The organism is Coleofasciculus sp. E2-BRE-01, assembly GCF_040221695.1.
GTDB lineage: Bacteria > Cyanobacteriota > Cyanobacteriia > Cyanobacteriales > Coleofasciculaceae > Coleofasciculus.
The window spans coordinates 1-57,671 of sequence record NZ_JAVKEA010000098.1; the positions used below are offsets into that span (position 1 = coordinate 1).

Sequence of the window (57,671 nt, forward strand, 5' to 3'; positions counted from 1 at the left end):
ATTCAGCACTACAGCTATAAACCTGTTCACTGATTGCTTAACTGAATCCGATAGAGCATGATGCTGGCGTTCACATCAAGGTGTCATGACCCGTCTAACGTAGACTGCGGTGAGTCTTGGTCTGCACGTTCCGACTATGTACAGATATGCCTAGATCTGCATAGTTCTGTATATCTGTATAGGTTTTTCGGAACGGTTATTGTTCCTCAGTTAAACCGCCGCCATCTGTTGATGTTCGATTTTTGTCCCCAACAATTTCAGAAACTCGGCTAACCAAGCTGGGTGTGCGGGCCAAGCGGGGGCGGTGACTAAATTGTCATCAACCATGGCTTCATTAACCGGAATGTTGGTATATAATCCGCCTGCTGATTTCACATCGGGTCCACAAGCTGGATACGCGGTACAGCTTTTTCCTTCTAGCACACCAGCGGCGGCTAATACCTGCAATCCGTGACAAATAGAGGCAATGGGTTTATTGGCTTGGGCAAAGTGACGGGTTATCTCTAGAACCGTCTCATTTAGGCGGATATATTCCGGGGCGCGTCCACCGGGAATCACCAAGGCATCATAATCGGCAGCTACCACCTCACTGAATGTGGCATTCAAGGCGAAGTTATGACCCGGTTTTTCACTGTAGGTTTGATCCCCTTCAAAATCGTGAACGGCTGTTTTTACGCTGTCTCCAGCCTTTTTATCAGGACAAACTGCATGAACGGTATGTCCCACCATTTGCAATGCCTGAAATGGCACCATGACCTCGTAGTCTTCGACGAAATCGCCAACGACCATTAAAATCTTTTTTCCACTCATCGTTGTTTAGTCCTCGATATACATCAACGCGATCGCTTCCAATGATGATTATCCTTAATCGTAGCGTTGAAAAGCCGAAGAGGTGATAAATGAATTCAGTAGACCAACAATGACAGACAGTTGCGGTTCTCTAGCTGTAGCCTTAGGTTGGGTTGAGTTAGCAAACCCAACACCATCGACAGGTCAAGTACCCCATCCACCCTACTTCGCACCCACCCTGTCCAAGAAACCTGATATGCCCCAAAGCAACCCTAAGCTGTATTTAAATGGATGACAGCTTTGTGTTACGATTAAACTATCTTCTGTCTTTTCAAGCTTAAACGGGAGAAATCGATGAGATTTATTAGCCCCAAGGTTGATTATGCCTTTAAAAAAATATTCGGCTCCGAACAAAGTCAAGCCATTTTAATCAGTTTTCTCAATGCCATCATTTATGACGGCGAGAAGGTGATTCAATCCTTAACGATTGTCAATCCCTATAATCCCGGTCAGGTGATTAGCTTAAAAGAAACCTATTTAGATGTAAAAGCGGTGTTAGCCGATGGCTCGATTGTGATCATAGAGATGCAAATTGCCTCTATGTCAGCATTTAATAAGCGAGTGGCGTATAATCTGGCAAAAGCCTATAGCAACCAGTTGGCAAAAGGAGAAGATTATCCCCTTCTCAATCCGGCAATAGCGGTGACAATTACGGATTTCATATTATTTCAAAATACAGAGAAAATGATCAGTAAGCTTTCCTTTTATGAAGAAGAGGATAAGTTTCCAATTCTCGGAAATGAACTGCGGCTAATTTTTGTAGAATTACCGAAATTCAAGAAAACCCTGTCTGAGGTACATACTTTGGTAGATAAATGGATTTATTTTCTGAAAGAAGCGGCACGTTTAGAGAGTATTCCTGAGAGTTTGGCAGAAGTATCAGAGATAGAATTTGCGTTACAACTGGCGAATCAAGCCAACATGACAGTAGAAGAATTGGACATTGTTGATCGGCGAGGGATGATGCTGCAAGATGAGAAAGGACGCATTACTTATGCTGAAGAGAAAGGACGACTCACTGAAGCACTTGTCTTAATCATGCGCCAACTTAAAAAGCGTTTTGGAGACATCCCGGCGACGCTCAGCCGCAAAATTGAGGATTTATCTCTTGAAGATTTAGAAAGCTTAGGAGAAGATTTTTTAGACTTCAACAGTTTGGCGGATTTGTCAAGTTGGCTTGAGGAGCGATCGCGCTAAACGAACGTTACAGGAGTCCGATCACGCCACCCAATCTACATTCTAACCTGTGAAAAGCGAGCGATCTGTAGTGCGATCGCCGTAGTAGACTTTGGTTCATCTTCCGGGAAAGAGAATAAAACTAATCAAAACCCTTGCACCGCTATCACCGAAAATGTACCCTTGCTCCCCCTGCTCCCCCAGCGTTCGACTGAACTTCGACAGGCTCAGGGGTCCGCGCTCACGCCGAAGTCTTCCCCTGCTTCCCCCGCTCCCCCTCACCGCAGCACTTATTCAGCAGCCCCTAGCTTAGTCTTGAACCCACACGGAAACCGAACCGCCGTTACACCGAAACTCTGCCCATCCCCATTCATTGGTGTAAATGGGTTCCTTGATATGTTCCGTTAAATCATAGAACTTGGCATTCGGTTTACCCACTTCCATCCACTTATAACCTGGCACACTATCACTCATAATCACTGCCATGGCTTTGGGATGGGCGTGATCCCCTAAGCGAGTCCAACCAATTGTATTGTAGTGATCAAAGTAATCATATTGATCCCCGTAAGCATACTCTTTGCGAGCATAGAGGAGTTTGTCAATAATCCAACGGTGAGAGGGAAGAAAAATCTTGTACCGATTGCCATCTTTGCCATAATCCTCGTATTCTGCACCGTAATAATCGGCATAAAAGACACAAGGATACCCCTCGCGGCGTAATAAAATTATCGCGTAAGCTAAGGGCTTAAACCAGGGTTCTACGGGGGCTTCTAATGACTGTAACGGTTGCGAATCATGGTTTTCTACAAATGTAACTGCATGGGTGGGACGTTGCTGCATCAAAGTGCCATTGAGGATACTCCCCATGTCATAATGTCCACCGGATCGGCTAGCGTAATAAAAATTGTAGTGAAGTGGTACATCAAAGACCGACATTTTGCCATTAACGGCATTGATATACCAATGCAAGGTGTCAATATTGTTTAACCAATATTCACCCACAACAAACAAATCTTTGCCCGCATGATACCGCATCTCATCTAACCATTGCGGGAAAAACCAGGATGAAATATGTTTAATCGCATCCAGACGGAAACCATCCGCGCCTGTGGTATCCAGATACCATTTGCCCCAACGAGTCACTTCATCGCGCACCTCTTGACTCTGGAAATCCAGATCACATCCCATTAAATAGGCGAAATTTCCTTTTTCTAACGCCACATAATCATCAAAAGTTTTACCTTCAAAGAGATAAAGCGTATTCGGTTCCTTGGTGAAATCATCGTAATCCACCGCATCAAAATGCCACCAATGCCATTCAAAGTTAGAATACTTGCCCTGACGACCCGGAAACTTAAAATGAGAATAGGCTTTGATATCCCTTGTCCAGCCTTTGGGATGCAGGCGATCATATTCATTAAAGGGAGTAGCGCGGGCAATCTCTGTCCCTTCACCTCCCATACGATGATTTAAGACAGTATCCCCATAAACTTGTATTCCTGATTCGTGTAAGGCGTTTATCGCGGCTAAATATTGTTCACGAGTGCCGTATTTGGTGCGAACAGTGCCATGTTGATCAAATTCGCCTAGATCATACATATCATACACGGCGTAGCCGACATCATAAGTGCCTCCCATTCCTTTGTAGGCGGGAGGTAGCCACAATGCGGTGAATCCTGCATCGGCTAATTCTTGTGCCTTAGTTTTAACGTCATTCCACAGGATCAGATTGGGATCAATGTACCAGTGGAAATATTGCATCATTGTGCCGTTGATTGACATGTTGAGCCTCTCTTTTTTTTACAGCGGATAAGGGAAAAATTAGTTTCCTCCTGGTTCCCTCCCCTTGCCAAGGGGAGGGTTAGGGTGGGATTTGTATCAAGGGATTGGAGATGTTTTCGCTTAAGTTGAATGGCACTGACTGAAGGTTGGTGGGTTGAGCGAAGCCGAAACCCACCCTACGGTATATCAAAAGTTTTGGCGATCCAAAAATGATTAGTTCAATGCCATTGAGCTTCAGTTAACATCAAGGCGTGAAACCCACTCCGACAACAAACAATCCTTTAGGACACAAACCGAATCACTTCACCCGAACTAGCGGAACCATAACTGACCATTGCTACCTCCTGCCCAGCGGCATTAATTAAGGCAATAATACCCGAACTGTTCCCCAGTTGCATAGTCGTGTAATTAGCTCGCGAAATGGTAAAACGCTTGACTTCCTGCGGTTGCAGCGTGCCACTAATATCTTCGGGACGGTCTAATTTATCTTGCAGTTTCCAACCCGATAAATCAATCGGATTACTCGTGGTATTCTTTAACTCAACCCACTCATTCCCCTCATCACTACCTTCTGGGTTGGGTTGGGTGGCGAAAATGACAACATCACCGTTGTTGTTTGTCACTTCATCAATTGGCTCAACAACAGGTTCATCATTGTCCGGTGTTTCGCCATCATCCATTGCCAAGAAAATGGGGAAAAAAGAACGAATAAATTCACCACGACTGCCATTTGGATTCGTGCTGCGATACAAGACTAAATTATAGGTAGCGTCATTAATGGTAATCCGGCGCTTGTCCGTAATTTTGCCGTGAACACTTTCGTAATAAGCAACGGTTGCCATTGCCATTTCACATTCGGGACTCGGACCAACAAAGAAGCCGCCTTTGGGTTTAAACAGTTTAGCAATCACGTTTCCTTGCATATCAATCACATTATTAATCATCTGCAAGGTGACAACATTTGGATTTTGGGAACCATCCTCTCCTTTTAAGTCATACTTGTATCCCAAATAATTGACCCGCTGATTTTTTTCATCCAGGTAAAACTTCACCCATGAGTGATAACCGGAAATTTTGCCAAAGTTTTCTTTTTTACTTCCCGAATGGATATCGAACTTACCTTCACCGACAAACACATGTTCAAAGCCAGAGGCAAACTCAGTCGATTTGCCGCCATAGTGATTCGTATAAAGTTCAAACCAGATCCGCTGTAGCTTGGTGCGGAATTCTTCTTCCGAAAGACTTTCGCCTAAGTTTTGATTGATATAAGTCCGGGCAAGCTGCATGGGCTTGGTTTTGATTATTTTTGCCAAAAACGCTTGCTGTTCTTGGACTTCTTCCTCGTCCGTCATTTCGGGATCAGCCGCACGAATGGCGTAGTTATCTAAAAGTTGAATAAAGCTGGAATAGGTGCGATCTTTGTCAAAAAGTTTCGCTTCATTTACTTTATGGAAGAGAGGATGAGTCGCTAAATCAATTTCTCGTTTCCCCGCCGCTTTCACCTGTTCATCTAATAAAATATCAGCCTCTGGGTTTTCCCAGTCGCCGGAACTGTTCCGGGGACTGACTGAGAATTGATTCTCATCGTGTTCCCACAGTAGCTGATAAATCGTATCGGCGGTTAGATCAAGGGATTCGGGGGGAAAGGTGGGGACTCCTGGTGTTCCTGGTGTTCCTGGTGTTCCTTGCGTATCGTCCTCTTGGGTAGATACAGGATAGGCAATCCAGGCAACAGCTTCATCTAGATGCGCCCCATCCGCCGAACGTCCCCCGGCGACGACTTCATCAAAGCGAATCTCGAATCCTTCTGGGGTAACATGGCGAAGTCTTAATCCTGGAGTTTCATGTCCGTTATAGGTTTGCGTCATCGGGATAACGGCGACTTGGGTATCCTGAGGAAACGGCGGATCAAATTTAACAGTATGCCATGTGTTAGATTGGCGATCGGCTTTTAAGGCGGGAATAATGCCAACCCGTTGCTGTGATGAGAGTGGGGATTGAGTCGTCATAATTTTTCTCCTGAATGTGAATAAAGGGTAAATCGTCAACTCATATCTTGCTGTACTGGTAATAGGTTTCACGTTACTGTGAGGTGGGCAAGAACAAGGAACGATAATATTAGGATTTCAAGGCTTATAAGCCTTGCCCACCCTACAAATCTGACCTGGTAATACGTTTCACCTATTGCCTAGCGCGTAGCGCTATAACAATAAAGCTTAAACGAAGACTGAACGGCATTCGTTTCCTCTGAGAATGAGTCAACCGACTTACCGTCCTTTTGTCAATTAAATTAAAGATTTGCTTAAGATTCCAGTCGAATCGAGGCAACGACTTGTCCGTGATCTGACTTCCATTTTTTCATGTCTTCGTAACTCAAGGTTTCATCGATGAGATGATCGTTATAAACAGAAACATACGTCACCTTACCGATGCGATCCGGATTTTGTGCCACCAACTCTTCACTTACCATAATATGATCGAGACTCTCGTAGTACCCGTTGTAGATATGGGTGTAGTAGAAATCACCGTAACTCTGACGCGCCTGAATGTCCTTGACACTATAAAGGAGTACGTCCCAGATTTCCTGCTTTTGGGCAAATCTTAGTTTTTCCCAAGGGGGTTCACCGGAAATAATTTTACTGGTTACGGCTAAACCACTATCATTTAAATCTCCGATCACAATGACTGGACGTTTGCGGTTTTGCAGCGTTTCCATGAGAATTACCCGTAACGCCGTGGCTTCAGCCGCCCGACGCAGTAACGCCCTGGCTTGTCCCTTGGCTTTTTCCACGGGGTCACTGCGATCGGCATCTTCAGGTATGATAGGGCGTTTAGACTTAAGATGAGCCACAAATACAGTGCATTCAACCGTATCACTTAAGGCAAGATCAACCGATAACAGGGGACGGGAAAAGCTATGCAGCGGAATGTCTGTCCCTTCCATATCGATACGTGCCTTTTCGGGGAATTCGGTGAAGATTTGGTGGTTGAGAACCGGAACTTTCGACAGCAGCGCTACGGTTGGTTTGTCCCCGGTGGGATTGGCGGTAATTAGATTAGCATTGGCACAGTCTGGGGTTTCGGTGAGGATTTCTCGCAAGGCTTCCTCGTGAAACAGTTCCTGGAACCCGATGATATCTGCATCCATTTGTTCGATTTGACGGGCAATCCAGGTTTTTTTGCGCTGATAAAGTTCTGGGCTATATTTATTGGTTTCGTAATAGGTGACATTGGGCAGAACCAGATTATAAAGGTTAAATGTGCCAACGTTCAGTGTTTTCTGGCGAACTGGACGTTTTGAGGGTGTTTCCGGTTGCGAGGCACAACTGCCACAAATGACTTTTTCTAGAACATCTTCAAAGCCTTTGAGGGTGTCTTTGTCGGTAAAGGCTTGTCCCCCGGTTTCTGATGCGACTCTGGCATATTCGCTTTGGATACTCTCTCGATGTTTACTCTTCGACTTACCCAAATAGGTGTGAATCGTGACATTGGCGGCTTTAGCTTGGGATATGGCGCGATTAGCGGCTTCAATATCCTCTTGGGTGGTTTGAGGACCTCCGGCTTCTAAGGCTTCATCCCCTAGGTAAAAGATTGCCCGGGCGGCATCCTCGCGCCAGTTAAAGTGATTGGCAATATCTTCAATGGTACGGCGACCCGAGTTAATTAAGTGGACGAGTGTTGTTAATTGATGCAGCGGGTCGCCCCTACAGGTCTTTAAAGAGGGATTTTTTGTTACCGAGGGGTGGAGATAGGGCGACCCGAGTGAATTGAGTGGACGAGTGTTGTTAATTGATGCGGCGGGTCGCCCCTACCGATCTTGAACACAAAATTAGTTATAATGTGGCGGCAAATTGTTCAATTTTTTGAATCACCTCATCTACGGAATCGGTAATCGCCAACAGTGAACTGTATTCTCTCCCCGCCGCTAATTGCGCCAATAACGGAAACACGGGTTTTTTACATTTCCAGTAATCTTCGCCTAAGAAAATCATCGGACTCACCACACCAAAGGAGTTGTAATGGTTCTGACAAGCGTCTTGGAAGATTTCTTGAATGGTTCCGGCACTCCCTGGAGAATAGATTACCCCATATTTCGCGATCGCGAGTAACCCTTCTTCCCGGATACTATTAGCAAAGAGTTTGGCAATGTGGGTGGCGAAAATGGTGGGCGGTTCGTGACCATATAACCAGGTGGGAATCCCTAAACTCTCTGGATATTGCCCATTTTTATCCTGAAGTGGGTATTTTTGTTTCACCGCAAAGGCGGTATCTAACCATTGTTCCATGGGCTTATAAATCGGTGCAGCCGCTAGAATCTCCACCGCATCCTCCAATTCCACCTGGGAACAATAGGCAAACCATGCACCTAAATGGGTGGCTTCCATGGCACCGGGTCCACCACCACTGGTCATTAAATAGCCGCGACGGGTCAATTCTCCAGAAATTTGCGCCACTTTGATATAGTTGGGATCACTCCGTTTTAGGGAATGTCCGCCCATAATTGCCACAACTTTTCGCCCATCAATCAGTTCTTCTAGGGCATCGGTAATCGCATGATCATGTAACCGTTGGGCGAGGGTTTCTAGAATACTGGCGGGGTGATCTTTGCCATTGTTGACATAATGGTCATAGACTCGACCATCCAGGGTATGACCATAGCTTCCTGTTACCCCAACCTGATAATCGCCCATTAATTCATCGGGAGAATAAAGGCGGTTGCGATAAGCATTGTATGGAACATAGGTCAAGGGTGGAAAAACTAATCCACCTGTATTTAAAATATAGGTTAAAGTATCGGGTGTCAGACGACAGCCTAAAAAGACGGTATTGGTTAAGTCGTAGTTTTTTAATATTTCAGAATACGCCGTTAAATCCAAGCTTTGAAAAACAACATTGGCAAGACTTTGTTTGTCTTTAAGATACTGGTCAAATTCATCGAGGGATTCAATTTCTAGAGGAATAATTGAATTGGGTTGGCGATGAGTGGCTGAGGGCTGAGATTGACGTGACATGTTATTTTTGCATAAACGGCAATACACATTATCTATTACTGAGGGGTGAAAATGGGGCGACCCGAGTGTATTGAGTGGATGGGGATTGTTCCTTGATCCAGCGAGTCGCCCCAGCTGTTACCGATGGCTAAAGATAGGGCGACCCGAGTCAATTGGGTGGATAAGTATTGTTCATTGATGCAGCGGGTCGCCCCTACATCCTGTTAATTGCCGTTTATTCTAACATGATTCATTATTTTATTCGCCGACTGTTTCTCTGGAAACTTGAGTCGTATTAACGGGACAAGCCGGACTCGCATCCACCTCTTCAACCTTCCTGACTTTGCGAATAATTGTGATTTCTTCCTCCCGCCGAACTACAGTGCGAACCGGGGTAACACAGACAATATCCCTTGCCGGATCACGTCCGAAACTGTCAAAACTTAACGTGGCTAAATTTCCTACACTGACAGAACTAGGGCGTTTGCTGCGGTAAGAGTAATCAACTTCAGCTTCAACCTTTTTACCCGATTTATCTGACGGTGTTTCCGGGGATGAATCGGAATCAGACATCACCTTCTTTTTAACTTTTTCTTTTTCTTCGATTAAGTGAGTAACGCTAACCGGTTCAATGGCTAAAACAACTTGCCCTTGGTTATCGTCCTTATAGGTGTCAAAGAATAATCCACAAATCGTTGTCTTTTCTTTGACCTCAAGAGGGATGAAATCCTCATACCCATTCAGCGACAGCCAGCTTTGTTCAACTTCAATACCTGTGAGTTTAGTGATGAATTTGCCCCCTTTGACCCAAAGAATTGCCCAGGGTTCTAATTTAAACTTTTGTTCTCCTGACCAATACTGGGCATTTCCTTCGCGAATTGTCACTTTATAGGTTCCCGGTTCGAGATCAATATAGTTGGTCTGCCATTGCTGGAGACTCCTCAAGTTGTCCGGATTCAATAAATGACAGTTGGTTGTACTATCAACAGTTAGGGTTTGAGGCGTTGTCGTCGATTTGTTGTCTGTAATGGAGAGGGTAACTGATTCACTGTTATCGGTGTTATTGATATCAAAGAACAAGGCACATACAACAGCTTTATCTTTGATCTCTAAACTTAAGGGGTCATCATAGCCATTTAGGGTTGTCCATGTTGCCCCGGTTTCAAAGCCCGTGTTTTTATTAACAAACGTACTGCCATCTATGCCATAAATCCAGAGTAAGACAAAGGGTTCGCCTTGCCCTTTATCTTCGGCATAGCTGTAGCGACCACTGGCAATTTTTAGCGTATAGGTTCCTTGATCTAAGTGAATCGAGTTTGCCACATTAGACTGTAGGTGTTCCATCGCACCTTGGTCAATAACATAGCAATGCTCTTGGGTATCAATGGTTAATAGAGTCATGGATTTCTCCGGAGTAATTGTAGTCGTCGGTGTGGTTGGTTGAGGGGTTGATTGGGTCACAGGTTGATAAACAGTAAGTCCCGCCCAACGCCCTCTCGGTTCAGTCATGGTGACTAAGGTTCCTGTACCTGTTTGCGGATCAATACGGATGAGTTGACCATCTTTACCTAAATTAAAGAAATTACCTGTGACGCCATAAAGAGTATCACCAATAAAGTCCATACTGCCAAGATCAGGGAAGCCAATATTGCCAATAAAATTGACTGCACCTGTATCAAGATCACAGGTTGCCAATAATTTTTGGTGGTCATAACCAATTAGGGTAATATAAGCGATGCCATCAGCCGCAAAAGTGACTTCACCACAGTTGCGTTCTCGATCCTTAATGGTTACCACGGGTGTCCCTTTTCCGGTGGCGGGATTAATGGAAATTAATTGTTTGGCACTGGTAGCATACAGGGTTTGGCGCTGGTGGTGATAGGCTAAACCAGCAACCGCAAAACCAATATCACCAATCACCGTGGCTTCCCCAGTGGTGGGGTTAATATTGAGGAATAATGTGGTTTGACCATCATCAGTTTGATCGAGTCCATAAAGTTGGGAATCGACAAAAGCAATATCAGTTACGGAGGTGGCGATCGCGCCAATTAATTGGGTGTTCCCTGTCACTAAGTCTAAGGTATACAAATTACTGGGTTGATCCGATTGATAATCCTGAAGATAGACGGTTCCAGGTGTTAGATCTCCGCCAGATGTTTTGGATAAACTCATTTTTCTCTCCTACTATCTTTTATCTAGGCTTTAAACACTCAAGGGGCGGGTTTAGTCATATCGAGGTGGCAAAAAATGTTAGTCGTTCAACCCGCCCTTACAGACGTGCCATGGCACGTCTCTACACCTTAGCTTTGACTGGGTAAAACATTGGGAATCTCCTGATTCATTTGCAGTTTCTCAATTGCGTCTTTAATCACCTCCAGCAATAGCTGATTCTTCTGCTGCTGCGCCAACTGAACCGCTTTCTGCAAGTCCGCGATCGCCTTTTGTTTTTGCTTCAGTTTAATCTGGACTAAGCCGCGATTATAATAGGATTCAATATGATTCGGACAAAGGGTTAAGGCTTGGTCGTAATTCTTGAGTGCCTCTTTATATTTTTGCAGGGCATAGTAAGCATTGCCGCGATTATTATAGGCTTCATGATTTTGACTATCAAGCGTAATGGCTTTGGCATAGTTGCTAATGGCTTGCACGAAGTTATTTAAATAGTAGTAGCTATTGCCGCGATTATTATAAGCTTGAGCATAGTTAGGATTGATCGCGCTTGCTTTATCGTAGCTGTCAATCGCTTGTTGATATTGATTTAAGGCTATATAGGTATTTCCTAAATTATTATAACTTTCAGCATAGTCAGGATTGAGTTGAATTGCCTGACTAAAGTCTGCCAGGGCTTTTTTATACTCGCTTAAATTATAGTAAGCATTACCGCGATTATAGTAAGCCCGCTCGTACTTAGGATTAAATTTAACCGCTTGCGTATAATCCGCGATCGCTTGATTATAATCCCCTAGTAAATAGTAGGTATTTCCTCGGTTATTATAGGCTTGTAGATAGCTAGGATTCAGTTTAAGCGCATCATTATAATTTTGCAAAACTTCTTGATAGTCATTTAAAGCAAAAAAGCAATTGCCACGATTGTAATATGACAACGCCAAATTTGGATAAGCTTGAATCGCTTTGTTGTAAATCTCAATTGCCTGCTCATACTGTCTTGCCTGATACAGCGTTTCGGCTTGTCGATTATAATTAATTGCCAGATTTCGCTTGTATTCCAAAACAGCAGGTAAAATCAAGCCTAAAATTATCATTAGTCCAAAACTGCTTATGATAAAACCGAAAACAACACCGATTGATTTAAGGATTTTGGCAAGACGCTTCAATGTACAACCCCCATTGATTCTGGAATACAGTCCCAATCAATTTTAGTTTAGAGTTTAAAGGAATTTTTTTAAATATTCAATCAGTTTTGGCGTTTGCATCACGCCCTTGATGCGACTGGCTTGTTCACCTTCGATAAATAAAATTGAAGTCGGCAACGACTGAATCTCATACTGAGAGGCTAGTTTTGGGTATTTCTCTGTGTTTATTTTCACCACTTTGATGCGATCTCCCATTGCCGTCTTCACCTGCTCTAAAATAGGAGACATCATTTTGCAGTATCCACACCAGGTTGCATAGAAGCTGACTAAAACCGGCGTAGGAGAATTCTGAATTAAATCTTGGAAACTCGAAAAATTATGCTTAGTTGCCATTTCATTGAGTTGCAAGCCGCTGTAACATAAACAAAGCCAGATAAACCCAGTCAGGCTATCTGGCTCATTGGATGAATTACGATTCTACTTGTTGTTCCTGAAAGACTACTTCGCCCTCTTGTTGAACTTGAGCCATTTGAGTGGTATTGATTGGGCAAGCCGGACTCGCATCGATTTCTTCCACCTTTCTTACTTTGCGAATCAGCACAATTTCCTCTTCGCGCCGAATCACTGTGCGAACTGGAGTTACACAAACAATATCGGTAGCAGGATTACGTCCAAAGCTATCAAAGCTAAGTGATTCCAGGGGAACAATATAACTTGAACCTTTAGAATTTTGCTCGCTCATAGTCTAAAACCTTATTTGTCAAAGCAACATTGGCAACATTCTTAGTATTACAGCTTAGAGTTGAGAAATATAGTCCCTAAAGTTCAGATCTTGAATAGAGAATTTTTGGCTCAAATCCTAATAATGCACAGAATTACATCTTAGTCAATACCTATAAGTCATAGAATTAATTGAACTAAAACGTATCTCTGATTCAATTCCTTACCTTGTTAACCAAACAGAGATTTCATAGCGAAAATATGTAATATATTGCAATAATTGTCGATTACTGATTCATATCCCCCAGCCCATATCCGAAACATGAAGGCAAAAGACATTCTTCAACGTTATGCAACTCAGGAAAGAAACTTTCAATCGATTCGCTTTAACCAAGTTTCCTTAAGTGGTGTCGATTTGAGCGGCGCTGACTTCAGTTATGCCAATCTCAGTTGCGCTGACTTAAATCAAAGTATTCTAAAACGGGCTAAATTTATCTGGTGCGATTTAAATCAAGCAAACTTAAAAAATAGTAACTTAGATCAAGCAAACTTACTCTATGCCAGCTTGCTGTGGGCAAATCTCAGTGAAGCCAGCTTAATCCAAGCCAACCTCAGTAATGCTCGCTTAAATCATGCTAATCTTCAGTCAGCTTGCTTAAACGCCGCCAATCTCACTAATAGTTGCTTAGACGTCGCTTGTTTAACCCACGCTGATTTAAGGGGGGCAGATTTGTTCCAAGCGAATTTAAAAGGAGTGGATGGTACCGAGGCGATTTTTAATCAGGCGAAGCTGTGTCAAACCAACTGGGAAGAAGCCATTCTCACCAAGGCTTTATTGTGTCAGACTGACTTGGAAGGAGCGCAACTCCACAAAACGATTTTATGTGGTGCAGACTTAAGCGAAGCGGATTTAGTTGAAGCCGATTTAAGTGATGCTGACTTAACCGGGGCAATATTGCGACAGGTTGCCTTAGAATTAGCTATCCTTGTGAATACAGATTTGAGCGATGTTGATTTGAGTCGAGCCTCTCTGTTTAAAGCAAATTTAGAAGGAGCGGTGCTTGACGGAACAGTGTTAGTGGATGCCGATTTACGTTATGCCAACTTAAAAGACACCCAACTCCAATCCGTAAATTTATCCGGTTGTCGAGTTAAAGGAGCGCTATTTACCAATGCCATCGGCTTAAGCCGAACTCAAAAGCAATGGCTAATTGAAAAAGGTGCATTGAATATTGAAATCGATGACTATTAAACCCAGCCTTATTCAAAAAACCGAAAATTTTATTCATCAAAAAACCGGAAAAACGCTTAGTTCATTCAAAAAATTGTCTTGCAAGAATCATTAAATGAAACCCCTAAAACCTATGTACAAATTGCTCGTGAAAATCACTATTCTGAAAAATATATCCGTCAACATGTTGCGCCAAATCTATGGAAATTAATATCAGAGGTTTTCGGAGAAAAAGTTAATCGAACAAATTGCCGTGCTGTCCTCGAACAAAAAATTCCAAATGCCTCTATTCCTAAAAACCAGCATCTCGCTACGGGTATAGAGACGTTACGTTCAGAATCTCCAGAAGGACAAGTTCCGCTCAACTCTCCTTTGTACATTGAACGGCATAACCTTGAGCAAACCTGTTATCAAGAAATTCTCAAGAAAGCCGCACTGATTCGCATCAAAGCCCCGTGTAAAATGGGCAAAACGTCTCTCCTGAGTCGGATTCTTGCTTACGGAAAAACCCAGAATTGGGCGACTGTGCGCTTAAGTTTAAACCAACTTGAAACTAGCCGATTGGCGTCTACGAATCAATTCTTGCGCTGGCTGTGCGCGAATGTTACCCAGCAGTTAGGATTAGACTCTAAATTAAATGAGTATTGGGATGAAGATGTTGGCACATTAGTCAGTTGTACCCTTTATTTTCAAGAACATATTTTGAACAACCTTGATAGTCCGCTAATTTTGGGATTAGATGAGATTAATCAAATGTTTGAATATCAAAGCCTTTCCCGTGATTTTCTGGTTCTATTGCGTCACTGGCATGAAAAGGGAAAAGATTTAGCGATTTGGCAAAAGTTGCGAATTATTCTGGTTCATTCCACTGATATTTATATTCCGATACAAGCAAATCAATCTCCCTTTAATATCGGTGTGCCAATTGAGTTACCCCCGTTTAATCAGCGTGAAGTCGAAGAGTTAGCCCAACGGCATGGACTTAAAATAACGCCGTCTGAATTGCACCAGTTAATGCTGCTCACAGGCGGATATCCTTATCTGATTAGACTAGGCTTTTATCATGGCTTACAGCACCATTTGCCTTTGAAAGAACTGGTTTCAAATCCGGGTGTTTATCAAGCCATTTTTAAGCCGCATCTTTGCAATTTATCTAGAAAAATCAAACAGAATATTGATTTAAGTGAATCATTTAAAAAGATATTATTATCCCCGGCATTTTTAAACGAAGAGATTATGTTTGAGTTGAAAAGCCTAGGATTAATTACTTTAGATCTTAATCAAGTCAAGGTAAGCTGTCAATTATATCAGGATTATTTTACGAATTACTTTAACCTCTAACCAATAAGTAGGTGGGGACAATTAAGTAGGTGGGGACAATTAAAGTTAACGGCTGAGATCGTCATTCGTCATTTGTCATTTGCTTCCCCATCTTCCCCATCTTCCCCAGCTCCCAGACGTGCCATGGCACGTCTCTACATTACTTCCCCTGCTTCCCCAGCTCCCTACCCCCCACAACACTTATTCAGCAGCCCCTATCTACTTATCTCCATTTTGCATTACCTTTTCCTGATTAATTTTGTACCATAAAACTCGATATAAATCTAACGGTTTAGCTTTTCCCTTCACTCGCATTGGCGGCATTTTTTCTACAGGAATAGTTCGGTCATTGAGTTTATCTAACGTACTTTGAGCGATTAAAATTTCATTGGGTTTGGCTAAATTACAAATCCGACTGGTCACATTCGTGGTATCACCAATCGTGGCATATTGAATCAGTTTTGCCGAACCGATATTTCCCGCCGCCACATTCCCCGTATTTAAGCCGATGTGAATTTGAATCGGTCGTCTTTTGCGTTGAATCCATACTTGATTTAAACGACGAACTGCCCATTGCATATCAATCGCTGCTTTTACAGCTAAATCGACATCATTGGGTTTGCGATAGGGAGCGCCCCAAACCGCCAACAACGCATCACCAATATATTTTTCTAATGTTCCTTCATAGGGGAAAACAATCTCCTCAACCATCACCTGGAAATACTCATTCAGCATTTCAATAATTTGCCGAGGTTCCATTTGGGAAGACATTTTGGTAAAGTTACTAATATCCGCAAACAGCGCTGTTACTTCCGTATCAACGATTTCTAAATTGCCTTCCTCCCGCAGCTTACGACTCACCGTTCGCGGAAAGAACCGTTCTAGTTTATCCCGCATCACCGCCTCCGCCTCCATCTGGGTATAAAGGCGAGAATTCTCAATCGCGATCGCGGCTTGGTTTGCCAGACAAGTTAAGAACTCCAAGTCTTCCTCAGAATAGAGATGCGTCATCGATAAGTTATCCACGTACAAAACACCGATAACCGTATCTCTCGGTTTGAGCGGAACACACATCGCGGCGTGAATCCCTTGTTTGAGAATCGAGACGGAATCATTAAACAAGGTGTCAATTCGGGCATCATCCGTTAAGATGCCATTGCCTTGCTTGCGAACAAAATTAGCAATCCGTTTGCTGTAAAACTGAGTATTATCTTGATAATCAGATTGCAGCTTTACCGCTTTCTGTTCCAGTTTTCCGGTCTGTTCATCAACCATCAAAATCGCTGCCCGATCCACCTGCATGATCTCAAACAACAGATCCAAAATTTTTTGCATCAGTCGGTCAGATTCTTCAGGAGAGGAAAGCTGTTTGCTCACCTCTAGCAAAATTTGCAATTTATCAACCGAACGCTGATGAGCATCTTGGTCGCGGAGTTTTAAAACTGAATGTTCTGCTTTATCAGGTTGCAGTAATTCTCGCATCGTAATCCGCGTCTTCTCAGGCGCAACCTGCCGGAGAATCGAAAGATTCGAGGTATCCTCATTGATCGGTTTTTGTTGAGGAGTGGGAAAGGTTTTCACAAATTTGAAAAACACACTACCAAAGCGAATTAAATCCCCATGCTTGATTTGACATTCCTCTATTTTACACTCGTTAACAAACGTGCCATTGAGACTTTGCAGATCCGTCAGTGTGGCACTGTCTGAGTCTGAGCAAATAACGATTTGGGCATGGTGACGAGAGAGATACCCATGAAGTACGACAATTGTGTTATCGTCTTCACGCCCGATGGTATTAATCCCCGACTCCAAGGTATAAACTTTTTGATTAGGAGTATCGGGATCGTAAATTAAGTAAGACACGCCCCATCCTCACCCTTAATGATCATTTCATTTAAGATAGCGAATGCTGGAGACTTGCTCCCAGTCGCTTGTGGTCAATCTCCCACCTGAGGCTTCCGATACACTAGAAAAGGTTGGCAATCGGGACTTTATCCACCACTCTAGACAAATCAGCATGGCGCGATCGCTCACATACACTCAAGCACCCTGGCTAGAAACCTATACTGAGATTATTGATGTTCGCAGCCCCAGTGAGTTTGCTGACGATCATCTGCCCCAAGCGATCAACCTACCCGTCCTCAATGATGAACAACGGGCGAAAGTGGGAACCCTTTACAAGCAAGTCTCCCCCTTCCAAGCCCGAAAACTGGGTGCTGCCCTGGTTGCTGGTAACATTGCTCAACATCTTGAGTCTCACTTTGCCGCTAAAGACAAAGACTACCATCCCCTAGTGTACTGCTGGCGTGGCGGTCAACGTTCTCATAGTCTGGCTGGCGTCTTAAATCAAATTGGCTGGCGAGTGACTGTTCTAGAAGGTGGCTATAAAACCTACCGCACTTATGTGCGCCAGCAACTCGAAACGTTACCGCCCCAGTTTACATTTCAGGTGTTATCCGGTTTCACGGGTAGCGGGAAAACCTATATTTTACACCAGTTAGCGCAACGCGGCGTCCAAGTCGTTGATTTAGAAGGTTTGGCAAATCATCGCGGTTCCCTACTCGGTCAACAGTGGCAAGATAAACCAACCCCTCAACCGTCGCAAAAACAGTTTGAATCCTTACTCCTGTTGGCATTACAACGCTTTGACCCCAGTCAGCCGATTTGGGTAGAAGCCGAAAGCAATAAAATTGGACAGCGTTATTTGCCCCCCTCCCTTTGGCAACAAATGAAGCAGGCGAACTGTATTGAAATTCAACTCCCCCAAGCGGTAAGAATAAAACGGCTGCTGCAAGAGTATCCCCACTTCATCAGCCATCCCGACGTATTGAAACGCAAGCTAGGGTTCTTGAAATCACGCTACGGTGGGCAAACAATTCGGCGCTGGTATCGTTTAATTGACACCGAACAATGGCATACATTAGTCGGAGAATTGCTGAGTCACCACTATGATCCAGCCTACCGTCGTTCCATTGGGCATCTGTACCAAGAAGCCTCACGTATTATAGAGATTGATGAGGTATCGGATACTACCGTAGAAGCGTTGCTTGAGCAGGTTGAGTAATGAGGGCAGGTATGGAAGTATGTCAGGGACAGCATAAAATGTATAGCATTTTCTTATGAGATGTGAAACTCACGAGAGTGGAAAAAGGGAATAGGCAACACCTCGGACTTCGGCGTGAGCGCTCAGTCGAACGCTTCGCTCGGTGTGTCATAGACAATAGGCAATAGCAGGAGAAAGATGCGTCTGTTTTTTGTGCCAGGAGAAACTGGCATTGGGTTCCATGAATAATTTGAAAACACTATATTAAATAAATATTGACAAACAAAGGAGTAAAGTATGAGATTTATAAGCCCAAAAGTAGATTATGCTTTCAAGAAAATATTTGGATCAGAACAAAGCAAAGAGATATTGATCAGCTTTCTGAATGCTATTGTTTATGATGGAGATCAAGTTATTAAAGACTTAACCATCGTCAACCCCTACAATCCCGGTCAGACACTCAGCTTAAAAGACACTTATTTAGATGTTAAAGCCGTTTTAGCTGATGGCTCTATTGTGGTCATAGAAATGCAAATTGCATCAATGACTGCTTTCAACAAAAGGGTGGCTTATAACTTGGCAAAAGCTTATGCAAATCAGCTAGTTAAAGGAGAAGATTACCCCCGGCTTAATCCAGCCATGGCAGTTACTATTACAGATTTTATCCTCTTTCAAGAAACAGAAGATGTCATCAATCAATTTGTGTTTCAGGAGAGGGAGAAAAAGTTTGAGATTCTCAATCAGGAATTACAGCTAATCTTTGTCGAATTACCTAAGTTCAAGAAAACTCTCTCCGAGTTAACGAGTTTGACAGATAAGTGGATTTATTTTCTGCGAGAAGCTGCGATGTTGGAGGATATTCCTGAGAGTTTAGGAGAAGTATCGGAAATAAAATGGGCATTAAATCTGGCTAGCCAAGCCAATATGACAGTGGAAGAATTAGACATAGTGGATCGGCGGGGGATGATGTTACAAGACGAGAAAGGGCGGATAATTTATGCAGAACAAAAAGGTGAGCAAAAAGGAGAATCGCGATTAATTATGCGACAACTTAAAAAGCGTTTTGGAGAAATACCGATGGAAACAAGCAGTCAAGTTCAAAATTTATCTATTGAAGATTTGGAAAGTTTAGGAGAAGATTTTTTAGAGTTCGACAGTCTGGAAGATTTGGAAAATTGGTTGATGGAGAGATAGTCAGCTTAAAGCAAGAGGAGGCGATTGAAATCGCTGCTACACAAACAAAGTCCGCCTGCGCGGACTGGTTTATAACAGGGGTAGCTAACCCGGTTTTGGTATCATTTGGTAGAGACGTTGCATGCAACGTCTCTACAACATGGTTATATTAACGCTGCAAAATCAAGGCATCCACTCCAGTATAATCCCGACTCGACTATCTTTTTCTTCTGTCGAGTTTTGCTTCTGAATATCGGTGGATAAGCGTAAGTCTGGGGTAACCGCATACCCAACTGACAAGGTGGTTAAACCGACTTCATCCTCACTCCCTGGGGAGACAAAACTTTGGGTTAAAGATATATCAGCCGCACCTGTGCGAGATAAAACCAACTGCAATTTCACACCGAGATTTACGCCATCTGTGGTATAGTCATTCGACTCCAGATAGCGATAACCCACCAGGGGAGCCACATTTACATAATTTCCCAAAGGACGCAGATAATACCGCAAGTCTACACCAAACGCTTCGCGATCGCCATTAAATGAGGTGTGATAATCCCCACTGACGGTGAAACCGCTACGATTGATAAATATATCTTCGACGCCGATATTCAATCCCCCCGCTTGTTCAGTTGAGGGAAACTGAGAATAGCCGAACCGGAAGCGGGTGCGAAAACTGGGGTCATGGTGTATTTCTTCTAAAACATTGGGTACGTCTTGCAACCAGCGTTGTAATACGGGACTATTCTCGATAATCTCTGGATTTAACTCCAATTCCTGGGCGGCTGAGTTTGATGGGGTTTCAGATTGAGCCGTCAGGTTTATTTCGGGAATTGGGGTTGGGATTGTGTCTAACGTTTGGCAAGATGTGTTACCCCAACTGGGTACAAATATCCATAGTAAACCTAAGCTTAATTGCCAACATTTTCTCGAAAAATAGTTAACTGGGACTAGGGAATAGGAACTCGGAAAGATACTGTTGGCGAATTTTTGTTGGCTCATATTAAAGGAGTGGAGGCGGAGTTATGGAGGTGTAGGGGCGGGTTTTACTGATAACATTTTGGAGACAACCCTTAACGTCACTAAACCCGCCCTTCTTTTACCCTCCTTGATTCCCTCTTTATTCCCCCCTTTCAAAGGGAGACTTTGCTGGCGAATGTTACAAAAGAGCGTGAAATCCAATAAAATCGTTAGCCGCTCTAACGTATTTCGGTCATTCTAGGGCAGAATGTTAAATTCGCCAGCAGTATCAAAGGGGGGCTAGGGGGGATGGAGAAGGGGTTAGGGGATGAGGGTGAAACGGTACATAACCCAAAGGCTTACTATCATTGATGTTCACCTTAAGTTGACACGGATGAAGGCTTGCGCCCCACATAAGTACCTCTTAGAGGTTTGTCGTAAGATGCGAGCGTTTATAGCGCTAAAGCGCTTACTACAAACTTAGTACAAACCTTAAAACCGTTCCACATCCTTAAACTGGGCTGACTTTTGAGCATTGGCGGCTTCGCCACAGGTGCGAGGCGTGGGAAATACTTTTCCGGGATTCGCCAAGCCTTTAGGATTAAACACCTGATTAATCCATTTCATAGTCTCCAAATCCGCTTCACTGAACATATCGGGCATAAAACAGTTTTTATCTGCACCAATCCCATGTTCCCCCGAAATACTTCCACCCGCATTCACACAAAGTCGCAGAATTTCCCCGCCTAATTCTTCTACCTGCTCAAATGCACCGGGAATTGATTCATCGTACAGAATCAAAGGATGTAAATTGCCATCTCCCGCATGAAAAACATTGGCAATCCGATAGCCATACTTTTCACTTAAGGCTTCAACGTCTTTAAGTACCTGCGCTAACTGTGTCCGAGGAATTACCCCATCTTGGACAAAATAATCGGGACTCAGATGTCCCGCCGCCGCAAATGCTGCTTTGCGTCCTTTCCATAGTTTTAACCGCGTTTCGGGGTCACTGGCGGTGGTAATGGTTCGCGCTCCATTCTGTTGACAGAGTTGAGTCACACGCTTTTTGTTGGTGCTTACTTCTACCTCTAACCCATCTAATTCCACTAACAAAATCGCTCCCGCATCTCTGGGATAACACCCTGTCGCCACCACATCTTCTACCGCATTAATGCTGAGATTATCCATCATTTCCATTCCGGCTGGAATAATCCCCGCACCAATAATATCGGCAACGGCAGCACCGGCAGCTTCTATACTGGTAAAATCTGCCAGAACCACACAGATGGATTCTGGGGTTTTGAGAATTCGCAGCGTAATTTCTGTGGCAATTCCTAATGTGCCTTCGGAACCCACAAATAACCCGGTTAAATCATATCCCGGCATTTCCGGAATGGTGCCACCGACATCGACAATTGACCCATCGGGAACTACCAGTTTTAAACCCAAAACATGGTTTGTGGTCACACCATATTTGAGACAATGAACCCCGCCCGAGTTTTCAGCCACATTACCGCCAATGGAACATATAATCTGACTGGAGGGGTCTGGGGCATAATAGAATCCGGCACCACTTACGGCTTGAGTCACCCAGTTGTTGATGACTCCCGGTTGAACCACAATCCGTTGATTGTCTAGGTCAACATCCAGGATGCGCTTCATCAAGGCGGTGACAATTAAGACACAATCTTCTACGGGTAAAGCCCCGCCCGATAAACCTGTCCCTGCACCTCGCGCCACCCAAGGGATATTATAGCGATCGCACAGTTTTACAGCAGCCGCCACTTGTTCCGTGGTGCGGGGGAGTACCACCAAGGCTGGACGTTGGCGATAACTGGGTAATCCATCACATTCGTAGGTGAGTAATTCCTCCTTGCGGCGAACCACACCCTTTTTACCAATAGCTGCTTCAAATTCCTTGATAATGGGTTTCCAGTTCCGTTTGGACTTGGCTTGGGTCAACATAGGTCGATTTCACGAGTACCGCTACGGGGAAGTTAAACATTAAACGCTTAGACGGTAGGGGCGAGTTTTGGCATTCAGTTTACCTGCAACCGATAACCCATCAACAAAACCTGCCCTTCGTCCTTCATCAAAAAAAGGTTGATAAAATACTATTCTCAGGGAATTAAGGCTTTTATTTCAACTACGCATACCTTACCTCATTAGTCAACCTTTGTTGTAACCCGTAACGAATCTCGCTTTATGCCGTTTTTGTCTCTAGCAAGGGTGATAGATAGGGGGTTTCAGATTCTTGACTACCGACAAAAAATGTACTTGACATCAGAGCCGGGGATTGAAAACCAAGCTCATTGGACTCTTGACGTCACTTTGGCTGAAGATGCTTCCCGTATTCGTTCTTTCCATAGTTCTCGGAATGCAAGCTCTCTTGCGGCGCATAGCTCTGGGTCTTCCGTATTTAGCACACTAAGTCCGGAAGAATCCCATAAATTTACTTGTCTTGACTTTTAAATTTATCATTTTTTCAACATAAATTAAACTGAAATTCATATTTACTTAGAATTTACAAATCTATAAGCCTTGCTGAATCTTCTGTAAAATCCTTCAATCTCTATAGACAAGACAATCACGGATTCAGTAAAGTAGAGAACTATAAGGGATTACTACTTATTACGTTTTTAAGTCAGAGTACCCTAAGTTTTCTAAACCTATTCCCCCTCTATTGAACATGAAACAACTACCTTTACGTCTCCTAAGCTCCAGCTTACTCGCTACCAGCATTACCCTCATGTCTGGCTTTGTTTCAGCCAACGCGGTACAAGCCTCAGCTATTTCCTTGGATAACACCAGCACATCAACAAATACACTTACCCATGACGCTTCCGCTCAAGTAAATGAAGCAAATAGAAGATTCTCCATTAGCACTATGCCTCATATTCCTGAGCATAATCCTCATCATGATCATGGTTCTACGTCCCAACCCACTATGCTAATAAGTTTTGCCTTAATGATTGGTTCTATCGCTGCCACAGCCGCACGTTATCGGCAGTCTTGCTAAATATTGCCATGTTTGTCGGCTAGAGCGTCGGTCAAGTATTCCTAGAAACCGGGTTTCTCGTAAGAATGACAACTCCATATCAAGTTTCACCCCCAGAAATCCGGTTTCTTGACCGATGTCCCTAGCTGATAGAGGTAAGAAGTTAAATAATGCTTCTTACCCTTTTTTTGTTTTTGAAGGAGCAAAGCTGTAGGGTCGGGTTTTACTGAGAACGTTCTGTCGATGTCCAAGGATTTGACTAAACCTGCCCTTCTAGAGGAGTAAGGAAGGGATTTATTTTTAGGTGTTTTTACGGATGAAACGGATTGGCGGAGGCAATATACTGTATTTTATTCCTTTTCATTTATCATGGCTTTATAAATGAATACGTTTTACTAAAGTTTCCATAAAGTTGGACACTTTTTATAGACAACACCGTCAAACAGTCAGTAACGTAGTAAATAAGAACCAGGTGCTGATTCTTCTGCCATCCTAAAACAGTCCAACGCATTTTCTAGTCCTACAAGTAAAGTAAAAGAACATGACAACCTTCACCTCTGGTTTACTGGGTTCCGGCTTACTCGCTACAAGCATTGCTCTCGCGTCTTCTTTAGTTGCAGCTAACGCCGCACAAGCCTTAACCCTTAACTTTGATAGCACCAGCACCTCAACCAATGACCCAGCCACAGGCGCTTCGGCTCAGGTAGACTTCGATTTCGTGGATGTCGCCGGGGGTGGTGTTCAGTTAGATTTAACTTTACTCAATACCACAGGTCAACTAGATAGTTTATTCGGATCAGGAGCAACTGATTCAGATTTCGTCGCCTTTGGATTTGATGTATCTGATTCAATTTCATCCTACACCTACGATCCTCTGAGCAGTCCCTTTACTCGGCTTTTCGGAGATGCCAGTTTAACTTCAGATAGTGTAGAAGGTTCTGCGGTAATTAGTGGTGCTGGTGGTCAAAATGTGTTTGACATTGGTATTCGCGTTGCTGGCTCAGGAACGTTTGGTGGTGGAAACCCAAATGGTGGACTCAATCCAGGAAAGTCTGCACAAGTTAGATTCATCCTCGATACAACTGATAATGCACAAGCGGTTGAACAAGCGTTTGCGAATTTATTTAATGGCGAAGAATTTCGCGCTGTGGCTCGTTTCCAGAATGTTAATGCTGGAGAGGGTTCTGACAAGTTACTGGTGAATAGAATTTCCAATGGTGATCCTGATGATAATGGTGACGTATCTGTCCCCGAACCCGGTACGCTAGCAGGTATAGCCTTGATTGGGGGTTCTTTAGCCGCAGCGCGTCGCCGCAAGTCTTGCTAAGTATTTAATTGTTAATCGGCTGGTTGATGGGGTTAGAAGTTTAGATATACTTCCAACCCCTTTTTTTTGGGATCGTTAGGTAAGCGCGATCGCACTTAAACCCTTAAACCCCGGCGATTAAAATCGCGGCTTGACAAACAAAGTCCGCCTACGCGGACTCACGAAAAATAGGGGCGATCGCATTCTCCACCCCAAAACACGCGATCGCACACCGTCTCTTAGTCTTACTCTATCCCTATTGCTGCCTAGTCTTGAGCCACCGGATGAACTGATACCGCCTCAATCGATATCATCGGGTAAGTCGTCGATTGACATTCCCATCCACTCAGTTGAAAGTGTATTGACGATGTAAATACATCCTGCCTACACTTAGAGGCATGGACGTATATTTCGTACTCAACGGCATCACCTTTGTTTGGAATGAACAGAAGGCGCGGCAAAATCCTGCCAAGCATGATGGTGTTACCTTCCAACAGGCTACAGAAGCTTTCTTCGATCCCTTTTTAGTTGTCGTTGATGCGAGTCGCAATGATGAAGCGCGAGATGCTGTCATTGGTTTGGATAAACGCTGGAATCTCCTGTATGTGGTTCATATTGAGCGGGATGATGACATGATTCGGATTATTTCGGCTCGTAAAGCAACGAGAAAGGAGCGTGACTACTATGAAACCTGAAGCCTTGAAAAAACGATTGGATAAAAACCGTCCGATGACCAGTATCACTATTCGCATTCCTGAAGATGTGGTCGAGGATCTCAAGCGGGTGGCTCCATTACTGGGGTTTTCGGGTTATCAACCCTTAATTCGTGCTTATATTGGTCAGGGGTTACGAGCTGATCTTGAGCGATTAGAAGGAGATACGGTTTCTGCTTTAATTGCTAGTCTAAAGCGTCGCGGCGTTAGTGATGATGTGATTCATGAAGCACTCAGCGAAGTGGCTCAAAACTGAATCTGATTAGAGAGGCGATCGCACTCTCCACCCCAAAACATGCGATGCAAGGGAGCGCACTCCTCAAGCTGATCGCCCACCTTCTCTCAGTCTTACTCTATCGCTGTTGCTATCACCAGCGCTTTTTTGGAAAGTGGATGCCTGATGCACCGTTTGAGGTGTTTTCGATGCGGATGTGGTAACTTCTATCGTTCAAGAGTAACATCGTATCCCCTTTGGGTAGGGGCGCAAGGCTTGCGCCCTCTCAAGTTACTCAGCGTTATACTATTTAGGTTCACTTGTGGTTATATTCACCAATGGAGTGGCAACCGATAGAAGATTTACCATCAAGCTGGCAAAATTTGGCGAGTGCTGAGTTACCCCCCTTAGTCACTGTTTGGGATGAACAAGCAGAACGTCTTCGCACATCGGGTGAGTTCAAAACGTTTATGGATAGGCTACGCCGAGAGATAGCCATCGAAACAGGAATTATTGAGCGGTTATACACTATAGATCGAGGAATAACTCGCCTTTTAATTGAACAAGGAATTAACGAAGCTCTGATTCCTCATGGAGCAACAGATCGTCCGGTAAAACAAGTCGTGTCTTTAATTCAAGATCAAGAAACGGCAATCGAAGGACTATTTGATTTTGTCGGTGGGCAGAGAAGTTTGTCCACATCTTATGTCAAGCAATTACACCAGGTTTTAACTCAGAGCCAAGATAGTACAGAGGCATTAGTTCCACAGACGGGGCAAATCATTCGCGTTCGTCTCATACGAGGTGACTGGAAGCAACAACCGAATAATCCGATGCGGCTAAATGGGACGATTCATGAGTATTGTCCTCCAGAACAAGTGGCATCGGAAATGGATAGATTGATTGAATTGCATCATCACCATCGAAACCAGAAGATTCCTCCTGAAATCGAATCAGCTTGGTTGCATCATCGATTTACTCAAATTCATCCATTTCAAGATGGGAATGGTCGAGTGGCTCGATGTCTTGCCAGCTTAGTCTTTATTCAGGCGGGATGGTTCCCCCTGGTTCTTACTCGTGATGATCGTGCTGCTTATATTGCGGCATTAGAACAAGCTGACCAAGGTGATTTGAAAGGCTTGATTAATCTATTTACCAAGAGTCAAAAGCAAGCTTTTATCCGTAGTCTTGGTTTATCTGAGCAAGTTTTATCGGAGACACGACGGACTCAGGTAATTATTGCTTCTATTGCTGAAAAGTTAAAGCAAAATAAATCAGAATCTCTGCAAGCGCGAAATCAAAAAGTGGAAGGTTTTGCTGCCAATTTATTTGAGATTACCTCAAATCGCTTACAAAATGTCGCTAATGAAATCAAACTATCTGTTCAAGGTTTAGTTGATGAACCTGAAGTGTTTACCGTTACGGCGTCTGCTGGAGACAATCGTTCCTACTATCATCGTTACCAAGTTGTCGAGACAGCTAAACAGTTAGGATATTTTGCTAATCTCCGTAATTATCATACTTGGATACAGTTGGTTATTAATGTAGAAACCTCAATGACAATTTTACTATCGTTTCATGTTCTGGGGCATGAGTATCGTGGTTTGCTGGTATGCTCTGCCTGTGCGTACTATAGAGATAATACAGAAGAAGGTGAATGGAACATTAGTGAGATTCAAGCGTTAACCGATTCTCCATTCCAGTTTTCTTATGCTGACGACGAAGGAGGCAATTTGATAGAGCGCTTCAAACAGTGGTTAGAGGATGTGATTTTGACAGGGTTAGAATATTGGAACAAGAGTCTCTAAAAAAATAGCGATCGCACTCCTCATCCCAAAACACGCGATCGCACGGACTCACCCCAAAACACGCGATCGCACACCTTCTATCAGTCTTACTCTATCTATGTTTCTATCCAGTCCAAGTTAAGTTCGTGCCTGCCACGACTTGGGATCTCGCCGACTATGAAAAATTGCCGTCACAATTACCCGACTTGATACAATCCGATAGTACACGGCATAAGGAAAACGTCGCACTACTGCCCGCCGGACATCACGATATACGATGGCATAAGACTCTGGTATCAGACAAATACGATTTAGCATCTCATCCACACAGTCCAAAAACTCATCACCAAGTCCTCGTTTTTGGCTCTCGTACCAACGATATGCGTCGTTAAGCTCTTCACGAACTTCCGGGCGAAATACCAGTGCGTAATTCATTACTGCCCCTGAATCGATCCTTTTATTTCCTCCCAAGTCATTACATTGTCCGGATTTATTTCATAGTCATCAATTCGATGATCAAGTTCCTGTTTTTGCCTCTCTGTTAGATCGGGATAGACTTGCTCGGCTGCAATACTATCCCAGATTGCTTGTACCAGACGGATTCTCTCTTCAATGCTGAGAGATACAATTTCATTCAATGTTGCTGTAATATTCATAAAAACTCCTTCGTTGTGGGAAACCCCGTGTCTTTAGACCGGGGTTGCTTACGCTGAAACGCCTAGATAGAAAAGCTGGCGATTAAGCTGTGGGTTATTTAAACAGCTTTTAAGACCAGAATGCCTGTGTTGAGTATCTATGATAGCGCGATCGCACTTTAAACTGAACTTTCCCCGGTGCCGATGTACTACACCTAGGTTAAAGCCTCATCCAGTAAGGGTTTGAGCGGTGATAGGCAAAAAGCGTAATGGGTACAACCTTCGACTCTGATGGCATACCCTCTGATCCTATAAGGCTTGATTTGCGATCGCACTCTCTCTCAGTCTTACTCTATTCCTGTTTTTGTCTAGTCTTGAGATATCCGATGAACTGATACCGCCTCAGCCAATATCGTCGGGTAAGTCATCGATGTTTTCGATGCGGATGCGCTGACTTCTACCGCTCAAGCGTGACATCGTATTCAATTTAGGTAGGGGCGCACCGACGTGCGCCCTCCAAGGTTGCGGTTCTAGCCGATAGTTTGATGGGCGTATGCCATACGCCCCTACAGTCAGGTTGTTTTGTAATATAGGAAGACTTGATGTGCGATCGCACTCTCCACCCCAAAACACGCGATCGCACACCGTCTCTTAGTCTTACTCTATCCCTATTGCTGCCTAGTCTTGAGCCACCGGATGAACTGATACCGTCTCAATCAATATCGTCGGGTAAGTCGTCGATTGACATTCCTGCTTGTTCGAGAAGTTCTTTCAAACGTTTGATTTGCCCCAAAGTCAACCTCAGCTTGTGTTCTCCTCTTTCGTGACGTCCAATGGTTCGGGTTGTTGTCCCCAGTTCACGCGCAAATTCTTCCTGAGTCATATTCAGGCGTTCACGAACTTGTCTAAGAGTTGGCAAGTTAGAGTCTTGAGACATCCGATGAACTGATATCGCCTCAGTCAATATTATCGGGTAAGTCATCAATTGACATTCCCGCCTGTTCGAGAAGTTCTTTCAATCGTCGGATCTGAGCAAAGTTCAGTTTTATAACTCGTTCGCCTGCTTCATGACGGATGACTGTTCTGCGCGATATTCCCAAGCAGTCAGCTATTTGTTCCTGGGTCATTCCCAGTCGCTCTCTTACTTCCTTAAGAATTGGCAATTCTGGGTTGCGTTCTGAGTTTTTATCGTTTACCATTCTATTAGGCGAGTGACATTCGGTCACTTTAGTAACCATAAACAAACACAAGTGATAGGGAAACGCATAAGAGAAGTCCCCATACTTCCTGCTTCCCTATCCCTCTATGGGTAGTTTCTCACACGAAGCACGTTGCCCTCATGTTTAAGCATGGGGCTATACTGCCCTTATGTGTAGCTGCGATTTCAATCGCCTCGTGCGTAAGTCCTGAGAAAGCCTTCCATAGAGAAGGGGCGATCGCATATTTACGTTTATGCCAGATCGCCCTTAGCTAAAAAACACTAACTCAAATCATAACAATGAAACATACTCAATGGCTTCGCCTGCAAGCTGAAGGCGACAGGATCGTTGCGTCTTTTCGTGCAGATGGTTTCAACTGCTGTAAACAGCCACGCCACCTGTCTTGGCAGATTAGCAAAGATTCAGTGACTTACAAGTTAACTTGGCTACCCGCGCCAATCAATGAGTGGAGTTTGTTACCCAATGATGGAACGCCACAGCGAGAGCGACTTTTAGCGATAATTGATTCTATCTTGGAGCATCGGGGATGTGGGCGCACAGCCGAACCATCTCCTAAGTCTAACCACAGCTTTTGGCATCAACAGCATTATCCTTGGACACTGGTGAGGCTTTTGCCCAATGCTCAACATTATACGGTTGCTCGGTTCTACAGCCGCACAGAAGCTGAAAATCACCAGCGCTTTCTGGCAAAGTGGATGCCTGATGCACAGTTTGAGGTGGTTTTCGATGCGGATGCGGTGACTTCTACCGCTAAAGAGTGACATTGTATCTTGATCTAGATATGTGTATACTAGGTTTAGTGAGCAATAAAAAAATCCAAGCCAGAAGGCTGGCTCGGATTAGGCGATTTAACGCCTTTGCTCGCTACGGCTAGTTGTTAATCCGTCGCTGAGGTGGCTGCTTTTATCCTTAGCTTTATCGGGTATAGCGATTATGGCCGTAATCGCGCACTCGATTAACTCCGGATGCTTGACAACTTCTTTCTCAACGAAAGCCAAAACAACTAAAACCATAGCAAAGGTTCGGAAAAAGATCCTTTGCATGTTTTTATTGTTTTAGAAACTCTACTTATTATAGCGCCTCCTTTCGGATAGTAGGCGCAATTTGTATTATGGTCACATTCCACTACACTCATGCTAACTTGCGATCGCACCGCACCTCATCCTGACTTTTCAGGGGAAGTTTAGAAACTATTGTAGAGACCAAACATGGACGGTCTGGGCAGGTTTAGTCACATCTGGATACAACCGAAAAGATAGTAGTGAAACCCGCCCCTACACAATCTCCCTTCATTGCACCATATATTGTGGAAAAGAAGACCCAATCCCCCCTTCCCGCCTAACCCGGACAGCCAATACTCTAAACTGAGAGATTGATCGTACTAAAAAAGGGAACCTCACGATGCGACTCTCTCAAATGCTACTCGTCACCCTCCGGGAAGACCCAGCCGAAGCCGAAATCCCCAGCCATAAACTCCTGGTTCGCGCTGGCTATATCCGTCGCATCGGTAGCGGAATCTACGCTTATCTCCCCCTGATGTGGCGCGTTCTCCAAAAAGTCTCCCAAATTGTTCGGGAAGAAATGAACGCCACTGGCGCCCAAGAATGCTTACTTCCCCAACTCCAACCCTCTGACCTGTGGCGAGAATCTGGGCGCTGGGACACCTATACTAAAGCCGAGGGGATCATGTTCGCCCTCACCGATCGCCAAAACCGAGAACTCGGACTCGGACCCACTCACGAAGAGGTAATCACCACCATCGCCCGTGAGATGATCCGTTCCTATCGCCAACTTCCCCTCCACCTCTACCAAATTCAAACCAAATTTAGAGATGAAATCCGCCCTCGGTTTGGACTGATGCGGGGACGAGAATTTATTATGAAAGATGGCTATTCCTTCCACGCTGATGAAGACAGCCTGAAAAAAACCTATCAGGACATGGATCAAGCCTATCGCAACATGATCAGCCGTTGTGGTTTAGCCTTTCGCGCCGTGGAAGCTGATCCGGGGGCGATTGGTGGTTCCGGTTCCCAAGAATTTATGATTCTGGCGGATATCGGCGAAGATGAGATTCTCTACACTGAGGATGGGAACTATTCTGCCAATGTGGAAAAAGCCAGTTCCCTCCCGGCGGATGCTGAACCGTCTCCCTTTGAGACTTGCGAAAAACGGGAAACCCCCAAAACATCCACCATTGACTCCCTGTGTCAATTCCTCAACTGTTCGCCAACCAACGTCTTGAAAAATGTCCTCTACCAAGCCGTTTATGACAATGGGATGACGGTACTGGTAATCATCAGTATCCGAGGCGATCAAGAGGTTAACGACGTAAAATTGCAAAATGAATTAGTCCGTTTAGCTGATCAGTATAACGCCAACGCCCTCATCGCCCTAACCGTTCCCGACGCCACCACCCAGGCAAAATGGGCGTCTAAACCCCTCCCTGTCGGCTATATCGCCCCGGATTTAGATGATGATTATATCCGCCCTGCTAGCGATGTCGCACCGAGATTTGTACGCTTAGTTGATAATACAGCCGTTGACCTGAAAAATTTTGTCACTGGGGCGAATGAAACCAATTATCACGTCGTTGGTGCGAATTGGGGTGAACCCTTCGCCTTACCTAAACAGGTGGTAGATTTGCGGACAGCCAAAGCAGGCGATCGCGCGATTCATGATCCCAGCCAAATCCTGCACAGCGCCAGGGGGATTGAAGCCGGACATATTTTTCAGTTAGGCACTAAATATTCTAAAGCCATGGGTGCGACGTACACCAACGAAGCGGGGGAAGAAAATCCCCTTTATATGGGATGTTATGGTGTAGGCGTATCGCGACTGGCGCAAGCGGCGGTTGAACAATCCTATGATAAGGATGGAATTATTTGGTCACCCGCGATCGCACCCTACCACGCGATTATTACTGTTCCCAATATCTCCGACGCCAAACAGATGGACGCCGCCGAGACACTTTACCAGCAGTTGTGGCAAGCTGGTGTAGAAACCTTACTCGATGACCGCGATGAACGGGCGGGTGTGAAGTTCAAAGACGCGGATCTGATTGGCATTCCCTATCGAATTGTCACTGGGCGATCGCTGAAACAGGGTAAAGTAGAAGTTGTAGTGCGGGCAACTCACCAGTCTCAAGAATTGCCCCTGGATCAGGTTGCTTCTACCGTTAAACAATGGCTTGACGCGGCATTAACGTAACCTCCACAATTAATACTGAAATGAATAAGGCAGCACTGACTCGATTCATCATAGTGGCACTTTATATTTCTGCCTTTATGGGTGTAATGTTGGGTCTAGTCGGTGGATTTCAGACAGGTATTGCCTGTACTGCCCTGGTTTTTTTCTCTATCCTTTCCTATAAGTATCCCCGAATTGGATTATGGGGACTGCTGATTTATCTTCCCTTCAGCGGGAGCATTATTTATTCGCTGGGTGATGTTTACCAATCCCTGGGTGAGAGAATCGCCTACTCCGGGAATCATCCCCTCTTTCATTTAATTAAAGATGCCTTTTACATTCCCGCCTTAATTGCCCTGATTCAGTCGCGGGATTCGTTCTGGAAGCTACTACCGCGATCGATTCTCAAACCCTTATTAATCGCGATCGCGGTTGTGCTAGGGGTGGCGTTAATTACGTTCCTGTTGATTAATGTACCCCAGGAGTTTGATCCCCAGGTCAAAGGAAGTCCCTTTCTGATGGGAATTTTAGGATTAAAAGGGCTAGTGGGGTATATTCCCTTACTCTTTTGTGGGTATTATCTGATTCGCGATCGCACGGATTTATTTTTCCTGACTCGTTTACACTTAATTGTGATCCTTATCTGCTGTAGCTTGGCGTTTCTCCAATATCTGTGGCTAGTTACTGGTTTATGTCCCAGTAGCAATAGTTTGACCGGAGAAGCTGTTTACAGAGCCAGTTTACAGGTAAGATGTTTAGTCGGCGGTTCTCTGTTATACAATCCTAAAGTCGGGTTAATTCGTTTACCGGGTACATTTGTTGCACCTTGGCAATGGGGTTGGTTTCTCATTTCCAGTGCCTTTTTCACGTATGGGGCGAGTGTCAGTGATCCGTCTCGTCGTTGGCGACTCGTGGGGTGGGTGGCGATGGTTGCAGTCTTGGCGGCGGCGGTCATTTCGGGTCAACGAATTGCTTTGGCGATCGTTCCGGCGACGTTTGTTCTGTTAGTATTACTCACGGATCGGCATAAGGGATGGCTACCGATTAAAGTAGGAATTGGGGTGCTTTTAGCGATTTGGATTACTCGAACCTTGGGAAAGGTAGAAGAACGAGTGATTAGTTTTGTTGATCGCTGGGAGGCGTCTCCACCACATACGTTTATGCTGGATCAATTTCAGTGGGTATTGAGTAGACAAGAGGGAATATTGGGACATGGTTTAGGACGAGCAACGAATGCGGCACGTCGCTTAGGAGAAACTCAACTGATTGAAACCTATTATGCCAAATTGTTTTACGAAATTGGTCCGATTGGGGTTTTGGCTTTTCTGGCGCTGGTGTCTTTGCTGACGTTTTTGACGTTTAAGGCATATCGGTCAGTTCAAGATTCGTCTTTACAACGGTTAGGCTTGTGTCTTTGGGTGTTTGTTTTATTTATTAGTTACAATACCTATTATTATCCTCTGGCTGTTGATCCGGTGGAGGTTTATTATTGGTTTTTTGCTGGGGTTTTGCTCAAGTTACCTAAACTTGATGATCGGGTAGGTTGTGAAACACTATGTTCTGATCACAAAGACGCTTAGCCTAGAACATAGGGTAGGGCGCACGTCAGTTATTGGTGTCAACTTAAGATGAGAAGCAGGGGGAGCAGAGGGAGCTGGGGGAGCAATGGTACATTTTCCCTGATAAGCTGTTTAGTAAGCTAGTCCGCGCAGGCGAACTACCCTTCGGGAAGGCTTCGCATACATTTGTGTAGCGGCGACTTCTAGTCGCCAGGGCAAAAAAGGGGTTCCTTAATTACCGAGGTTTTAAAACTTGCCAAAGGATAAAAATAGTAAAGCTGATATAGCCACATACGACGATCCAATCCTGCCAATTATTAGAATTTGTGAAAACATTATTACTCATTGGGATTATAGATTTAAGTTTGAGGTTAGGCGACAGGGCGACCCGAGTCGATTGAGTGGATTGGGGGTGTTCATTAATATCAGCGGGTCGCCCCTACAACTGTTTATTGATGTTGGTAGTTAGCCTCAACAAATGTTCATTGATATCTATACATTAGAACTTTTTTTAACGCTAACTATTTTGATATCAAAGGATGTCTGGGGTATTCTAAAAGAAACTACAAATAAACTCTCCAGCGCCATCCGGTTCAAATGAAACCACTATTCCATCCTGGCGAATCCGGGTGCGATCGCGACAATTATATATCTCTACAGGACGTTTTACTCCATCAATACTCACAGCGGCTCGATACCGCCAATAATACTTAGCGGAGCGCTTGATACTTAGAATACAAATATTGTGATCCTTGATTGTGCGACACACCGACGCCTCAGCCGGAAATGCTACAACCCACAGTATTGCAAGTATTCCCAGTAAAACACTCCATTTTACTTTGTCATTGGTCATTGGTCATTGGTCATTGGTCAAGGTGTAGGGTGCGTTAGCGTAAGCGTAACGCACCATTTCAAAAGATAGTAGTGAAACCCGCCCCTACACAATTTCCCCTATCTCCCAGACGTTCCACCGGAACGTCTCTACAACCACAGCTCCCCCAGATCCCTCATCTCCCAGCGCTTTGATAGATGGGGATTATCGCTTTGATTATCAGATTGTCTAATTGCTTTGTTTGAACTTTACCATCAACCCATTACACTATAGACTAATCTTAGAAAACTTCAAAAAAATTAACCGTTAAGTAAAAATACCTGTTTATCAGGGTCTCTTCACGTCCATTAGCACTGAAGAGAAAATTTGTATACCCCCAAGAGGTCATGTCGATGACTCAGTTTTTCCTTGACTCTGCCTGGTTAATACCTTGCTATGCCCTATTAGGTGCAATTTTAGCCGTCCCTTGGTCTCCGGCAATTATCAATCGTACCGGACCGAGACCCGCAGGCTATATTAATCTATTGATGACCTTCATCGCTTTTTTGCATGGGTTGTTGGCATTACTCGCCATCTGGAATCAACCGGCTCAATCGGTTGTGATTCCGTGGCTACAGGTGGTTGATTTGGATTTATCCATTCCCGTAGAAATGTCGGCGGTTACGATTGGGGCGACGATGGTGATTACGGGGTTGAATTTCCTCGCCCAAATCTATGCCATTGGTTACCTAGAAACCGATTGGGGATGGGCGCGGTTCTATTCGTTGCTGGCGTTGTTTGAAGCGGGAATGTGCGCCCTTGTTCTGTGTAATTCCTTGTTTTTCAGCTATATTATCCTGGAAATTCTCACCCTGGGAACCTATCTTTTAGTCGGATTTTGGTTTAATCAATCCTTGGTGGTAACGGGGGCGAGAGATGCATTTCTGACCAAACGGGTAGGCGATTTAGTCCTATTAATGGGCGTGATTGGGATTTATCCCCTATCCAAAACCTGGAATTTTTCGCAATTGGCAGACTGGGCAAGTACGGTTAATCTTGATCCGAAAGTCGCTGCATTAGTGGGGTTGGCATTAATTGCCGGTCCTATGGGTAAATGCGCTCAATTTCCCCTGCATTTATGGTTAGATGAAGCCATGGAAGGACCGGTTCCCAGTACCATTCTACGGAATGCTGTGGTGGTCTGTACGGGGGCGTGGGTGTTGATTAAACTGCAACCCGTAATTGCTATCTCTCCGGTTGCGGTATCCGCTGTCATTTTAATTGGTGCGGTAACCGCAGTGGGTGGTACGATGGTCGCGATCGCACAGGTTGATATTAAGCGTACTCTATCCTATTTGGTGAGTGCTTATTTGGGATTGGTGTTTATCGCCGTGGGTACGGGACAAATCCAAACCGCCCTATTATTAATGTTGACGTATGCCGTCGCCATGGGGTTATTGGTGATGAGTACCGGGGCGGTTATTTGGAACAGTATTACTCAGGATGTGACGCAATTGGGCGGGTTATGGGCAAAACGCCCAGCTTGTGGCTTGTCTTATCTGGTGGGGGCGGCTGGATTGATTGCGGTTCCTCCTCTGGGCGGATTTTGGGCGTTTTTACAGTTGGGGGATTCTCTGTTTACCAGTCACCCGAAATTATTTGCCCTGGTGTTAGTGGTGAATGCGTTAGCTTCGTTTAGTCTATTCCGTGTCTTCGGGTTAGTCTTCGGTGGACAAGCTAAAGAAATGGCACAGCGATCGCCTGAAGCACATTGGCCCATGCTATTTCCGATGATACTGCTGATGGGGGTTACGTTACATGTTCCGTTACTATTGGGAACATGGCAACTGTTACCGGAATGGGTAAGCTTGAATCCTACAGTGGCGGGTTCGTTGGTATTGTCGAGTGCAATTGGTGGCGGTGCAGCGGCGTATTTGTATCTGAGTAACCAGGTGGAAAAGCCGATTCGATTTGGTTCAAAGGCGTTGCAAGACTTTTTTGCCTACGATTTATATACCCAAAAGTTGTATCGGGTAACGATAGTGTTTCTGGTTGATTTGATTTCCAGAACTATTTCTTGGGTTGACCGTTATATTGTGGATGGTTTGGCTAATTTAGTCGCCTTTATGACGGTGTTTAGTGGGCAAAGCTTGAAGTATAATGTTTCGGGTCAAACCCAGTTTTATGCGTTGACGATTTTGTTGGGGGTGGCGTTATTGGGCTTTCTGTTGAGTTTGCCGATTCTGTCGCGTCTTTCGCTGATTGTTGGTGGATAATTTACGTTTTTGTCGGAGTGGTTGGTGGTGAAAGATGTGTTTTTTTAACGCAGAGGAACGCAGAGGTTAGCGCAGAGGGACGCAGAGGGGTTAAGTGAGGTGGTGGAGGAATGGATGTGTTCACTGTTTAGAGGGATGTTAAATGGGGAGACGTGGGATAGCGTGTTTTGAGGTTTGAGGGTTTCGGGGTGGGTTGAACTGGAATCATTTCTAGTTAGTTAGAGATTGATCAACTCGCCCCTCTTAAGTGGAAGCGTTTTGAGTTGGAATTTTTGACAGAATTATGCTGAGTACGCTGATTGGGTTACCTGTTGTTGGTGCGATTATTATCGGGTTTTTGCCGGGAAAGGTGGCACAAACACGACTCCGGGCGATTGCTTTGGCGGTGGCGACGGCGATTGTTCTGGTGACGTTGTGGTTAGCCACGCAGTTTGATATCACCTATTCCGGTTGGCAGTTTCAAGAGGAGTTGACCTGGATTCCGCAATTGGGATTATCCTACAAGTTAGGGGCGGATGGTTTATCGTTTCCGTTGCTGGCGTTGGGGAGTTTGTTGAATTGGGTGGTTATTTTTAGTAGCCGCGTTGATGTGGAACGGCTGCGCCTTAAATATGCCCTGATTTTGTTGGTGAATGCAGGGGTTACTGGGGCGTTTCTGGCACAGAATTTGTTGCTGTTTGTCCTATTCTATGAATTGGTGTTGATTCCCTTGTACCTGTTAATTGCAATTTGGGGGGGAAGCAAGCGGGAATATGCGGCGATGAAGTTTCTCATCTATACCGCTGTGTCTGGAATTCTGATTTTGGCGGCATTTTTGGGGATTACGTGGCTGAGTAATTCCACTAGCTTTAATTATGAGGCGATTCAAACTCAAGGGTTATCGTTAACGACTCAGTTGATTCTGCTGACCATTTTATTGGTAGGATTTGGAATTAAAATTCCCCTGGTTCCCTTACATACCTGGTTACCCGATGCTTATGTGGAAGCGTCACCCGTGGTGGCAATTCTGTTAGGAGGGGTTGTGGCGAAGATGGGAACTTATGGGTTGGTACGCTATGGGTTACAATTGTTTCCCGAAGCCTGGTCATTGGTAGCGCCGGGATTGTCAATTGTTGGCGTGGTGAGTGTATTGTATGGTGCATTGAGTGCGATCGCGCAAAAAGATATTAAACGGATGGTGGCGTATAGTTCAATTGGTCACATGGGGTATATTGTTGTCGCCGCCGCTGCGTTAACGCCGTTGAGTCTTTTGGGGTGTATTACTCAGATGGTGAGTCATGGGATTATTCTGGCGATTCTGTTTTATTTGGTTGGGGTAGTGGAAACTAAGGTGGGAACTCGCGAGTTGGATGTTTTGAATGGGTTGATGAATCCCACGCGGGGTTTACCCTTGGTGAGTGCGTTACTGATTTTAGGGGGAATGGCAAGTGCGGGGATTCCCGGTTTAGTCGGATTTGTGGCAGAGTTTCTGGTGTTTCAAGGAAGTTATGTGGTGTTTCCTTGGCAAACCATTTTATGTATTTTTGCGTCCGGGTTGACGGCGGTTTATTTTGTGATTCTGCTGAATCGTACTTGTTTTGGCAAGCTGGATAATCGTAAGGCTTACTATCCGAAAGTTCTCTGGGATGAACAGGCACCTGCGATTATTTTGGCGGTGATTATTTTCTTCCTGGGTATTCAACCGGTTTGGTTAGTTCGGTGGACAGAAACGACGACGAATGCGATTGTTTCGGCGGTGCCGACTCAGGTTGATCAAAATGTGGCGATGGCGGATTCGTCATTAGTTATTCGTCATTAGTCATTTGTCATTAGTCATTTGTCATTAGTCATTAGTCATTCGTCATCTGTCATTTGTCATTAGTCATTCGTCATCTGTCATTAGTCATTCGTCATACTCGCTTTCATCGAGAAGCAAGCTACGTCTTATGTAGTTCTTTGACGTAAACAATGGGCGGGTTTAGTTAAGTTAGGGGTTTGATCCGAAACGTTATTGGTAAAACCCGCCCCTACACCACTCATTCGGGGCGGGTTTAGTTACATCTGGGTGGGGGAAGAAACGATAGTTGTCAAACCCGCCCCTACACATTCAAAATGAAAAAATAAAAACTTGATAACCATGGTACAAACTCCAACCAAACCAGCAACGAAATTACCTCCGTCTCAGCATGAATTTGCGGATATTGTGCATCGCTTGGAAGCTGGGGGGGCGATGGTTCCCGATACGCCAGAAAATTTAATGCAAATTATTGGTATCTGGAAGGCGTATGCGGTGCCGATGGATTTCTATTGGCGGGATTTGCTTTATATTGGCGAACGAGTCTTTTTGAATCCGTTTCCCTTCTTTAAATATTTCCTGCCCAAGGAATATTTAGACCTCCATAATCATTATGCGGGGGATGATGCCGATTTACGGATTTGGCGGGGTCAAGCAACGGCGCATCCGGAACTTGGGGAATTTATTGAGAAAGGGGAAACCCAGAAAATGCCCAAGTTATTGCATCACTTGTGGCATGACCGGATTAATATGGAGTTCGCTGAAGCTTGTATGCGGGCAATGCTTTGGCATCGGAATATGTACGCCCCGGTGAATCAGTTTGATCCGTATCTGGATACCCAGGAATATAAGGACAATGCGAATCGGGCAATTGAGGCGTATTTTAAAGGAAATCCGGTGATGCTGGGATGGCATAAGCTGTTCCCAGAAATGTTTATCGAACAGTGTCGTCAGGCGTCCTATTATAGTCTGTTGGGGCTATTTTGGGAAGTCATGGCACCGGTGTTCTTTGAGGTGTCTGATCTCTACGATGAAGGAAAAATCACCTCTGTCCCCGAAGCGATGAACTTTTTGGTGAATGGCATATTCGCGATCGCGGGTCGTCCGATCTATCATCATGTGTATGTTAAGGGGGAATGCTATGAAGTGATTCCCAAGTCCAAGGGGTTTACCTGGCTGTATGAGGCGGCACTTCCCTATGTGGAGTCGGTATTTTATCGTACAGCACCGTTTAGGGGTACGAAGTCCTATAATGCCCAAGCCGGGGAAGTTCCCAGTGATCAGAAAGACTTCCATTATGGGGTTCTCTATGCCGATAAATTCCCCGTGGGTTCGGCGGGCGTTCCGCCGACATTGTTGATGCAGGATATGTTACATTTCCTACCTCCTTATCTGCGAGAATTCTATGAAAAGCGCTGTCGCCGTGAAAGTGATATCCTGAATCAAATTGGTGTTACCTTTCAGCGATCGATGTATTGTGTGACATCGGCGGTATTTCAGGCGTTACGAACCGCACTGTTATATCCCTTAGATGACCCAAATCCGAAGCATTTACAGGCGAATCGGGCATTTTTTGAAGCGCAATTAGACCGATTCTGTCGCCCAGAGTATGGAATCCGGGATGCGGCGCGGTTACAGTATATTCAGACGGCTGATTATCGGTAATTTATTTCCATCAACCTACTTACCAGATCCCCGACTTCTCAAAGAAGTTGGGGATCTCTGTCTAACACATAAATATACCCATAGATATAGGTGAAAAAATTAAAATCTGCATAGTCTAGTTTTAAAACGGATTAACGTTAGTCTTAATAAGACGCTAATCCCACAAGAGTAAAGGGATTGGTGTATGAATATTACAGAATTAACTCATCTTCCAGCCAAGCTTCTACAATCTAAAATTAGGATGCTTCCATCGAGTTGGAGTCATCACAGGTTTGATCAGAAGGAGTAAAACGATGAAAAATGAAGAAAATGAAGCCAACCCCCTTCTTGATCAAGTTGTGGCATTACAACAACGAGTGGGCGAGTTAGAAGACGAGATTGGTGACTATAAACAGCAACTGGCGCAGGAACGAGAAACGCGCCAGACAATAGAAACCCGCTTACAGAAAACGGAGGAACGCCTGTCTTTGGTGCTGCGGGCGACAAAAGATGCCATCTATGAGTGTGACTTAGAACAAGGTATCATTAGCTGGAACGCAGCATACAATGAACGTTTAGGCGATCGCCCACAGTCAACGGCATATTCCTGGGAATGGTGGATTGAACACCTGCATCCCGACGATCGCGACAAGGTTGTCGCTAGCTTCAAAGAGACACTCGCGGGTACAGGCGATCGCTGGATGGCGGAGTATCGCTATCAAAAGACAGATGGTAGCTATGCCCATATTTTAGATCGCGGCTATATTCTGCGGAATCAAACCGGGAAAGCTATTCGGGTAATCGGCACATTATTCGACGCCACCGAACAAAAACAAATTGAAACTGAACTACGCCAGCAGCAAGAATACCTACGTCTTGCCAACGAACGATTCCAATTCGCTGCCCGGGCAGTAAATGCGCTAATTTATGATTGGCAGATTACCACGAATCGAGTAGAACGAACCGATGGACTCACCAACATTTTAGGCTATTCCCTCAGCGAAGCCGAACCCACTGTCAACTGGTGGCGCGATCGCATTCATCCTGATGACGTGCAACGAATGGATCAGGAGACAGCAACGGCGTTGAGTCAGGGGGATTCCTATCACGTCGAATATCGTGTTCTGCACAAAAACAACTACTATATTCATATATTGGATCAAGGACTGGTGGTGACGCGAGATGATCAAGGACATCCGATTCGTGTGATTGGTAGCACCATCGATATTAGCGATCGCCAGCACACAAAAGCCACCCTGAAACAACGGGAAACCGATTTGCGCTTAATTACAGATGCAATTCCGGCGCTAATTGCGTATGTGGATTCAGATTGCCGTTACCGCTTCGTCAATAGTGCCTTTACCACTTGGTTTGGATATCCAGCCGAACAATTAATTGGTCAATCTGTGGCAGACTTTGTCGGTGCAACCGTCTATGAATATATGCGCCGGGATATTGAAGCCGCCCTAGCGGGTGAATCCGTAAAGGTTGAAATGTGGATGCCGTTTGAAGATGGGGAGTCACGCTATGTTAGCAGGCAGTATATCCCCGATAGTGATCCGCAAGGGAATGTGAAAGGCTTCTATGCCTTCATTAACGATATTACCGATCTCAAACAAACAGAAGCCGCTTTACGGGAGAGAGAACAGCGCTTTAGCACCTTATTTAATGGCATGGAAGATTGGGTACTCGTTTATCCTCTCACTCCCGACAATCAACCCGGACAATTCATTGAGGTGAATGAACAAGCTTGTAAACGGTTAGGCTATACCCGGCAAGAACTCCTCACCCTATCGGTTGCGGATATAGTGGACTTCCCCTTAGCTGATATTAACCTCAGTTTCCAGAAATTGTTGCAAGAGAAACGAGTCGTTATCGAATCAGTACATCGCACCAAAGACGGTCAAAAAATTCCCGTTGAAGTCAGTTCCACCCTATTTATGCTGGATGGTTTGCCCACCGTTCAATCCATCTGTCGAGACATTACTGTACGTAAACAGGCAAAGAAAGCGCTACGCCTCAGTCAAGAACGATTTCGGGTTGCCCAAGATCTGTCCTTAGATGGGTTTACTATTCTCAAAAGCCTTCGCGATCCAGCCGGAAACATTGTTGATTTTGAGTGGACTTATGTCAATCCCATGGCGGCAAAAATGCTGAATCATTCGGTTTCCGAGTTACTCGGTCAACGCCTGCTTACTATCCTGCCAGGGAATCAAACCAATAGTGACTTATTTGAGCAGTATGTCAACGTCGTAGAAACCGGAAACTCCCATGATATGGAAGTGCGCTACGAATCCGAAGGAATTGTTGGCTGGTTTCGCAACATGGCAGTCAAATTAGACGATAGTGTCGCCATTTCCTTTAGCGATATTACCGAACAAAAACAAGCCGAGTTCGCACTACGCAAAAGTGAAACGGTTCTCAATGCCTTTATTGCCAGTTCCCCCATTGGTATAGCCTTCTTTGACCATGACTTACGCTATGTCTATGCTAATGAAGCCTTAGCGACAATGAATGGCATCCCCCTGAGTCAACATTTAGGTCGTACTATCGGGGAAGTTGTGCCACAGATGGCACCTGAATTTGTCCCCCTGCTGGATCAGATTTTACAGACTCAGCAACCGAGGCTGAACTTTGAGTTTCAGGGTGAAGTTCAACCCGGTGTTTATCGCCATACTTTAGCCAATCACTTCCCGGTTTGCTTACCCGATGGTGAACTATTGGGAGTGGGTGTCACCGTGATGGAAATTTCTGAACTCAAGCGGGTAGAAGCCGCCTTACGCATCAGTGAAGCCTTTGCCCACGCCAGAGTGCAAGAGTTAGAAACGTTAATGGAAATTACCCCAGCGGCGCTTTGGATTGCCCATGATCCTGACTGTCACCAGATGACGGCTAACCGGACGGCGTACAATTTAATGAGAATGCCACCCGGTTCCGTAACAACCGCAACCCCTGCGGATGGTTCCCATCCCCTGCCCTTTAAACAATATAAAAACGGACAAGAATTTCTCCCCCAAGACTTACCCATGCAGCGTGCGGCTAGAACCGGGCAAGAGGTTGTCGATGAAATCGAATTTGTCTTTGAGGATGGCACAGTGCGCTTCCTGTATGGCAAAGCTGTTCCCCTGTACCACGACTCCGGTGAGGTGCGCGGTGTGATTGGCGCATTTGTGGATATCACCGAACGCAAACAAGCAGAACGGGAGCGTGAACAACTTCTAGCACGAGAACGTGCCGCCCGTAAAGAGGCGGAGTCTGCCAACCGGATTAAAGATGAATTTCTGGCAATTTTGTCTCATGAATTGCGTTCTCCCCTGAATCCTATCCTGGGATGGACAAAACTACTCCGCAGTCGTCAGTTTGATCAAGCCGCAACCGATAAGGCATTAGCAACCATTGAACGTAATGCCACGATTCAAATTCAGTTAGTGGATGACTTACTCGATGTTGCCCGAATTCTGCGCGGAAAAGTTTCTCTGACTCGTCATCGGCTTGATTTAGCGATCACAATTAAAGCGGCGATTGAAACAGTGCAGTTAGCGGCAGAGGCGAAATCGATTCAAATTCAGACTCATTTTATCGGTAAGGTGGGTTTGGTTGAAGGGGACTCTGGGCGGTTACAACAAGTGGTGTGGAATTTACTCTCCAATGCGGTGAAGTTTACTCCATCCGGGGGACAGGTGGATGTGACATTAGCAGAGGTGGATGATTTTGCCCAGATTACCGTCAGTGACACAGGTATCGGAATCTCTGCCGATATTCTTCCTCATATTTTCGACTATTTCCGTCAAGCAGATAGTTCGATGACGCGCCAGTTTGGGGGATTAGGATTAGGACTCGCGATCGCACGTCATATTGTGGACTTACATGATGGCATGATCCAGGCAGAAAGCCCAGGAGAAGGACAGGGGGCAACATTTACTGTCAGATTACCCCTACTTCCAGATAAAAAGCAACGAATCAGACATAACGCCCATGATTGGCAGAAAACGTCCGATACCACTCCCTTGAAGGGGATACGAGTTCTGGTTGTCGATGATGAGGCAGACACACGAGAACTCCTAGGGATCATTTTGCAACAAGCTGGGGCAGAGGTGATCATAATGGCATCGGCACAGGAGGTGTTATCACAATTTAACCAGTTAACCCTTGATATCCTGGTGAGTGACATTGGTATGCCCCAAATGGATGGGTATCGTTTATTGCAACAGATTCGGGGCATGTCCTTACCCCAAGCGAATGTCACTGCGATCGCATTAACGGCGTATGCGGGAAACTCCAATCAGCAAAAAGCCCTAGCCGCCGGATTTCAGCAGCATTTGCCTAAGCCTGTTGCCCCCAAGGATTTAATTCACGCGATCGCCCGGTTAATGGAACAGGGAAATAAATGACTCTTATTACCTTAATTACGTCTATTTGTCAATCTGCTTTAAGGCTGATTCTATGAAACGTCTGTAAAGATTTCGTGACAACTTTGAAGAGTTAGTAAACTCTCCGGATTTTTCACCCATTACGCGCCATTGGCTGATAAAACTGAATACTAGAGAAACCTAAGTTTTAAGCCAAGCCGTTTATCTAATCATGCCAACTCATCCCAAATAAAACTGTAAACATTGTTACAAAACTTAAAACTTTGCTGACTCTACAGGGTTAACTACAGGGGTAAACCCTTGAGATTAATTGTTAGCAAATTAGAGAAAAATGCCTTTTCTCGATTAATTTTAATGCAAGTTTGTAGGTAGATGAATTAACTCTTCCTTCGGGGAGAGTTTTTTGTTTTTATGCACAATTTAATTTCACAAAATCTTTATAGAAAGTTCATTTTAACTTTATTGATCTCCGTAAAAATACAGTTATAGTTAAATTGTGGTCAGAGAAAAGCAGCGAAACGAACCTCAATAACACAGTCGTTTACGTTATTTTCGGAGACTACACCAAAGCAACAAAAAACTCGTAACTAATTCACGGAGTAAAAATAAATGTCTCATCCTATCAATGACAACTTTGTAGATAGCATTCAACTTAGCGGTGCTTCAGTCAGCACAAGAGGAACCAATGTGGGAGCCACTGGGGAGATAGGTGAACCCTCTCAAAGTGGAAGTACTGATTCAGTCTGGTGGTCTTGGACAGCACCTTCATCGGGTCAATTCACGATTGATACAAATGGCAGTAACTACGACACTTACTTGAGCGTCTTTACAGGTAACGCTGTTAACAGCTTAACCACAGTTGCTCAAAATGATGACGGTGGTATTGGCTTACAAAGTGAAGTTTTACTGAATGCAACTGCTGGCGAAACCTATCATATTGCAGTGGATGGTTGGAGCAGCAGCGAAGGCTTGATTGATCTCAACATTGATGCTGTGCAACCACCAGTCAATGACAATTTTGCTGATAGAATTAGCGTCGTTGGTGCCTCTGTTGCGGTTGAAGGAATGAACGAATATGCTACTGGAGAAACTGGAGAACCAGGTCAATCGGGTCAACTCAACTCATCGTGGTGGACTTGGAGAGCGCCTGCTGATGGTGTAGTAACGATAGATACAAATGGTAGTAATTATGATACCTATCTCAGTGCCTTTACTGGCAACGCCGTCGATGGATTAACCACAGTTGCCCAAAATGATGACGGTGGTATTGGTTTACAAAGCCAACTAAGCTTTGCCGTTGAAGCTGGACAGACTTATCAGATTGCTGTCGATGGCTTCAGCAGTAATCAAGGCGCAATTGATCTGAATATAAATTTACCTTTAAATTACACCCAAGTTGGCACCTCAGCGAACGAACAACTGAATGGAACTGGCGCAAACGATATCATCGCCGGACTCGGAGGAAATGACCAAATCAACGGTAATGGGGGTCATGATTATCTTGAAGGTAACGGCGGTAATGACACCATCGCAGGCGGTTCTCTGAGTGATTATCTAGATGGTGGCGCTGGTAACGACCTTCTCTACGGTAACGGCGGCGGTGATACCATCTTCGGTAGAGGTGGCGATGATGGTCTATACGGTAGCTCTGCTACAGATTATCTCGATGGTGGTAATGGTGATGACACCCTTTACGGAAATGGCGGTAGAGATACCCTTATCGGTGGTCGTGGTGATGACTTAATCTACGGTGGTTCATGTCCTGATCATATTCTCGGTGGCCAGGGCGACGACATCATTTACGCCAATGGTGCCAACAATGGCGCTGACTACATTGATAGTGGTGTTGGTCAGGATACCATCTGGCTGGGTCACGGTGATGCCGAGGTTGTCCTCTCACAAGGAGTTGGATTCGATGTGATTAATAACTTCCAGCTTGGTCAGACGTCTCTAATCGTTAGTGATGTGAATGCGTTGAGTTTCGCTGATGGTGCAAATGGTGCCCAAATCTATCAAGGCAGCGACTTGTTAGCCACCGTGAGTTGGCAGTCTGCTAGCACATTTGCCGATAACGCGAATGACATCTTTGTCGCTGCCTAGATATTTCGTCTGATGTTTTAGTCTTTCTTAGTCTGCATAGTAGTCTAGTCAAATCAAACGGGAGATGCAAAGTATCTCCCACTTTTTTTGTCTGAGTCTTTGTCCGACTACTTAGGGGTAGGTGGGCATTGCATTAGTGTCAACTTAAGACTTTGTATGACTAGCACTCAAAGTTTAGATCCCCCTAAATCCCCCATGGAACAAAAAGCGAAGCATCCTTTGGTCTCCCCCTTTTGAAGGGGGACGGAAGGGGGATCTAATAGGGGGACGGAAGGGGGATCTCTTATTAAGTAAGGGTTTCAGCCTTAAGTTGACACTAAAGGAATAGACCTTACCATTGAATCGGGCGCACGTCTATGCGCCCCTACGGTTTCGGGGCGTAAGCTTAATTCATCAAGTTAGGTGTGCCACGCCACTACGTATAGCAACCTGGCATAAGTGCATATCCCGGTGATGACTCAGAGATATAGAACAATGTACCTGGGATCAGTCACTAGATAATCCGATGCCGAACATAACCCAACTCGCCTCGAAAATAGAAAAGGTAAAAGTCTATGCGGCTGGTGCAACCGTTAGCCGTATCGCCGATTTGCACCTAGAGAATGGAGAAACGCCAGAACAAATAGAAATTTCGGGACTTCCCCTGGCGCTGGATGATAGCAGTGTGCGAGTGCAAGTTGAGGGGAATGCCAATCCGGTGATTCCTACCGATATCCGCATCAGTCTCACAGTTCCCTCTCCCCCAGAAACCCCCAACTCCCCCGCCGAGGAACAACTGCACCAAGCCAAAGCCGAGGTGCGGCGAATTCAAGAAATGATTGCCCTCATTGATAACGAAATCTCTGTCCTCAAACAGCTTCATGTACCCAATCAACCTGAAGCAGAACCGGGAAAAGCACCACCCCCTTCACCCCTAGCCGCCCGATTAGCGATCGCGAATTTTCAAGATGAGCAAATCCGTAGCCGTATTCAGGAACGACGGGAAACCCAAAATAGCTTACAGGAGGCACAAACCCACTTAGAGGAGTTATTGCACAAACATAAACTAGCGTCAACAGCCCAACAGGTGAAACCGCACGAATTGCGAAAAACGGTGATTATCAGCTTAAGTTATCCGGCGGAGGTGACGGTTTCCCAGCAACGATTAATTGTCGAGTATTTCGTTCCTGGCGCACGCTGGACACCTACCTATTTATGCCGTTTAGATAGTACCACCAATACCAGTGCGATCGCGGTTCGGGCTTTTCTGTGTCAGCGTACAGGTGAAGATTGGTCTGGAGTTCGCTTGGAACTCTCAACCGCTAACCCGATGACGTGGTGTGAGTTGCCAGAATTACCCTCACTGCGGTTAGGACGCACTCAGCCTGTCCCCAGAAAATCCGGTTGGCGTTTACCTCCCCTTGGTGCAACAATGCTGTTTGCCGATTATGACCGCCAGAAGCCGCAGATGGTCACTGTATCTGAACAGTTCCAAAACCTGGAATCATCTTCAATTAATGTGTCATCAGTACAAAAGTTCAACTTAGGAGGCAAACAGACTGTAAGAGAAAATCTACAAAAGAATAGAACCTCAACACCAAGAGCCTTTACACAACCAGCAAGTAAACTCAACAGTTCATTCTACAATCGATTACTACAGTTAGGTTATGTTGATGAACGGCAGATAGAACAAGCACAGATAGAAAGTCGTAAATCGGGACGATCTATAATCGATGTCCTTGAATCAATTACTGGGCGTCAGTTGCCACCCGACTTAATCCGCCAGTACAAGAAACAGCAACTCTTTGAACTCAAAACACTTTATGGTGTTGAATCTCTTGATCCAGAACTGAGTGATATTTCGGGTCACCAAGTCAAGGAACTGATCGAAAGCCTAATTCCTATTGACATCTGTAGTCGTTATCGTTTAGTCCCGTTATCCAAAAATGATGGTCAACCCCCATCAGTTCTGGTGGCAATGGTTGATCCGGATAATCTGGATGCCCAAGATGATCTCAACCGGATTCTTCGTCCTCAAGGGATTGGGTTGCGGCGGATGGTAATTACCCAGGAAGATTATCAGCATCTGATTAATCAATATCGGGATCAAAAACTGGCACAAGAGAAGGAACAAGAAGCGGCTAAACATACAGGTATTAGTAAGGATTTGGAGAATCTAGACACCCTGTCCGATGAACCAGAAGAAACAGAATACGACATACCTGACAACTGGAATGAAGGGAGTGCTGGGATAATTAACTTTGTGAATCGTATTCTCATCAAAGCCTTACAAGAGGGAGTCTCCGACATTCACATCGAATCCCATGATACATTTTTACTGGTTCGCTTCCGTAAAGATGGCGTACTGCGGCCAGCCTTCGATCCCTTACCAAGAAAGATTAAAAATGCCGTGGCTAATCGTGTCAAAATCATGGCAAATTTAGACATCAACAAACGTCTATTGCAAAGTAGTCAGTTTCAGCGTCGGTTTCAGGCGCGTCTGGTCAATTGCTTCGTTGAGATTACCCCAACCCAGTATGGGGAAAATATTTATCTGAGGGTGCAAGACTCAGCCTTGGGTTTCCCAACGCTACAGGGTTGGATTAACAATGACTTACTGACTTACAATTTAATGCGACTTCCCGGCGCAGATGACCCCAATAAGCGAGGTAAATTACTGCTTCAAAACCAGCAGGAAGTCTATTTAGAACTCTTTAAGCAACAGCAGTTTTTGGTAACATTCAATGTCCTAGAAATCGTCAATCAGGCTATATCAAAATCCCACCAATGTTTGTCTACCCCATTACCGCATGGTGGGATATCAGTACGTGAAGCAGCAGGTTCCTTTGATTATGCTTACCCTGCCGATGGACGGGTGGATGTTCCTTCAGATGGACTATTTCATTCCGTGGCACTAACTAGCCAAAGTACCGATGTCAACCTGCGCTATGTTGTCGTTCCCCGTGAAGATACCAATGTTTTCCGAATCGCCCAACTGCGTAATCCCCTAGACGCCCCACTTTTAAGCGGTTCAGTTGATGTTTATATCGATGGTGAGTATATCTTATCCACAACATTACCAACCATACCCACCCAGGGACAAATTGAATTGGGTTTAGGCGTCGAACAAGGGATAAAAGTGGCTCGAAATACGACGTATCAGAAAAAACGTTCTAGTCAGTTATTAGTTGCGTTCAATGAACTCTATCACCACCTTACAATTGACATTGCTAACCATTTAGCCAACGAAGCACGGATTGAGATCCGAGAACGGATTCCCGTTCCCCAGGAAGGAGAAAAAGTTGATGTAGAACTTGGTAAAGTTTCCCCTCAATGGCATAAATATGAACAAGAGGAACGAGAAAAACCCATTCAAGGCGGATATCGCTGGCGGATAAAAGTACCCAGTCAACAACAAGCAAAATTATCAGCACAGTACACGATTAAAACCTACGCCGATAATGAAGTAATCGGTGGGAATCGACGAGAATAGTTAGTTCGTAGTGAGGGAACCTCAGCCCTCTAAAGTTAGGCATTATAGCACTAAAGTGCTTACTACAAACTACGCGACAATTTACAAAGGTCAATTATGTCATCAATTACAACGCACCAAGACATTCAATCCTTAACCCTAGACGCACCCGTCAGTGTCGTTACTCTACTCGAAGACCGCGCCTTAGTGCAACGCAAGGGCAAAGCCAATCTAACATCAGGATTATGGCGCATCACTGTAGAAAATGTCGCCCCAGTGCTTTCCGATAAATCCCTGCGGGCAGAATTTGCAGAAAACTATAACAATGCCAGAATTAATGATGTCCGCGTTCGTCGCCAGATGCTAGTCAAAGACGAAGAACGACCCGAAGACATTCAACCATTGTATAACGAGTTGCGATCGCACCAGGATCGCCTCGCCATCATTTCAGAAGACTCTCACCATCAGAAGTATTCCTTTAAACAAGTCAATATCATCTTAACCAAAGCCTTACAAGAATTACCCATTGATGCCGTTTGGGGACAAATTGATCCCAAAACCTGGCGGGAACAATTGCAAACCCTGTTTAAACAACTCCGTGAATTGCGGACAGAAATCTTAAGCAGCGGTGAACATCAAGCACAACTCAGACGGCAAATTGATGACATAACCACTCACCTCCAATCCCTATCGCGTCCCGATACAATTTACACCGCCAAGATTGAATCCGATGTAATGATTTCTGAAGCCGGAGACTATGAAATTACCTTCGATTACGTCGTTCCCAATGCCTTATGGCGTCCTTGGCATCAAGCCCGTTTGCTAGTCCCAACTAATCCTGCTTCATCACCAGCTACCCTATCATTTCGGATGGATGGGTGTGTCTGGCAAAATACAGGTGAAGACTGGACTAATGTTGATTTAATCTTTTCCACTGCCCGCGCATCTCTGGGGACTGAACCGCCTCTTCTAACAGATGACAAATTAAATGTCAAAGAAAAATCAAAACAAATTATTGTTGAAACTCGAAATCAGCAAATTCAAACCACTGGACTGGGTATAGGTGTCACCACTCCGCAGAGAGAAACGACCAATTCAGTCAACCTACCTGGTGTTGATGATGGCGGCGAAGTCCGGACACTTCGCCCTAACCAAAAAGCCACGATTCCCTCTGATGGTCGTCCTTATCGGGTGCCAATTTTATCCTTTGAGTCCAAGGCTGAGATTGAATATATCTTAATGCCAGAACTCTCCTGTCAAGTTGTCCTCAAAAGCCAACAAACTAATTCATCAACCTGTCCCATTCTCGCTGGACCAGTGGACTTAGTACGTTCATCAGAATTTGTCGGCAAAACTGCCATTGGATTCATCGCCCCCGGAGAAAAATTTGCCTTGGGATGGGGTTCTGATGAAGCCATGCGGGTGCAGCGTACCCAAACGAAAAAAACAGAAAAAGACCATCTAACTCAGTGGAAACGAGTGATTACACAAACCCAGTTGTTTCTCTCTAATATTGCGGCAGAACCGAGAGAGATTACAATAACAGAGCGGGTTCCGGTGTCAGAATTAGAGCAAGTCAAGGTGAAGGTTTTAACGAAAAAAACGACCAATGGAATTCAAGCCGATGATGATGGATTTTGTACCTGGAAATTGACCCTCGCGCCCTACTCTCAACATAAAGTCACGCTAGTTTATCAAGTGGCAACAGCGCCAGAGGTGAAAGGAGCTGTGTAAGGGTACGGTATTGCCCATTCTCAACCCCTCACCCCCAGCCTGACAGGTGTAGGTTTTTTATTTTATGGTTGGGACAAGACAAGGTGGACAAGGAAGGAAAGAAGACAAGGGGGGAAAACCGTACAGAATTCGGTTCGGTCAAACTAACTTCTAAAAGCCGAAACGCCCTATTTTTCGTTCTCACTCTTCCTTGTCTACTGGTCTACTGGTCTACCTGTCTTCCTTGTCTTGCCTAAACCCCCATCTTAAAAAACCTACCCTTGCTCACCCCCTCACCCCATCTCCCTGGGAACTCTGGCGACTAGCAGGGTATTGCTGATTTTTATCTCCCCACGCTAAATTTCATCAAAACTTTACTTAAAGCGCCAGGTTGAAGGTGTGAGGCTTTACATAACTTTAGTTAGGGTATTGAATGAAAGCCAAGTTGTGAGTATTTAGGGCTTGGCATCAACAAGGAACTAACGCAGGAAACAGGGTGTAGTTAAGATGTGTAGCCTTCCGCACAATTATTCAGTCTCTACAGATAAAGGAATGCGTAAGTTCTGGACAAGTTTTTGTAAAGATTGCTGAAATCAAGGTAATCGCACTGAATGTACCAGTAGGGATTGAGCCACTAACAGTGATTGTACTGCTCGAAACACCAATCTTCGAGCCAGAAGGCAAAATCTCAACCACCGATCGCAGGAGCCTAAAACCGATGAATAGGCATAAGCAGTGGAAAAAGGCATGTTTCAAAGTGACGACTTGGGTTTTATCCGAGATCGTTTTAAATGTGTTGGGATTGGATGATTTGGCTGACTATAGTGAATTTATTTTTGATCCAGAGGTGATCGTCTCTCAATATCATTCTGTAATTCTAGTGGCTCCCCCTCACCCGCCAGAAGTTGAGCAAGATTCGCTGTTTAGTCAAACGATCTGCGATCGCGTCGAGTTAGTTTAAGTCATTCGTCATTCGTCATTTGTAACAACCTGAACGTTTAGTCTAATACTTTGTCCAGGAACTTAAGGTTCAAACTCAAGACGCTTGATCTGCCAATTCTGCCCAAATACTGCAACAGCCGCTACATAATCTGATGCGGGGGTTAGGGGAAAAATTGACCAATGAGACGCCGCGTTAGAGTCTCCCGCGATACTCAGCAATTTAGCCGACTCTCCTGGCATCAGAGATACCTCAATTTCTGATAACTTAGCTAACCCATCACCTGTTGCTTTTAAATAGGCTTCTTTGCGTGTCCAACCGTTGAAAAACGCGAGTTGTTGCTGATCCCCAGCCAGAGTCCGAATTGCTGCATATTCTCTCGGCGTAAAGAAACGTTGTGCGAGTTTCTCTGCATCAGGCATCGGACGCCGATATTCAAGATCGATCCCCAGGTCAAGAGTTAATGATAGAGCATATAAGGCTAATCCATGAGAATGAGAAAGATTAAAACCCAATGTTTGATTAGAATTGCTCGTTGCGAGAGTGGGTTTGCCACGGGGACTATAGTCAAACTGGATTTGATTAGGCGGTTGATTTAAATAACGACCTAAGATTGTCCGTAAGATCCCCCGACCTGCAATAAAATGGTTGCGATCGCGCTCAAAGTAGAATCGCTTTGCCCGTTGCTGTTCATCTGGGGAAAGGAGTTGTGCGAATCTCTCGATCTGGGCGATCGGTTGATTGAGATCCGCCCGCCAGACATGGATCTCCTGGGTAGAGAGGACTAACGTGGAGGGTTGAGGATGCCAGAGACGTTTCCCAGTCATCATCACCTAGACTAAGCGAAAAATAAACGGATAGCGGTAGGGTTGGTTGGGATCATCCAGAACCTTGATTAGAGCAATAATTGGCATGATTAGACTGACGATGCCTAAAATCGCCAAGAATAAAAAGCCAATGAGGACAACGGTTAGCAAGATAGAAACAAAAGCATAGATATAGAGGTTAATGTGAAAATTTAGCGCTTCTTTGGCATTTGCCTTGACAATGGGATCATCCGTCACGAACAAAACGACAATGGGGATCGCCACAGAAATAAGCACTGAACTCAAAAAGATTGAGCCATGGCATAGCGCTGATAAAAGCTTGCGTTGATCGAGATCATGCTGATTAGTCATCAGGTACTCCTAGTATTAGTAAGCTGTCATGCATTTAAATTGAGTATTAGTAGCGAGCAAGATGCAAAGCCTGCGGCATGGCTTCGCTTAACGCACTCCAAGAATTTTGCCCTTGTTGGCATTAAGGTTTAAATGCCGAACAGCTTAGGTTGGTGGAAATAAACTTAACCCTATTAAGTCATGTTGACAAGCCTTAAATCCTTACATAAACGTAGCTTGCTTCTCCCGAAGCGAGTATGACGAATGACGAATGACGAATGACAATCCCCACCATTCACTTTAATTGTCCCCACCTACTTATTCACTCTGGTTCAGTGACAGGTGGTTGTTCATCGGCAGGCTTGGACACTTCCAGGGGAGCAATGACGGTTAATCCCTGGGGAATACATTCAATCGTGACTGGAGTTGTGCCAATAATTTCCCCATCGACAACCACTTTTTGGGGAGGATTGGTGTTGACTTTAATTTGTCCCGTCCGTAAACAAATTGTATCCTCTCGACGGGCGGCTCTTCGCATTAATGCAGCACCGAGTAAATCCACGATCGCATCCATGGCTTCGATTTTGGTGTTTTGAGTATTAATCGTGACTTCCAATAACCCATCATTGGCAATCACTTGTCCCATCCCCTGTGCCATCAGAGAGGTTGGTGGTGCAGCATTGGCGATGGTAATGGCGGCGGCTTGACATTGACTGGTAATCCCAGCGATCTCTAATTCTGTCTCAAAAACATTATGTTCGTTGAGTTGCTGCATCCCTGCCAAAATATAGGCTAAGACGCCTAGGCGTTTTTTCGCCTCTCGATCCGCTCGTTCTACAGTTTCGGCTTCAAAGCCAATCCCAGCTAGCAAAATCATCGGATGCTGATTGCACCGGGCGGCATCAACCACCCGGGTAATGCCTGATAAAATCAGTTCACAGGCGGCGCGAAGCGTGGTGGGAATACCTAACGCCCCCGCAAAGGCATTGGCTGTTCCTCTGGCGATGATCCCCAAGGGAATCTGGCTACCAATCAAAGCACCTGCGACAGCCGATACTGTGCCATCTCCACCGGAGGCGATAATTAGATCTGCACCCGATGCGATCGCCTCTTGCGCCAACTCTACCGAAGAGCGATCGGGCGTCGTTAAGTGGATATCTAAATGCAGTTGGGGTTTTAAAAGCTGCTGAATCAGCGTTAAATCCTTCTCAGCGTTGCCTTGACCCGAAACAGGGTTAAAAATCAGGTAAGCAAAGCGATTTTTGGCAAAATTGGCGATAATTGCTTCAGCCGTGGCAAGATTAGTAGCCAGAGGGACATTGTGAACATTACAGATGCGTAACAATGCCTGAATGTCCGGCTCATGGGGTTGAGCGTACAGGGGATCGATGAGGAAAATCACCGCAACCACCTGACCTGTAGCCACTTCCGCTGCGATTTGGGCATCTCCGCCCAAAGGACCTGACAATAGACACTCTACCTCTAACTTACTCCGGTCGTGAATGCGTTGTCCGGTGGTTCCGGTGGCGATTAACCGGTAACGGGAGAGGATGGGGGTGTATTGTTTAGCAAAGTTAGCAATATCATCTTTTTTGCGATCGTGGGCAATTAAGGCAATGGTTGGGGACATGATGGGAAGGCGGAATTCTTATATATTAGTGTAAATCTCACTGACTTAAGCTGGTTTTGTAGTAGGCACAAAGCGTGCCAGAAGCGCTCGCATCGCTGACTACAAACTCTAAAGCTGTAGGGTGGGCATTGCCCACCAGCATACCAATCATCTTAGTGTAGAGAGAATTGGCGCAGTTGGGAGCAGTTATTTATTTGAGCCGATGTTCAATTCGATACAGTTTGATAATTGTTGCCCCATCACTCCATCAGATAAGTCTATCGGGGGAATCAGCCGCACTACATTTGACTTTACGCTGTTAGGCATCATACAGTCTTATCCAGCAAACTACGATTCGATTTCGTGTGAAAGTCCAATCGAGGAACTCTTATGCTTAGAAAAGTTATTGACTCGGATCAAAATACGCTTTATGGGGTTTATTATACGGTGTATGGGTCACTCACTGGTGATGAGCAATTAGTGAAGTCTTACCTCTGGGCAGGTCCTTATGATGACATGAAAACTGCTATCAATAAAGCTCAAGAACTAAGGCATTTCTATCAAGAGGATGTATCATTTCTCGTAAAAAAGTATGTTGAGTGAAAAACTCAGACAGTAACCTCTCAGATGGTAATAATTTTTAAAGGTTAATTCCGGAAACTTGTCAACTCATAGGTCGTACAAGTTCTTAAACCAAGTCATAAACGGTTAAGGTTGGGGATGTTGGGGATTCAAAATACGCTCCATGATAGCGTTATGCAATTGTCGTCCAGGTGGATTTTGCCACGCTAGCCAGGTGTAGATATTCGCTTTATCACGATGAGCATCTATAAAAGGTGCGCCTCTACGTTTGGCTTCGGTTACGACGTCTTGGGCATATTGCCAAAACGGTTCACTCTGATTGGGGATCATGTAGGCTAAAAATGTCTCCAACATTCCTCGTTTTTGGTTATCGGGCATAATCCTGACGCTTTCAGTTCTGTGGAGATTACATCCGCATCAATAAATTCATCATTTCCATAGGATTCGATGTAGGGGACTTTTTTCCCTATCTCTTTTTTCCTCCAAGGAATTCCATTAGCTTCAATTAGCTCTGGTATGACTCGTTTATCCTGATCTCCCTCTACAATAAGCTTCTTCGGATAATAGTTGCTTACCATTTCTAACGTACCTCAATCCCTCGTTGAGCCGCGATGACAATCTCACGTTCAGTAAAAAGAACACCCGTTTCTTTCCCTGATTCTATTCGTTGAATTGTAATTCCATCTTCAGTGTCTTGTTCCTGACTCGCAAGGCTAGCCAAGCTAGTCCAACAATCACTATTATGAGTCGTCGCGAAAACTTGTACATTTAAGTCTTTTGCCGTTTTACAAATTAGTTTCCACATATCCTCCATCGCTGTGAAATGAAGTCCCGTATCAATTTCATCAACCAGCAATACTCCACCTCTAGCACATACCGTTGATAATGCTAGACCCAACATCCGCCATATTCCATCCCCCATACTTCCAATCGGGACACGCTGTTCACTGTCAGCAAGACGCACGACAAATCCACTGCGAGACTCTGAAGTTCTGCGGCTTTCATATGTAATAGAAGCAAGGCGCTCAATTTTGGGTTCAATCGTCTGAAGTGCCTTATAGACAAGC

The 57,671-nt window shown here is 44.9% G+C and carries 47 protein-coding genes and 1 pseudogene (1 of these 48 running past the window's edge); 24 read left to right on the top strand and 24 right to left on the bottom strand.

Translation table 11 applies throughout. The annotated features are described in order from the left end of the window. Nucleotides 1–210: 210 nt before the first annotated feature. Nucleotides 211–810, bottom strand: a complete 600-nt coding sequence (locus RIG66_RS11930; protein WP_446378266.1) for a DJ-1/PfpI family protein — start codon at nucleotides 808–810, stop codon at nucleotides 211–213. Between the two features lie 333 nt (nucleotides 811–1,143). Between RIG66_RS11930 and RIG66_RS11935 the strand changes: the two genes are divergently transcribed. Further along, the gene (locus RIG66_RS11935; RefSeq protein WP_446378268.1) at nucleotides 1,144–2,046 is read left to right on the top strand and encodes an Rpn family recombination-promoting nuclease/putative transposase; all 903 of its coding nucleotides are present in this window, start codon (nucleotides 1,144–1,146) and stop codon (nucleotides 2,044–2,046) included. Between the two features lie 288 nt (nucleotides 2,047–2,334). Here the strand turns inward: RIG66_RS11935 and RIG66_RS11940 are convergent, their stop codons facing one another. The 8 genes from RIG66_RS11940 to RIG66_RS11975 all read right to left on the bottom strand — a co-directional run bounded on the left by RIG66_RS11940 (nucleotide 2,335) and on the right by RIG66_RS11975 (nucleotide 12,854). Further along, on the bottom strand, nucleotides 2,335–3,807 hold the full coding sequence (locus tag RIG66_RS11940) for an alpha-amylase (protein WP_446378270.1): 1,473 nt from the start codon (nucleotides 3,805–3,807) through the stop codon (nucleotides 2,335–2,337). A gap of 281 nt (nucleotides 3,808–4,088) precedes the next feature. Then, nucleotides 4,089–5,816, bottom strand: coding sequence for a lamin tail domain-containing protein (locus RIG66_RS11945; RefSeq protein WP_446378272.1), 1,728 nt, complete (start codon nucleotides 5,814–5,816; stop codon nucleotides 4,089–4,091). Nucleotides 5,817–6,109: 293 nt separating this feature from the next. Next, nucleotides 6,110–7,276, bottom strand: coding sequence for an endonuclease/exonuclease/phosphatase family protein (locus tag RIG66_RS11950; protein WP_446378274.1), 1,167 nt, complete (start codon nucleotides 7,274–7,276; stop codon nucleotides 6,110–6,112). Nucleotides 7,277–7,640: 364 nt separating this feature from the next. Beyond that, on the bottom strand, nucleotides 7,641–8,819 hold the full coding sequence (locus tag RIG66_RS11955) for an LOG family protein (RefSeq protein ID WP_446378276.1): 1,179 nt from the start codon (nucleotides 8,817–8,819) through the stop codon (nucleotides 7,641–7,643). Nucleotides 8,820–9,056: 237 nt separating this feature from the next. Further along, the gene (locus RIG66_RS11960) at nucleotides 9,057–10,970 is read right to left on the bottom strand and encodes a hypothetical protein (protein ID WP_446378278.1); all 1,914 of its coding nucleotides are present in this window, start codon (nucleotides 10,968–10,970) and stop codon (nucleotides 9,057–9,059) included. A 128-nt stretch (nucleotides 10,971–11,098) separates the two neighbouring features. Beyond that, nucleotides 11,099–12,061 carry a tetratricopeptide repeat protein gene (locus RIG66_RS11965; protein ID WP_446378280.1) on the bottom strand — a complete coding sequence of 321 codons (963 nt, stop codon included), beginning with the start codon at nucleotides 12,059–12,061 and terminating at the stop codon, nucleotides 11,099–11,101. Nucleotides 12,062–12,187: 126 nt separating this feature from the next. Further along, complete coding sequence (gene trxA, locus RIG66_RS11970; protein ID WP_446378282.1) at nucleotides 12,188–12,505, bottom strand: thioredoxin; 318 nt, start codon at nucleotides 12,503–12,505, stop codon at nucleotides 12,188–12,190. Between the two features lie 76 nt (nucleotides 12,506–12,581). Continuing rightward, nucleotides 12,582–12,854: a hypothetical protein gene (locus tag RIG66_RS11975; RefSeq protein WP_446378284.1), complete on the bottom strand. Its 273-nt coding sequence runs from the start codon at nucleotides 12,852–12,854 to the stop codon at nucleotides 12,582–12,584. A 300-nt stretch (nucleotides 12,855–13,154) separates the two neighbouring features. Between RIG66_RS11975 and RIG66_RS11980 the strand changes: the two genes are divergently transcribed. Both RIG66_RS11980 and RIG66_RS11985 read left to right on the top strand, forming a co-directional pair. Then, nucleotides 13,155–14,084 carry a pentapeptide repeat-containing protein gene (locus RIG66_RS11980; RefSeq protein ID WP_446378286.1) on the top strand — a complete coding sequence of 310 codons (930 nt, stop codon included), beginning with the start codon at nucleotides 13,155–13,157 and terminating at the stop codon, nucleotides 14,082–14,084. Between the two features lie 78 nt (nucleotides 14,085–14,162). After that, a complete protein-coding gene (locus RIG66_RS11985; RefSeq protein ID WP_446378288.1) occupies nucleotides 14,163–15,404 on the top strand; it encodes an AAA-like domain-containing protein in 1,242 nt (413 codons plus the stop codon). Between the two features lie 198 nt (nucleotides 15,405–15,602). On the opposite strand, the gene RIG66_RS11990 is transcribed toward RIG66_RS11985, so the two are convergent. After that, nucleotides 15,603–17,246, bottom strand: coding sequence for an adenylate/guanylate cyclase domain-containing protein (locus RIG66_RS11990; protein WP_446378290.1), 1,644 nt, complete (start codon nucleotides 17,244–17,246; stop codon nucleotides 15,603–15,605). 154 nt (nucleotides 17,247–17,400) lie between these two features. On the opposite strand from RIG66_RS11990, the gene mnmH reads away from it, so the two are divergent. After that, nucleotides 17,401–18,447 (top strand): tRNA 2-selenouridine(34) synthase MnmH, encoded by a 1,047-nt coding sequence (gene mnmH, locus RIG66_RS11995; RefSeq protein ID WP_446378372.1) that lies wholly within the window; start codon nucleotides 17,401–17,403, stop codon nucleotides 18,445–18,447. Nucleotides 18,448–18,723: 276 nt separating this feature from the next. Continuing rightward, nucleotides 18,724–19,620: an Rpn family recombination-promoting nuclease/putative transposase gene (locus RIG66_RS12000; RefSeq protein ID WP_446378292.1), complete on the top strand. Its 897-nt coding sequence runs from the start codon at nucleotides 18,724–18,726 to the stop codon at nucleotides 19,618–19,620. 162 nt (nucleotides 19,621–19,782) lie between these two features. On the opposite strand, the gene RIG66_RS12005 is transcribed toward RIG66_RS12000, so the two are convergent. Both RIG66_RS12005 and glcD read right to left on the bottom strand, forming a co-directional pair. Further along, the gene (locus tag RIG66_RS12005) at nucleotides 19,783–20,601 is read right to left on the bottom strand and encodes a hypothetical protein (RefSeq protein WP_446378294.1); all 819 of its coding nucleotides are present in this window, start codon (nucleotides 20,599–20,601) and stop codon (nucleotides 19,783–19,785) included. A gap of 450 nt (nucleotides 20,602–21,051) precedes the next feature. Beyond that, on the bottom strand, nucleotides 21,052–22,524 hold the full coding sequence (gene glcD, locus RIG66_RS12010) for a glycolate oxidase subunit GlcD (RefSeq protein WP_446378296.1): 1,473 nt from the start codon (nucleotides 22,522–22,524) through the stop codon (nucleotides 21,052–21,054). 724 nt (nucleotides 22,525–23,248) lie between these two features. On the opposite strand from glcD, the gene RIG66_RS12015 reads away from it, so the two are divergent. The 7 genes from RIG66_RS12015 to RIG66_RS12045 all read left to right on the top strand — a co-directional run bounded on the left by RIG66_RS12015 (nucleotide 23,249) and on the right by RIG66_RS12045 (nucleotide 27,598). Then, entirely contained in the window at nucleotides 23,249–23,578 is a 330-nt protein-coding gene (locus RIG66_RS12015; protein ID WP_446378298.1) for a hypothetical protein, read from the top strand. 520 nt (nucleotides 23,579–24,098) lie between these two features. Then, nucleotides 24,099–24,884, top strand: coding sequence for a PEP-CTERM sorting domain-containing protein (locus RIG66_RS12020; protein ID WP_446378300.1), 786 nt, complete (start codon nucleotides 24,099–24,101; stop codon nucleotides 24,882–24,884). 130 nt (nucleotides 24,885–25,014) lie between these two features. Continuing rightward, a complete protein-coding gene (locus RIG66_RS12025) occupies nucleotides 25,015–25,236 on the top strand; it encodes a hypothetical protein (protein WP_446378302.1) in 222 nt (73 codons plus the stop codon). Nucleotides 25,237–25,261: 25 nt separating this feature from the next. Then, nucleotides 25,262–25,558, top strand: coding sequence for a BrnT family toxin (locus RIG66_RS12030; protein WP_446378304.1), 297 nt, complete (start codon nucleotides 25,262–25,264; stop codon nucleotides 25,556–25,558). Next, a complete protein-coding gene (locus RIG66_RS12035; protein WP_446378306.1) occupies nucleotides 25,548–25,832 on the top strand; it encodes a hypothetical protein in 285 nt (94 codons plus the stop codon). Before RIG66_RS12030 ends, RIG66_RS12035 begins: the two co-directional genes overlap by 11 nt. 44 nt (nucleotides 25,833–25,876) lie before the next feature. Further along, nucleotides 25,877–26,014 (top strand): hypothetical protein, encoded by a 138-nt coding sequence (locus RIG66_RS12040; protein ID WP_446378308.1) that lies wholly within the window; start codon nucleotides 25,877–25,879, stop codon nucleotides 26,012–26,014. A 114-nt stretch (nucleotides 26,015–26,128) separates the two neighbouring features. After that, nucleotides 26,129–27,598 (top strand): Fic family protein, encoded by a 1,470-nt coding sequence (locus RIG66_RS12045; protein WP_446378310.1) that lies wholly within the window; start codon nucleotides 26,129–26,131, stop codon nucleotides 27,596–27,598. Between the two features lie 117 nt (nucleotides 27,599–27,715). Here the strand turns inward: RIG66_RS12045 and RIG66_RS12050 are convergent, their stop codons facing one another. From RIG66_RS12050 to RIG66_RS12070, 5 genes are all read right to left on the bottom strand, one after another. Next, nucleotides 27,716–28,012 carry a type II toxin-antitoxin system RelE/ParE family toxin gene (locus RIG66_RS12050; RefSeq protein ID WP_446378312.1) on the bottom strand — a complete coding sequence of 99 codons (297 nt, stop codon included), beginning with the start codon at nucleotides 28,010–28,012 and terminating at the stop codon, nucleotides 27,716–27,718. Further along, nucleotides 28,012–28,233: an addiction module protein gene (locus RIG66_RS12055; protein WP_446378314.1), complete on the bottom strand. Its 222-nt coding sequence runs from the start codon at nucleotides 28,231–28,233 to the stop codon at nucleotides 28,012–28,014. Before RIG66_RS12055 ends, RIG66_RS12050 begins: the two co-directional genes overlap by 1 nt. 381 nt (nucleotides 28,234–28,614) lie before the next feature. After that, a complete protein-coding gene (locus RIG66_RS12060; protein ID WP_446378316.1) occupies nucleotides 28,615–28,857 on the bottom strand; it encodes a hypothetical protein in 243 nt (80 codons plus the stop codon). 67 nt (nucleotides 28,858–28,924) lie between these two features. Next, complete coding sequence (locus tag RIG66_RS12065; RefSeq protein WP_446378318.1) at nucleotides 28,925–29,194, bottom strand: helix-turn-helix transcriptional regulator; 270 nt, start codon at nucleotides 29,192–29,194, stop codon at nucleotides 28,925–28,927. Further along, complete coding sequence (locus RIG66_RS12070) at nucleotides 29,169–29,411, bottom strand: helix-turn-helix transcriptional regulator (protein WP_446373621.1); 243 nt, start codon at nucleotides 29,409–29,411, stop codon at nucleotides 29,169–29,171. The genes RIG66_RS12065 and RIG66_RS12070 overlap by 26 nt, the downstream gene beginning before the upstream one ends. Before the next feature lie 299 nt (nucleotides 29,412–29,710). Here RIG66_RS12070 and RIG66_RS12075 point away from each other — a divergent pair, with 299 nt between their 5' ends. The 3 genes from RIG66_RS12075 (at nucleotide 29,711) to RIG66_RS12085 (ending at nucleotide 34,198) form a co-directional block, all read left to right on the top strand. Continuing rightward, nucleotides 29,711–30,193, top strand: coding sequence for a hypothetical protein (locus RIG66_RS12075; protein ID WP_446378320.1), 483 nt, complete (start codon nucleotides 29,711–29,713; stop codon nucleotides 30,191–30,193). A gap of 640 nt (nucleotides 30,194–30,833) precedes the next feature. After that, a complete protein-coding gene (gene proS / locus RIG66_RS12080; RefSeq protein ID WP_446378322.1) occupies nucleotides 30,834–32,639 on the top strand; it encodes a proline--tRNA ligase in 1,806 nt (601 codons plus the stop codon). A 20-nt stretch (nucleotides 32,640–32,659) separates the two neighbouring features. Continuing rightward, entirely contained in the window at nucleotides 32,660–34,198 is a 1,539-nt protein-coding gene (locus RIG66_RS12085; RefSeq protein ID WP_446378324.1) for a hypothetical protein, read from the top strand. Between the two features lie 532 nt (nucleotides 34,199–34,730). Here RIG66_RS12085 and RIG66_RS12090 read toward each other — a convergent pair. Then, nucleotides 34,731–35,030 carry a hypothetical protein gene (locus RIG66_RS12090; RefSeq protein WP_446378326.1) on the bottom strand — a complete coding sequence of 100 codons (300 nt, stop codon included), beginning with the start codon at nucleotides 35,028–35,030 and terminating at the stop codon, nucleotides 34,731–34,733. A 371-nt stretch (nucleotides 35,031–35,401) separates the two neighbouring features. Between RIG66_RS12090 and RIG66_RS12095 the strand changes: the two genes are divergently transcribed. From RIG66_RS12095 to RIG66_RS12130, 8 genes are all read left to right on the top strand, one after another. Then, the gene (locus RIG66_RS12095; protein WP_446378328.1) at nucleotides 35,402–37,264 is read left to right on the top strand and encodes an NAD(P)H-quinone oxidoreductase subunit F; all 1,863 of its coding nucleotides are present in this window, start codon (nucleotides 35,402–35,404) and stop codon (nucleotides 37,262–37,264) included. Between the two features lie 283 nt (nucleotides 37,265–37,547). Beyond that, nucleotides 37,548–39,062, top strand: a complete 1,515-nt coding sequence (locus RIG66_RS12100) for an NADH-quinone oxidoreductase subunit M (protein ID WP_446378330.1) — start codon at nucleotides 37,548–37,550, stop codon at nucleotides 39,060–39,062. Between the two features lie 318 nt (nucleotides 39,063–39,380). Further along, complete coding sequence (locus RIG66_RS12105; RefSeq protein ID WP_446378332.1) at nucleotides 39,381–40,703, top strand: CO2 hydration protein; 1,323 nt, start codon at nucleotides 39,381–39,383, stop codon at nucleotides 40,701–40,703. Between the two features lie 293 nt (nucleotides 40,704–40,996). Then, nucleotides 40,997–45,073, top strand: coding sequence for a PAS domain S-box protein (locus RIG66_RS12110; protein ID WP_446378334.1), 4,077 nt, complete (start codon nucleotides 40,997–40,999; stop codon nucleotides 45,071–45,073). A 588-nt stretch (nucleotides 45,074–45,661) separates the two neighbouring features. Next, nucleotides 45,662–47,152, top strand: a complete 1,491-nt coding sequence (locus tag RIG66_RS12115; protein ID WP_446378336.1) for a calcium-binding protein — start codon at nucleotides 45,662–45,664, stop codon at nucleotides 47,150–47,152. A 505-nt stretch (nucleotides 47,153–47,657) separates the two neighbouring features. Continuing rightward, nucleotides 47,658–50,624 carry a mucoidy inhibitor MuiA family protein gene (locus tag RIG66_RS12120; protein WP_446378338.1) on the top strand — a complete coding sequence of 989 codons (2,967 nt, stop codon included), beginning with the start codon at nucleotides 47,658–47,660 and terminating at the stop codon, nucleotides 50,622–50,624. Between the two features lie 96 nt (nucleotides 50,625–50,720). After that, on the top strand, nucleotides 50,721–52,337 hold the full coding sequence (locus RIG66_RS12125) for a mucoidy inhibitor MuiA family protein (protein ID WP_446378340.1): 1,617 nt from the start codon (nucleotides 50,721–50,723) through the stop codon (nucleotides 52,335–52,337). Nucleotides 52,338–52,956: 619 nt separating this feature from the next. Next, nucleotides 52,957–53,277, top strand: a complete 321-nt coding sequence (locus RIG66_RS12130) for a hypothetical protein (RefSeq protein WP_446378342.1) — start codon at nucleotides 52,957–52,959, stop codon at nucleotides 53,275–53,277. Nucleotides 53,278–53,339: 62 nt separating this feature from the next. On the opposite strand, the gene RIG66_RS12135 is transcribed toward RIG66_RS12130, so the two are convergent. The 3 genes from RIG66_RS12135 to mgsA all read right to left on the bottom strand — a co-directional run bounded on the left by RIG66_RS12135 (nucleotide 53,340) and on the right by mgsA (nucleotide 56,043). Continuing rightward, a complete protein-coding gene (locus RIG66_RS12135) occupies nucleotides 53,340–54,086 on the bottom strand; it encodes a 4'-phosphopantetheinyl transferase family protein (protein WP_446378344.1) in 747 nt (248 codons plus the stop codon). A gap of 3 nt (nucleotides 54,087–54,089) precedes the next feature. Beyond that, nucleotides 54,090–54,434 carry a DUF4870 domain-containing protein gene (locus RIG66_RS12140; protein ID WP_446378346.1) on the bottom strand — a complete coding sequence of 115 codons (345 nt, stop codon included), beginning with the start codon at nucleotides 54,432–54,434 and terminating at the stop codon, nucleotides 54,090–54,092. Between the two features lie 301 nt (nucleotides 54,435–54,735). After that, complete coding sequence (gene mgsA, locus RIG66_RS12145) at nucleotides 54,736–56,043, bottom strand: methylglyoxal synthase (protein WP_446378348.1); 1,308 nt, start codon at nucleotides 56,041–56,043, stop codon at nucleotides 54,736–54,738. 369 nt (nucleotides 56,044–56,412) lie between these two features. Between mgsA and RIG66_RS12150 the strand changes: the two genes are divergently transcribed. Next, nucleotides 56,413–56,625, top strand: a complete 213-nt coding sequence (locus RIG66_RS12150; protein ID WP_446378350.1) for a hypothetical protein — start codon at nucleotides 56,413–56,415, stop codon at nucleotides 56,623–56,625. A gap of 105 nt (nucleotides 56,626–56,730) precedes the next feature. On the opposite strand, the gene RIG66_RS12155 is transcribed toward RIG66_RS12150, so the two are convergent. The 3 genes and pseudogenes from RIG66_RS12155 to RIG66_RS12165 form a co-directional block, all read right to left on the bottom strand. Further along, nucleotides 56,731–56,982: a DUF3226 domain-containing protein gene (locus tag RIG66_RS12155; RefSeq protein WP_446378352.1), complete on the bottom strand. Its 252-nt coding sequence runs from the start codon at nucleotides 56,980–56,982 to the stop codon at nucleotides 56,731–56,733. After that, the gene (locus RIG66_RS12160; protein WP_446378354.1) at nucleotides 56,940–57,182 is read right to left on the bottom strand and encodes a DUF3226 domain-containing protein; all 243 of its coding nucleotides are present in this window, start codon (nucleotides 57,180–57,182) and stop codon (nucleotides 56,940–56,942) included. The genes RIG66_RS12155 and RIG66_RS12160 overlap by 43 nt, the downstream gene beginning before the upstream one ends. A 2-nt stretch (nucleotides 57,183–57,184) precedes the next feature. Then, nucleotides 57,185–57,671 (bottom strand): annotated as a pseudogene (locus tag RIG66_RS12165) (AAA family ATPase) (it continues 454 nt past the right edge of the window).

Excerpts from the sequence above, each read along its gene's own strand:
- RIG66_RS11930 (WP_446378266.1), bottom strand. The coding sequence starts at position 810 with ATGAGTGGAAAAAAGATTTTAATGGTCGTTGGCGATTTCGTCGAAGAC.
- RIG66_RS11935 (WP_446378268.1), top strand. The coding sequence starts at position 1,144 with ATGAGATTTATTAGCCCCAAGGTTGATTATGCCTTTAAAAAAATATTC.
- RIG66_RS11940 (WP_446378270.1), bottom strand. The coding sequence starts at position 3,807 with ATGTCAATCAACGGCACAATGATGCAATATTTCCACTGGTACATTGAT.
- RIG66_RS11945 (WP_446378272.1), bottom strand. The coding sequence starts at position 5,816 with ATGACGACTCAATCCCCACTCTCATCACAGCAACGGGTTGGCATTATT.
- RIG66_RS11955 (WP_446378276.1), bottom strand. The coding sequence starts at position 8,819 with ATGTCACGTCAATCTCAGCCCTCAGCCACTCATCGCCAACCCAATTCA.
- RIG66_RS11960 (WP_446378278.1), bottom strand. The coding sequence starts at position 10,970 with ATGAGTTTATCCAAAACATCTGGCGGAGATCTAACACCTGGAACCGTC.
- RIG66_RS11965 (WP_446378280.1), bottom strand. The coding sequence starts at position 12,061 with ATGATAATTTTAGGCTTGATTTTACCTGCTGTTTTGGAATACAAGCGA.
- trxA (WP_446378282.1), bottom strand. The coding sequence starts at position 12,505 with ATGGCAACTAAGCATAATTTTTCGAGTTTCCAAGATTTAATTCAGAAT.
- RIG66_RS11975 (WP_446378284.1), bottom strand. The coding sequence starts at position 12,854 with ATGAGCGAGCAAAATTCTAAAGGTTCAAGTTATATTGTTCCCCTGGAA.
- RIG66_RS11980 (WP_446378286.1), top strand. The coding sequence starts at position 13,155 with ATGAAGGCAAAAGACATTCTTCAACGTTATGCAACTCAGGAAAGAAAC.
- mnmH (WP_446378372.1), top strand. The coding sequence starts at position 17,401 with ATGGCGCGATCGCTCACATACACTCAAGCACCCTGGCTAGAAACCTAT.
- RIG66_RS12000 (WP_446378292.1), top strand. The coding sequence starts at position 18,724 with ATGAGATTTATAAGCCCAAAAGTAGATTATGCTTTCAAGAAAATATTT.
- RIG66_RS12005 (WP_446378294.1), bottom strand. The coding sequence starts at position 20,601 with ATGAGCCAACAAAAATTCGCCAACAGTATCTTTCCGAGTTCCTATTCC.
- glcD (WP_446378296.1), bottom strand. The coding sequence starts at position 22,524 with ATGTTGACCCAAGCCAAGTCCAAACGGAACTGGAAACCCATTATCAAG.
- RIG66_RS12015 (WP_446378298.1), top strand. The coding sequence starts at position 23,249 with ATGAAACAACTACCTTTACGTCTCCTAAGCTCCAGCTTACTCGCTACC.
- RIG66_RS12020 (WP_446378300.1), top strand. The coding sequence starts at position 24,099 with ATGACAACCTTCACCTCTGGTTTACTGGGTTCCGGCTTACTCGCTACA.
- RIG66_RS12030 (WP_446378304.1), top strand. The coding sequence starts at position 25,262 with ATGGACGTATATTTCGTACTCAACGGCATCACCTTTGTTTGGAATGAA.
- RIG66_RS12035 (WP_446378306.1), top strand. The coding sequence starts at position 25,548 with ATGAAACCTGAAGCCTTGAAAAAACGATTGGATAAAAACCGTCCGATG.
- RIG66_RS12040 (WP_446378308.1), top strand. The coding sequence starts at position 25,877 with ATGCAAGGGAGCGCACTCCTCAAGCTGATCGCCCACCTTCTCTCAGTC.
- RIG66_RS12045 (WP_446378310.1), top strand. The coding sequence starts at position 26,129 with ATGGAGTGGCAACCGATAGAAGATTTACCATCAAGCTGGCAAAATTTG.
- RIG66_RS12050 (WP_446378312.1), bottom strand. The coding sequence starts at position 28,012 with ATGAATTACGCACTGGTATTTCGCCCGGAAGTTCGTGAAGAGCTTAAC.
- RIG66_RS12055 (WP_446378314.1), bottom strand. The coding sequence starts at position 28,233 with ATGAATATTACAGCAACATTGAATGAAATTGTATCTCTCAGCATTGAA.
- RIG66_RS12065 (WP_446378318.1), bottom strand. The coding sequence starts at position 29,194 with ATGACTTACCCGATAATATTGACTGAGGCGATATCAGTTCATCGGATG.
- RIG66_RS12070 (WP_446373621.1), bottom strand. The coding sequence starts at position 29,411 with ATGGTAAACGATAAAAACTCAGAACGCAACCCAGAATTGCCAATTCTT.
- RIG66_RS12075 (WP_446378320.1), top strand. The coding sequence starts at position 29,711 with ATGAAACATACTCAATGGCTTCGCCTGCAAGCTGAAGGCGACAGGATC.
- proS (WP_446378322.1), top strand. The coding sequence starts at position 30,834 with ATGCGACTCTCTCAAATGCTACTCGTCACCCTCCGGGAAGACCCAGCC.
- RIG66_RS12085 (WP_446378324.1), top strand. The coding sequence starts at position 32,660 with ATGAATAAGGCAGCACTGACTCGATTCATCATAGTGGCACTTTATATT.
- RIG66_RS12090 (WP_446378326.1), bottom strand. The coding sequence starts at position 35,030 with ATGACCAATGACAAAGTAAAATGGAGTGTTTTACTGGGAATACTTGCA.
- RIG66_RS12095 (WP_446378328.1), top strand. The coding sequence starts at position 35,402 with ATGACTCAGTTTTTCCTTGACTCTGCCTGGTTAATACCTTGCTATGCC.
- RIG66_RS12100 (WP_446378330.1), top strand. The coding sequence starts at position 37,548 with ATGCTGAGTACGCTGATTGGGTTACCTGTTGTTGGTGCGATTATTATC.
- RIG66_RS12105 (WP_446378332.1), top strand. The coding sequence starts at position 39,381 with ATGGTACAAACTCCAACCAAACCAGCAACGAAATTACCTCCGTCTCAG.
- RIG66_RS12110 (WP_446378334.1), top strand. The coding sequence starts at position 40,997 with ATGAAAAATGAAGAAAATGAAGCCAACCCCCTTCTTGATCAAGTTGTG.
- RIG66_RS12115 (WP_446378336.1), top strand. The coding sequence starts at position 45,662 with ATGTCTCATCCTATCAATGACAACTTTGTAGATAGCATTCAACTTAGC.
- RIG66_RS12120 (WP_446378338.1), top strand. The coding sequence starts at position 47,658 with ATGCCGAACATAACCCAACTCGCCTCGAAAATAGAAAAGGTAAAAGTC.
- RIG66_RS12125 (WP_446378340.1), top strand. The coding sequence starts at position 50,721 with ATGTCATCAATTACAACGCACCAAGACATTCAATCCTTAACCCTAGAC.
- RIG66_RS12135 (WP_446378344.1), bottom strand. The coding sequence starts at position 54,086 with ATGATGACTGGGAAACGTCTCTGGCATCCTCAACCCTCCACGTTAGTC.
- RIG66_RS12140 (WP_446378346.1), bottom strand. The coding sequence starts at position 54,434 with ATGACTAATCAGCATGATCTCGATCAACGCAAGCTTTTATCAGCGCTA.
- mgsA (WP_446378348.1), bottom strand. The coding sequence starts at position 56,043 with ATGTCCCCAACCATTGCCTTAATTGCCCACGATCGCAAAAAAGATGAT.
- RIG66_RS12150 (WP_446378350.1), top strand. The coding sequence starts at position 56,413 with ATGCTTAGAAAAGTTATTGACTCGGATCAAAATACGCTTTATGGGGTT.
- RIG66_RS12155 (WP_446378352.1), bottom strand. The coding sequence starts at position 56,982 with ATGCCCGATAACCAAAAACGAGGAATGTTGGAGACATTTTTAGCCTAC.
- RIG66_RS12160 (WP_446378354.1), bottom strand. The coding sequence starts at position 57,182 with ATGGTAAGCAACTATTATCCGAAGAAGCTTATTGTAGAGGGAGATCAG.